The organism is Acinetobacter sp. 766875 (genome assembly GCF_000582055.1).
Lineage (GTDB): Bacteria > Pseudomonadota > Gammaproteobacteria > Pseudomonadales > Moraxellaceae > Acinetobacter > Acinetobacter nosocomialis.
In genome coordinates this window covers 1-57,671 of sequence record NZ_JEXX01000024.1, presented here as the reverse complement: position 1 = coordinate 57,671, position 57,671 = coordinate 1, and the positions used below count along the sequence as shown (strand labels likewise).

At 40.2% G+C, this 57,671-nt stretch carries 54 protein-coding genes, 4 tRNA genes and 1 pseudogene (1 of these 59 running past the window's edge); 20 read left to right on the top strand and 39 right to left on the bottom strand.

Going from position 1 to position 57,671, the window contains the following annotated elements; translation table 11 throughout:
• From J576_RS16520 to def, 3 genes are all read right to left on the bottom strand, one after another.
• Positions 1-1,478, bottom strand: partial view of a TonB-dependent copper receptor gene (locus J576_RS16520; protein ID WP_002054210.1) — the 5' portion only. 622 nt of this gene lie to the left of the window's left edge; 1,478 of the gene's 2,100 nt are visible here — the first part of the coding sequence; it begins with the start codon at positions 1,476-1,478; its stop codon lies off the left edge, out of view.
• A gap of 71 nt (positions 1,479-1,549) precedes the next feature.
• A complete protein-coding gene (locus tag J576_RS16515; RefSeq protein WP_002054220.1) occupies positions 1,550-1,978 on the bottom strand; it encodes a DUF2946 family protein in 429 nt (142 codons plus the stop codon).
• 36 nt (positions 1,979-2,014) lie between these two features.
• A complete protein-coding gene (def, locus tag J576_RS16510) occupies positions 2,015-2,545 on the bottom strand; it encodes a peptide deformylase (protein WP_002054252.1) in 531 nt (176 codons plus the stop codon).
• Between the two features lie 122 nt (positions 2,546-2,667).
• Here def and J576_RS16505 point away from each other — a divergent pair, with 122 nt between their 5' ends.
• The 3 genes from J576_RS16505 to tsaC are packed head-to-tail and all read left to right on the top strand — an operon-like array spanning position 2,668 to position 5,593.
• Positions 2,668-3,822 (top strand): LysM peptidoglycan-binding domain-containing protein, encoded by a 1,155-nt coding sequence (locus J576_RS16505; protein ID WP_033855696.1) that lies wholly within the window; start codon positions 2,668-2,670, stop codon positions 3,820-3,822.
• A gap of 20 nt (positions 3,823-3,842) precedes the next feature.
• Positions 3,843-4,973 (top strand): DNA-processing protein DprA, encoded by a 1,131-nt coding sequence (gene dprA, locus J576_RS16500; RefSeq protein WP_033855697.1) that lies wholly within the window; start codon positions 3,843-3,845, stop codon positions 4,971-4,973.
• Positions 4,974-5,023: 50 nt separating this feature from the next.
• Positions 5,024-5,593, top strand: coding sequence for an L-threonylcarbamoyladenylate synthase type 1 TsaC (tsaC, locus tag J576_RS16495; protein WP_000633612.1), 570 nt, complete (start codon positions 5,024-5,026; stop codon positions 5,591-5,593).
• A 392-nt stretch (positions 5,594-5,985) separates the two neighbouring features.
• Here the strand turns inward: tsaC and J576_RS16490 are convergent, their stop codons facing one another.
• Together J576_RS16490 and J576_RS16485 are read right to left on the bottom strand one after the other, a co-directional pair.
• Positions 5,986-6,906 (bottom strand): DMT family transporter, encoded by a 921-nt coding sequence (locus J576_RS16490; protein ID WP_002054284.1) that lies wholly within the window; start codon positions 6,904-6,906, stop codon positions 5,986-5,988.
• Between the two features lie 105 nt (positions 6,907-7,011).
• A complete protein-coding gene (locus J576_RS16485) occupies positions 7,012-7,665 on the bottom strand; it encodes a TetR/AcrR family transcriptional regulator (RefSeq protein ID WP_081401033.1) in 654 nt (217 codons plus the stop codon).
• Positions 7,666-7,800: 135 nt separating this feature from the next.
• On the opposite strand from J576_RS16485, the gene J576_RS16480 reads away from it, so the two are divergent.
• The 4 genes from J576_RS16480 (at position 7,801) to J576_RS16465 (ending at position 11,214) form a co-directional block, all read left to right on the top strand.
• Positions 7,801-9,015, top strand: coding sequence for an MFS transporter (locus tag J576_RS16480; protein WP_002054287.1), 1,215 nt, complete (start codon positions 7,801-7,803; stop codon positions 9,013-9,015).
• Positions 9,016-9,036: 21 nt separating this feature from the next.
• A complete protein-coding gene (locus J576_RS16475; RefSeq protein WP_002054186.1) occupies positions 9,037-9,801 on the top strand; it encodes an AraC family transcriptional regulator in 765 nt (254 codons plus the stop codon).
• 121 nt (positions 9,802-9,922) lie between these two features.
• Positions 9,923-10,468, top strand: coding sequence for a glutathione peroxidase (locus tag J576_RS16470; RefSeq protein ID WP_002054204.1), 546 nt, complete (start codon positions 9,923-9,925; stop codon positions 10,466-10,468).
• Between the two features lie 146 nt (positions 10,469-10,614).
• On the top strand, positions 10,615-11,214 hold the full coding sequence (locus J576_RS16465; RefSeq protein ID WP_002054214.1) for a PM1805 family lipoprotein: 600 nt from the start codon (positions 10,615-10,617) through the stop codon (positions 11,212-11,214).
• A gap of 61 nt (positions 11,215-11,275) precedes the next feature.
• Here J576_RS16465 and J576_RS16460 read toward each other — a convergent pair whose 3' ends face one another.
• From J576_RS16460 to J576_RS16415, 10 genes are all read right to left on the bottom strand, one after another.
• Complete coding sequence (locus J576_RS16460) at positions 11,276-11,695, bottom strand: F0F1 ATP synthase subunit epsilon (RefSeq protein WP_002054176.1); 420 nt, start codon at positions 11,693-11,695, stop codon at positions 11,276-11,278.
• A 17-nt stretch (positions 11,696-11,712) separates the two neighbouring features.
• Entirely contained in the window at positions 11,713-13,107 is a 1,395-nt protein-coding gene (gene atpD, locus J576_RS16455; protein ID WP_002054158.1) for a F0F1 ATP synthase subunit beta, read from the bottom strand.
• Positions 13,108-13,137: 30 nt separating this feature from the next.
• Positions 13,138-14,007 carry a F0F1 ATP synthase subunit gamma gene (gene atpG / locus J576_RS16450; RefSeq protein WP_002054178.1) on the bottom strand — a complete coding sequence of 290 codons (870 nt, stop codon included), beginning with the start codon at positions 14,005-14,007 and terminating at the stop codon, positions 13,138-13,140.
• Between the two features lie 77 nt (positions 14,008-14,084).
• A complete protein-coding gene (atpA, locus tag J576_RS16445) occupies positions 14,085-15,629 on the bottom strand; it encodes a F0F1 ATP synthase subunit alpha (protein ID WP_002054271.1) in 1,545 nt (514 codons plus the stop codon).
• Positions 15,630-15,675: 46 nt separating this feature from the next.
• Positions 15,676-16,212, bottom strand: coding sequence for a F0F1 ATP synthase subunit delta (locus J576_RS16440; RefSeq protein ID WP_002054190.1), 537 nt, complete (start codon positions 16,210-16,212; stop codon positions 15,676-15,678).
• 12 nt (positions 16,213-16,224) lie between these two features.
• On the bottom strand, positions 16,225-16,695 hold the full coding sequence (locus J576_RS16435; RefSeq protein ID WP_002054137.1) for a F0F1 ATP synthase subunit B: 471 nt from the start codon (positions 16,693-16,695) through the stop codon (positions 16,225-16,227).
• 38 nt (positions 16,696-16,733) lie between these two features.
• Positions 16,734-16,979 (bottom strand): F0F1 ATP synthase subunit C, encoded by a 246-nt coding sequence (atpE, locus tag J576_RS16430; protein ID WP_000424060.1) that lies wholly within the window; start codon positions 16,977-16,979, stop codon positions 16,734-16,736.
• Between the two features lie 84 nt (positions 16,980-17,063).
• Positions 17,064-17,939, bottom strand: coding sequence for a F0F1 ATP synthase subunit A (gene atpB, locus J576_RS16425; protein WP_002054274.1), 876 nt, complete (start codon positions 17,937-17,939; stop codon positions 17,064-17,066).
• Between the two features lie 104 nt (positions 17,940-18,043).
• Positions 18,044-18,442, bottom strand: coding sequence for an ATP synthase subunit I (locus J576_RS16420; RefSeq protein ID WP_000084237.1), 399 nt, complete (start codon positions 18,440-18,442; stop codon positions 18,044-18,046).
• A gap of 170 nt (positions 18,443-18,612) precedes the next feature.
• Positions 18,613-19,452, bottom strand: a complete 840-nt coding sequence (locus J576_RS16415; RefSeq protein WP_004711044.1) for a metal ABC transporter solute-binding protein, Zn/Mn family — start codon at positions 19,450-19,452, stop codon at positions 18,613-18,615.
• A gap of 127 nt (positions 19,453-19,579) precedes the next feature.
• Between J576_RS16415 and J576_RS16410 the strand changes: the two genes are divergently transcribed.
• From J576_RS16410 to znuB, 3 genes are read left to right on the top strand one after another with little or no spacing between them, the layout of a single operon-like run.
• Entirely contained in the window at positions 19,580-20,077 is a 498-nt protein-coding gene (locus tag J576_RS16410) for a transcriptional repressor (RefSeq protein WP_002054239.1), read from the top strand.
• Positions 20,050-20,838, top strand: coding sequence for a zinc ABC transporter ATP-binding protein ZnuC (gene znuC / locus J576_RS16405; protein WP_006581278.1), 789 nt, complete (start codon positions 20,050-20,052; stop codon positions 20,836-20,838). Before J576_RS16410 ends, znuC begins: the two co-directional genes overlap by 28 nt.
• 3 nt (positions 20,839-20,841) lie before the next feature.
• The gene (gene znuB, locus J576_RS16400) at positions 20,842-21,651 is read left to right on the top strand and encodes a zinc ABC transporter permease subunit ZnuB (RefSeq protein ID WP_006581277.1); all 810 of its coding nucleotides are present in this window, start codon (positions 20,842-20,844) and stop codon (positions 21,649-21,651) included.
• Position 21,652: 1 nt separating this feature from the next.
• Here the strand turns inward: znuB and J576_RS16395 are convergent, their stop codons facing one another.
• Positions 21,653-22,279, bottom strand: coding sequence for a LysE family transporter (locus J576_RS16395; RefSeq protein ID WP_017394267.1), 627 nt, complete (start codon positions 22,277-22,279; stop codon positions 21,653-21,655).
• A gap of 158 nt (positions 22,280-22,437) precedes the next feature.
• Here J576_RS16395 and J576_RS16390 point away from each other — a divergent pair, with 158 nt between their 5' ends.
• Positions 22,438-23,358 (top strand): Dyp-type peroxidase, encoded by a 921-nt coding sequence (locus J576_RS16390; protein WP_002054269.1) that lies wholly within the window; start codon positions 22,438-22,440, stop codon positions 23,356-23,358.
• A 135-nt stretch (positions 23,359-23,493) separates the two neighbouring features.
• Here J576_RS16390 and J576_RS16385 read toward each other — a convergent pair whose 3' ends face one another.
• Both J576_RS16385 and J576_RS16380 read right to left on the bottom strand, forming a co-directional pair.
• Positions 23,494-23,931 carry a hypothetical protein gene (locus J576_RS16385; protein WP_002054216.1) on the bottom strand — a complete coding sequence of 146 codons (438 nt, stop codon included), beginning with the start codon at positions 23,929-23,931 and terminating at the stop codon, positions 23,494-23,496.
• Positions 23,932-24,163: 232 nt separating this feature from the next.
• A complete protein-coding gene (locus tag J576_RS16380; RefSeq protein ID WP_033855695.1) occupies positions 24,164-25,861 on the bottom strand; it encodes an NAD-dependent malic enzyme in 1,698 nt (565 codons plus the stop codon).
• Between the two features lie 496 nt (positions 25,862-26,357).
• Here J576_RS16380 and argS point away from each other — a divergent pair, with 496 nt between their 5' ends.
• Together argS and J576_RS16370 are read left to right on the top strand one after the other, a co-directional pair.
• Entirely contained in the window at positions 26,358-28,148 is a 1,791-nt protein-coding gene (gene argS, locus J576_RS16375; protein WP_002054250.1) for an arginine--tRNA ligase, read from the top strand.
• A gap of 151 nt (positions 28,149-28,299) precedes the next feature.
• The gene (locus tag J576_RS16370; RefSeq protein WP_002054229.1) at positions 28,300-28,923 is read left to right on the top strand and encodes an SPOR domain-containing protein; all 624 of its coding nucleotides are present in this window, start codon (positions 28,300-28,302) and stop codon (positions 28,921-28,923) included.
• Positions 28,924-28,966: 43 nt separating this feature from the next.
• On the opposite strand, the gene J576_RS16365 is transcribed toward J576_RS16370, so the two are convergent.
• From J576_RS16365 to J576_RS16340, 6 genes are all read right to left on the bottom strand, one after another.
• Entirely contained in the window at positions 28,967-29,635 is a 669-nt protein-coding gene (locus J576_RS16365) for a glutathione S-transferase (protein WP_002054180.1), read from the bottom strand.
• Between the two features lie 113 nt (positions 29,636-29,748).
• Positions 29,749-30,156 (bottom strand): OsmC family protein, encoded by a 408-nt coding sequence (locus J576_RS16360; protein WP_002054254.1) that lies wholly within the window; start codon positions 30,154-30,156, stop codon positions 29,749-29,751.
• On the bottom strand, positions 30,153-31,100 hold the full coding sequence (locus J576_RS16355; protein WP_002054246.1) for a pirin family protein: 948 nt from the start codon (positions 31,098-31,100) through the stop codon (positions 30,153-30,155). The genes J576_RS16360 and J576_RS16355 overlap by 4 nt, the downstream gene beginning before the upstream one ends.
• A gap of 164 nt (positions 31,101-31,264) precedes the next feature.
• Positions 31,265-31,570 (bottom strand): DUF3861 domain-containing protein, encoded by a 306-nt coding sequence (locus J576_RS16350; RefSeq protein WP_002054242.1) that lies wholly within the window; start codon positions 31,568-31,570, stop codon positions 31,265-31,267.
• Between the two features lie 21 nt (positions 31,571-31,591).
• Positions 31,592-31,981 (bottom strand): Fur family transcriptional regulator, encoded by a 390-nt coding sequence (locus J576_RS16345; RefSeq protein WP_002054265.1) that lies wholly within the window; start codon positions 31,979-31,981, stop codon positions 31,592-31,594.
• Between the two features lie 13 nt (positions 31,982-31,994).
• Complete coding sequence (locus tag J576_RS16340; protein ID WP_002054144.1) at positions 31,995-32,522, bottom strand: PadR family transcriptional regulator; 528 nt, start codon at positions 32,520-32,522, stop codon at positions 31,995-31,997.
• 273 nt (positions 32,523-32,795) lie between these two features.
• On the opposite strand from J576_RS16340, the gene J576_RS16335 reads away from it, so the two are divergent.
• Complete coding sequence (locus J576_RS16335) at positions 32,796-33,293, top strand: GNAT family N-acetyltransferase (RefSeq protein ID WP_025468006.1); 498 nt, start codon at positions 32,796-32,798, stop codon at positions 33,291-33,293.
• 55 nt (positions 33,294-33,348) lie between these two features.
• On the opposite strand, the gene guaA is transcribed toward J576_RS16335, so the two are convergent.
• The gene (gene guaA / locus J576_RS16330; protein ID WP_002054280.1) at positions 33,349-34,917 is read right to left on the bottom strand and encodes a glutamine-hydrolyzing GMP synthase; all 1,569 of its coding nucleotides are present in this window, start codon (positions 34,915-34,917) and stop codon (positions 33,349-33,351) included.
• Between the two features lie 387 nt (positions 34,918-35,304).
• Between guaA and J576_RS16325 the strand changes: the two genes are divergently transcribed.
• Positions 35,305-36,522: a DUF445 domain-containing protein gene (locus tag J576_RS16325; protein WP_171057494.1), complete on the top strand. Its 1,218-nt coding sequence runs from the start codon at positions 35,305-35,307 to the stop codon at positions 36,520-36,522.
• A 58-nt stretch (positions 36,523-36,580) separates the two neighbouring features.
• Here the strand turns inward: J576_RS16325 and J576_RS16320 are convergent.
• Positions 36,581-37,017: pseudogene (locus J576_RS16320) on the bottom strand (DoxX family protein).
• 194 nt (positions 37,018-37,211) lie between these two features.
• Between J576_RS16320 and J576_RS16315 the strand changes: the two are divergent.
• The gene (locus tag J576_RS16315) at positions 37,212-37,853 is read left to right on the top strand and encodes a DedA family protein (protein ID WP_002054234.1); all 642 of its coding nucleotides are present in this window, start codon (positions 37,212-37,214) and stop codon (positions 37,851-37,853) included.
• Between the two features lie 8 nt (positions 37,854-37,861).
• Here the strand turns inward: J576_RS16315 and J576_RS16310 are convergent, their stop codons facing one another.
• From J576_RS16310 to J576_RS16290, 5 genes are all read right to left on the bottom strand, one after another.
• Positions 37,862-38,452: a LysE family translocator gene (locus tag J576_RS16310; RefSeq protein WP_002054152.1), complete on the bottom strand. Its 591-nt coding sequence runs from the start codon at positions 38,450-38,452 to the stop codon at positions 37,862-37,864.
• A gap of 214 nt (positions 38,453-38,666) precedes the next feature.
• Entirely contained in the window at positions 38,667-39,053 is a 387-nt protein-coding gene (locus J576_RS16305) for a hypothetical protein (protein ID WP_002054173.1), read from the bottom strand.
• Positions 39,054-39,063: 10 nt separating this feature from the next.
• Entirely contained in the window at positions 39,064-39,906 is an 843-nt protein-coding gene (locus J576_RS16300; protein WP_002054248.1) for a ParA family protein, read from the bottom strand.
• Between the two features lie 76 nt (positions 39,907-39,982).
• Positions 39,983-40,375: a SirB2 family protein gene (locus tag J576_RS16295; protein WP_002054236.1), complete on the bottom strand. Its 393-nt coding sequence runs from the start codon at positions 40,373-40,375 to the stop codon at positions 39,983-39,985.
• 11 nt (positions 40,376-40,386) lie between these two features.
• Positions 40,387-40,695 carry a BolA family protein gene (locus J576_RS16290; RefSeq protein WP_000051228.1) on the bottom strand — a complete coding sequence of 103 codons (309 nt, stop codon included), beginning with the start codon at positions 40,693-40,695 and terminating at the stop codon, positions 40,387-40,389.
• Positions 40,696-40,925: 230 nt separating this feature from the next.
• On the opposite strand from J576_RS16290, the gene J576_RS16285 reads away from it, so the two are divergent.
• The 4 genes from J576_RS16285 to J576_RS16270 all read left to right on the top strand — a co-directional run bounded on the left by J576_RS16285 (position 40,926) and on the right by J576_RS16270 (position 41,364).
• Positions 40,926-41,001, top strand: a tRNA-Gly gene (locus tag J576_RS16285).
• A gap of 45 nt (positions 41,002-41,046) precedes the next feature.
• A tRNA-Gly gene (locus J576_RS16280) sits at positions 41,047-41,122 on the top strand.
• Positions 41,123-41,167: 45 nt separating this feature from the next.
• Positions 41,168-41,243: transfer RNA gene (locus J576_RS16275), tRNA-Gly, on the top strand.
• Positions 41,244-41,288: 45 nt separating this feature from the next.
• Positions 41,289-41,364, top strand: a tRNA-Gly gene (locus J576_RS16270).
• Between the two features lie 175 nt (positions 41,365-41,539).
• On the opposite strand, the gene J576_RS16265 is transcribed toward J576_RS16270, so the two are convergent.
• From J576_RS16265 to J576_RS16230, 8 genes are read right to left on the bottom strand one after another with little or no spacing between them, the layout of a single operon-like run.
• The gene (locus tag J576_RS16265; RefSeq protein ID WP_002054281.1) at positions 41,540-42,301 is read right to left on the bottom strand and encodes a 4'-phosphopantetheinyl transferase family protein; all 762 of its coding nucleotides are present in this window, start codon (positions 42,299-42,301) and stop codon (positions 41,540-41,542) included.
• On the bottom strand, positions 42,294-44,159 hold the full coding sequence (locus J576_RS16260) for an alpha/beta fold hydrolase (RefSeq protein ID WP_002054212.1): 1,866 nt from the start codon (positions 44,157-44,159) through the stop codon (positions 42,294-42,296). Before J576_RS16260 ends, J576_RS16265 begins: the two co-directional genes overlap by 8 nt.
• A 52-nt stretch (positions 44,160-44,211) precedes the next feature.
• Entirely contained in the window at positions 44,212-45,483 is a 1,272-nt protein-coding gene (locus J576_RS16255) for a hypothetical protein (protein ID WP_002054188.1), read from the bottom strand.
• On the bottom strand, positions 45,480-49,205 hold the full coding sequence (locus tag J576_RS16250) for an outer membrane lipoprotein-sorting protein (protein WP_033855694.1): 3,726 nt from the start codon (positions 49,203-49,205) through the stop codon (positions 45,480-45,482). The genes J576_RS16255 and J576_RS16250 overlap by 4 nt, the downstream gene beginning before the upstream one ends.
• 24 nt (positions 49,206-49,229) lie before the next feature.
• Positions 49,230-53,189, bottom strand: a complete 3,960-nt coding sequence (locus J576_RS16245) for a non-ribosomal peptide synthetase (RefSeq protein WP_002054245.1) — start codon at positions 53,187-53,189, stop codon at positions 49,230-49,232.
• Entirely contained in the window at positions 53,186-53,446 is a 261-nt protein-coding gene (locus J576_RS16240; protein ID WP_002054205.1) for an acyl carrier protein, read from the bottom strand. Before J576_RS16240 ends, J576_RS16245 begins: the two co-directional genes overlap by 4 nt.
• Entirely contained in the window at positions 53,443-55,218 is a 1,776-nt protein-coding gene (locus tag J576_RS16235) for an acyl-CoA dehydrogenase family protein (protein ID WP_081401035.1), read from the bottom strand. Before J576_RS16235 ends, J576_RS16240 begins: the two co-directional genes overlap by 4 nt.
• Positions 55,219-55,268: 50 nt before the next feature.
• On the bottom strand, positions 55,269-57,158 hold the full coding sequence (locus tag J576_RS16230) for a fatty acyl-AMP ligase (protein ID WP_033855693.1): 1,890 nt from the start codon (positions 57,156-57,158) through the stop codon (positions 55,269-55,271).
• Positions 57,159-57,671: the final 513 nt, after the last annotated feature.

The following is a 57,671-nucleotide window of genomic DNA, read 5'->3' as shown; positions in this document are numbered from 1 at the left end:
CCTAGATCTAACTGCAATGTTTTCTCAGGATTCACACCGTTAAAGGTATTGGTTGAGCCAGCATTACCATGTTTAGGAGAGAAAAGCTCCCAATAATCAGGCATACGCTCTACATAACCTAAACCGATATAGCTTTTGAAGTCATGCTCAGGATGTTGGTTTTCCCAGCGAACAAATGCGCTTGGCAAAGTCTTCTCAAGCTTCGTATTAAAGCCTTGGGCTTTAGAATCGGCTCGCTCATCTTCAACTGTTACCCGATCTAAACGTGCACCTGTAACCAGCTTATTTTGATCGTTCCATTGATAACCGAGTTCACCAAAAGCACCATATGATTGAAAACGCATATCTTGACTAAACGGCATATTCATTTTTGGTGAAGACATGCTTCCACCATGTTTATTAAATTGAGAATCTACCCCAGTGATCAGGCTCCATTTATTCCATTCAGTGGTCATGACTAAACGTGAATTTAGTGTTCTACGCGTTACTTGCATAGCTGATTTATCTAGATACATTTCATGAGTTTCATGATCATGCTTTAGTTCTGGCTGCCGCAAGCTAAAGTTATCCATAATATGGTCGTTATAGCTATAGTTCACCTGCCCTTCAATTTTCTTGATCACATCAGTGATATTCTTCTTTTCAAAACGAAGTCCTAAACTTTCACGCGCAAACTGAGAACCATCCATTGAACGTCCAGCATAAAGCGATTCACCATCAGATTTCCCACCCGTGATTTCAACCCACGTGTTTTCATCTGGAGTAAAGCCAAGCGCTACATCAGCATTCCACTTTTTCCATGCTGACGGCACGGTATTGCCATCACCGTCTTGATAACTATTGGACTCGGAGCGGTTGGCATTTAAACGGATATATTTTTTCTCATCGCCAACTGCTGCTTCAACATTATGGTCAATACGTCCATATGAACCTAGTAAAACACTTGCTTGCCCACGATAAGGTTTTTCGGAGGTAAGTTTCTCAGGCTGACGTTCAAACAGGACTGTTGCTGCCGAACCAGTATTGGCATATTGAACCGTTTGCGGACCTTTAATCACAGAAATACGATCATAGCTTTCTGGTGAAATATAAGAAGTTGGAGCATCCATACGGTTTGGGCATGCACCGAGGTTCTCCGTACCGTCTGTTAGAATTTTAATACGTGAACCAAACATCCCTCGGAATGTCACATCACCATTTGTTCCACCGCTTTGTATTGAGTTAAAACCCATAATACTTTGTAAATAGTCTGCGCCATCTGTAGCAGGTACTGGCTGAATTGGCTGTTTCGGGTCTGCATGTACAATCAGACCATTTGCATCGTTGCCTTGCTGTGCTGTAACAACAATAGGTGCTAATGAATGAAGTGTGTTGGTATCAGTATCATTTTTCTCTGAATCGGCAAAAGCTAAGCCTGAATGAGAAACAGCAAGCATCGCAACCCATAAAGGTTGTAGTAAAAATTTAGAATGTGGCATTTTTATACGCTCTAAAACATAAATAAAGTGATATTGAAGTCAATAAAGACCCCAACAAAAATTGCTTTTATTTATGCAAATAGAGGCGGTGCACGCCCTTGCGGAAGTAAGAAGAGTCGCTGTAGCGCAAAATAAACATGTCTAAATGCTTGTTGATAAGCGACTAAGCGAACTTGTATACGAACAAGCACCTCTTTTACGCCAAATTCAGGTGGTAAAACCAGATTGGCATAGACAGTACAATATTGGCACTGGTGATTTGCATCATGGTGGTCATGATGTTCAGGTACTTGTGCCTGTCCGATATGGTGGTCGTGATGTGAATGGTGCATGGCATGTGACATGGTTTCCATCTGTGCCTTAGGTTTAAGCAAAGCACGGGTAATAGTTTCACAGACCGGAGCAATTTGATATTGCTTCGGTAATAGCGGCTGTAGAAATACCGCAATCTGTAAAAACACTGCTGCACATGCGAGCAACAGACCACTACGAAAAACCAAAAATCACATCCACGCTATATTGATGTTTGAAAACTTTTAACGTTTTACCGCAACTTTTTCACGCTCGCGTTGGCGAACAATCTTTTCGACTTTTTCACGTGCACGCTGACGTTTAAGTGGCGACAAATAATCCACAAACAATTTGCCTTTTAAGTGATCCATTTCATGTTGGATACAAACAGCGAGAAGTCCGTCAGCTTCTATCTCAAATGCTTGACCTTCAAGGTTAATTGCCTCGATTTTCACACGTGACGGACGGTCAACTTTATCGTATATTTGTGGCACTGATAGACAGCCTTCTTCGTACGGCTGCGTCTCTTCAGTCAGTGGAGTTATTTTGGGGTTAATGAAAACCATAGGTTCATCTTTAGATTCAGACAAATCCATGACGATAAGCTGAATATGACGATCGACCTGAGAAGCTGCTAAACCAATACCGGGTGCCGCATACATGGTTTCAAACATATCTGCTGCAAGTTGACGAATTTCATCAGTAACTTCTTCAACAGGCTTAGCAATGGTACGAAGACGGGGATCAGGAAAACTTAAAATAGGTAATAAGGCCATACTGACGTCCTCACTTATGCCATTGATTGAAAAACCAAATGAAGGAAATACTTCATCGAAAAATTGTGTGTAAGCCGCCTATTATAACGCATCTGCACGCATAATTTTTAGGAATTATCATAATGAAAAAGGTTTTTAACGGCATGGCTGAATTTCATGCTTTGGGGATAAAGAAGCATTTACTTGCTTTAGCACTCTGTACAACTGTCTCACTAGGTACGGTAGCAGAGGTTCATGCTGCCAGTCCAAATCATAATCCACCTTCTCTTAAAAGCAATGCACCGAATGTGTATGTTGTAAAACGTGGGGATACCCTATGGGATATTTCCGGCCATTTTCTCAATAAGCCATGGCGTTGGCCTGAAATTTGGGCAAGTAATCAACATGTCAAAAACCCTCACTGGATTTATCCGGGCGATCGATTACTGTTATGTAGCTTAGATGGACGTCCACTTGTGGGCAAAGATGAAGGGGATGGCTGTGTAGGCATTATTCGTCGTTACACAGGTCAAACCACAAACTTACAACCACAAGTTCGCGTAGAAGCATTAAATAATAGTGTGCCAGTTATCCCACTTGAACATATTAAACAGTGGTTAGAGAACAGCACTATTTTCCCCGCCGATTCAATTACCAACACACCTTACGTTGTTGGTACAGCCGACCAACGTGTACTTGCAGGAAAAGGTCAAACTATTTATGCAAGAGGAAAAGGTCTAGTTGATGGTCAGCGTTATGCAGTCTATCGAGAAGGTGAACCTTACTATTTCACAGATAGTAAAGGTAAAAAGCATAGCCTTGGTATTGAGCTACTACAGGTTGCTTCAGGTGTTGCGGTATCTTCTGAAAAAGACATTACTACATTAGAGCTAACAGATAGTTATAACGCTGAAGTACGTCGTGGCGATCGTGTTATGCCTGAAGAACAAGCTACTTTGCCAACCTTATTTTACCCAGTAGATGCCAAACAAGTGACTGATGGGGGCAAAATTATTCGTGTCATGGGTTCAATCGGTAGAGCTGCAAAACATAGTGTAGTGACTTTAGACCGCGGCACAGCACAAGGTGTTCAGGTAGGTCAAGTTTTTGATATTACACAACAAGGCGAGACAATTCGCGATCCTAAAACTAAAGAAGCGATTCAACTTCCTGGACAACAAATTGGGAGTCTGATGGTTTTTAGAACTTTTGATCAGCTGAGTTATGCCTATGTTCTAGAAAGCGATTTGCCTATTAAAGTCGGCTCAAGCATTCAGCCACCTCGCTTTAATGATTAATGTTGGATGTACCTTCTACAATGCTCACCCAACTTTCTTCACACCATTACCACACGCTTAAAGTGTGGTATTTGGTGCAGCACTCATCAGTTAGTTTTAAAAAAATTATCGATTATTTTGGAACTTGTGAAAAAGCAACTCAACCTGATGGTTTAGTAAAGTGGTCCTCTCTGGGGCTACATGCTAATCACTTAAAGCGTGTAAACGAATTTCAAACGGCACAAGGCCAAGCTCAGTTCGAACAGCTTATACAACAAGTTCAGCAGCATACTGATTTTATTTTGACGCCCGATGACTCTGGCTACCCTACTCAATTACTCCCTTATACAGATCATCCGCCTGTTATTTTTGGAAAAGGTCAGGCACAGGCATTATTACAACCGCAAATTGCGATTGTCGGTAGCCGAAAACCAAGCCCACATGGACGTCAGGTGGCTTATGATTTTGCCTACTATTTAAGTGAAAAGGGCTTTTTTATTAGTAGTGGCCTGGCTTATGGCATTGATGAAGCAGCTCATCAAGGTGCATCCGCTCATCAACGTACAATTGCAGTCACGGGTACGGGCCTAGACACTACTTATCCAGCTCAAAATAAAAAACTGGGAGAACATATTTTGGCTCAGAACGGCGCCATTATTACTGAGTTTTTACCAGGTACACCACCATTACAACAGCATTTCCCACGTAGAAACCGAATTGTCAGTGGTTTGAGTTTAGGCGTTTTGGTGGTAGAAGCGACATTAAAAAGCGGCTCACTCATCACGGCCAATAAAGCTGCTGAACAAGGCAAAACCGTATTCGCTATTCCGGGTCATATTTATAGTGAGTTCCATCAAGGATGCCATCAACTTATTCGTGAGGGAGCAATTTTAGTTGATCATCCCGAACAAATTATTGAAGACCTCGCCTTACCAACTCAATGGCAAAGCCAGCAACACAGTCAAAATGAAGAAACTAATACGAATACTCCAGAAATTCCTGAGCATTTGATTGACCTTTATCAGTCTTTAGACTGGGTAGGACAAAATATTGACCAGCTTGTAATTCATCACAATGTTTCGGTTTCTGAACTGACCTCTTCACTAATGGAACTAGAACTACTCGGTTTATGTATGCAACAATCAGGGCTGTATTTACGTTGTCGTTCTTAGTATTAGAGCGCACAATAGCGATTCTGTTTGATTGAAAGGAAAGTATTACCATGATTACGACCTCAGTGACCGAAGCAGCCGAATGTTTACAACAAGGTCAAGTTTTGGCATATCCAACTGAGGCAGTCTGGGGACTAGGCTGTGATCCATTTAATGAACAAGCTTTTCAAAAGATTCTTGAATTGAAACAGCGCCCTATTGAAAAGGGCGTCATTTTATTGGCTGGCCATATTAGTCAAGTAGAACATCTACTAACTTCCTTACCGCAAACGACTCAGCAAGAAATTATTGATTGCTGGACGAACCACCAACCATCAGAAAGAGCCACAACTTGGCTATTGCCAGCCGATCAACACATTCCTTCATGGATTAAAGGCGAGCATCCTCTTGTTGCAGTCCGTGTAACGACACATCCTTTATGTGTCGCTTTATGCAATGCTTTTCATGGATTTATTGTCTCGACGAGTGCCAACCCTAGTGGACAAGAACCAGCCCATTCTTTACAAGATGCCTGCCAATACTTTGGTTCACAATTAAACTATCTCAATGGTGATTTAGGTCAAAGCCAACAGCCAAGCCGCATCATTAACGCCTTAACTGGTGAAGTCATTCGTCCTTAATTCCAGACAAAAAAAAGCTCAGTTATATAGGGATAACTGAGCATAAAAAAGGATGGGTATATACCACATCCAGAGGGTTTGGATATCTCTGGAACGAAAGAAAAATTGCTTAAAAGAGCATCTTTCGTAGTGGTCGCTATTATGTGGTAAGAGACTAAATGAGAGAAATATATTATTTCTCTAAAAAAAGCATGAAAAGTGTAGGGAATTTGGCGTTTTTAGCAATTAAGTTAAAATTATATTAATATTTTTATTGGTCTTTTTTAATATTTATATTACACAATATTTTTATAAATATATTTATAAATCATATAGAAAAGCTTGGATTAACAAAAAAATTGGCATATTTTCATTACTTTTTTTAAAAATATGCCATAGTTTTTTTATTATTCTTAATTTTGCTCTGGCAGGAGATCTGATTTTTTAGATTTAACCTTCTTTTGTGCCATGATAATACCCACGAGAATCATAATTCCACCGAAAGTATGATAGATCGTCCATTGCTCAGATAACCAGAGGCTTGCAATAATGGCTGTGAACACTGGTACAAGGTTCATAAATATACTGGTTCTATTTGGCCCGATTTGTTGTACAGCCAACATCCAAACTAACGGCGCAATTAAAGAAGCAAATACACCGGCATAAATTGCACTTGGCGCATTTTGTGCATTTAAGCCATCAAGACCAAACCAGAAAATTAAAGGTAAATGGAACAGCACAGAAAACCCAATCTGGACATATAAGCTCGTCATAATTGGAAGTGGAAGCTGCCATTTCTTTAAGAAAACCCCATAAAATGCATAGAAGAATACAGCAACAATCATGAGCGCATCACCAAGATGCCCTCCACCACTTAATAGCTTATTAATATTTCCTTGGGACATGACATATAGCAAACCCGCAAAAGATAAAATACTACCAAAAACAGCAAAACGATTAGGTACATCTTTTAAAATCGCAAGAGAAACAAAAATAGTAAAAATCGGAATAAAGGCATTAACAATACCCATATTAGTTGCACTGGTATAATGAGCCGCCGTATAAGCAAGGCCTTGATAAAGCACCATCCCAAATGCACTTAACACAGCAAGCTTAGGTAAATAGGGTATTACTATTCGTCTTTGTCTCCAAACAGATATAAACATAAATGGAGTCAAAATAATAAAGGCAATTAACCACCGATAAAAACTAATGCTAACTGGAGAAATATAATCCGAGACGTAGCGGGTGACTACAATATTTAAAGACCAAATCAGTACTGCCAGAATGGGAAAAATAAATGCCCATTTGTGATATTTCATGACCTGACTCATAGTAATACACCATCTACAAAAGAGATTTTATTTTGAAGAATGTCTTAATAAATTGAAATATCGCATTTCCGACATTGATATTGAACTTAGGACATCATTAATTTTTTAAAATAATGTCCAAGCTTTCATGGCATGTTCTACCACTTTATGTAGTTGCTCAGTGGTCGCGCCATCTCTCGCTTGAATAGTCAGTCCTTGAATAACAGTAGCATAGAAGTCTGTCATTTCTTGTAGAGGAGCATTAGCTGATAAATCACCCTGCTCTACACCCTGTTCCAAACGTTTTAATAATTTTTCTTTAGTTTTTATACGCTTATCTAATAGATTTTGTTGGACCTCTTGTGTCGCATCAGAGCAATTCATAGCTGCAACCACCAACATACAACCTGCTGGTTTATTGGGTTGAACCAATCGTTTTACATTGTCATAAAGATACAACTCAAAAGCAATTTTTGCAGTTTTTGCTTCTAAAAAGATCGTTTCAATAGGACATGCTTCATGAGCTAAGTAATAATCAATACTTTTATAAAACAAGCCTGCCTTATCGCCAAAAGTACTGTATAAACTAGGCGCCGTAATTTCTAAAGCCTGCGTTAAGTCACTAATAGACGTTGCTTCATAACCATGTGCCCAAAAAAGCAACATAGCCTTCTCTAAAACTTGCTGTTCATCAAAGCATTTAGGGCGTCCACGCTTCTTTTTCAGCGTATCTTCATTAACCATAAGATCTGTTTCATGCCTATTTGTCATAAAGATCACATCTATTTTTATAACAATCGTTATTAAATTAATTGACGTTCGATTTTTTATCAACTATTTTATTTTCATAATGATCGTTAGTTAATTAAAAAATTGCCTTTCTTCACTCCAAATTTAGCCAAGTAAGGATTTATTATGGACCAATCTACTACCTCTAAACCGCGACCCACGGCCTCCACTCAAGGGAGCTGGTTTGCCATTTTGGCCGTTGCCATTGCAGCATTTGCATTAGTAACAAGTGAATTTTTACCTGTTGGTGTTTTAAATAGCGTTGCAGCTGATTTACATATTTCTGTGGGTACAGCTGGTCTTATTATTACCGTACCCGGCATTATGGCAGCGATTGCGGCCCCACTATTACCTGTTTCAGTAAAACAACTTGACCGTCGTTATGTTCTTATTTTACTGACAGCAATTATGGTGATTGCCAATACCATTACTGCTTTTGCAGAAAACTTTCATGTTTTATTACTGAGCCGCTTAATTTTAGGCATCTCAATTGGCGGTTTCTGGGCAACAGCGATAGCCTTAAGCGGTAAGCTCGCACCTGCACATTTGCCGATTGCTAAAGCAACTGCTGTAGTCATGGCTGGTGTAACGTTTGCCACTGTACTAGGAGTCCCGATTGGAACATGGCTAAGTGAGTTTTATGGATGGCGTAGTGCATTTGGTATTACAGCTGCGATCGGTCTTGTTGTACTCGTACTTCAGCTGATTTTCTTACCTAAACTTGTACCAGACTCAGCAATTCACATAAGAGATTTACCAGCACTATTACGCACTCCTAAGGCACGTAGTGGCATGTTAATTGTTTTATTAATTGGTCTTGCTCACTTCTGTGCTTATAGTTATTTAGCACCTTTCTTTAAAAATATTGCAGGATTCAACGGTACCACTATTAGTTCATTACTATTGCTTTACGGAATTGCTGGTATTTTTGGAAATGCATTTGCAGGATATAGCGGCAACTTAAACGTCCGTTACACTCTAGCCTTCGTTGGAACATGTTTTGCAATCGTGTTTTTTGGCTTCCCTATCTTTGCTATTCATGAATTTGGTGCCATCGTTTTGACTGCACTATGGGGCTTTGCATTCGGTGCCTTTCCTACCTCTGCCAATATATGGATGTTTGTACACGCACCTCATGCAGTGGAAAAAGGTATGCCGCTCTTTGTTGGTATGTTCCAAGTCATGATTGCTACAGGCTCATTATTAGGTGGCTATGTAGTTGATCATTTCAATGAAAATACTTTAATTTATGGTGTATTAAGCTTCGTTGCTTTAGCATTAATTAGTACATTTACCTTTGCCAAAGGCTTAAATAATCCTAAAGCGACTTGTGAAAATTAAAATATTATTCAGAGTAAATAGATGAAAAATGAGGACCAACAATTTTCCTTATTGAACAATATAGAAGTTCATGAATTTCTATATGAAAAAGAAGATATTGTTCGTCCTCATGCTTCACTTTGGGGAGATTTTAATTTCAGTTTGAATGGCATTTTGGAAATGCAAGTAGAAGAACAAATCTACTTATCTCCTCCAAGCTATGGACTTTGGATTCCACCTCAAACGGTCCATCAATCTACTCATATCGACCATGAAATTCACTATATTTGTATTCGACTACACCCTAGCCTCTGTTCTATTTTAAGTGATGTCTGTAAATGCTTTAGTATTCAGCCTTTCTTTCGAACTCTGGTTTTACAAATTTTGGAACAGCAAAAACAAAATGGAAAACCTGAATACTTAGAACATCTTTTGCAAGTTCTATTTGATCAATTACAACAAGCCACAGCATATTCTCATTACTTACCCCAAACACGTCATCCAGTTTTACTACCAATTTTGGAAAAGCTTTCAGATCCACTGCTCTTTAACCACTCTCTACAACAATTACTTCAGAATTTTTCAGTCAGTGATCGTCATTTATTACGCTTAAGTCAGCAAGAGTTACAACTTTCTTTATCCGAATGGCGTAATAGAGCCAAAATTGTTTATGCCATTCATCAAATTCGACAAGGCATGCCGATTAAACGTTTAGCATATGATTTAGGTTATCAACACAGTTCCAGTTTTATTGAATTTTTTAAGAGATATACCGGCCAAACCCCTGTTCAAATCAGAAACAATTAGATCATAGACTGCTTTTTCTTCTCTTTTTATTTTTTGAACACGAATATTATTGCACTCTTCAAGAATAGCAGTTAAAACAAATGCGTTACTTGATATCAATTACAATCTTCAGGAAAGACACATGACTCAATCTGTATACCATATTCCAGTAAAAGCTATTTCAGGCGAAACGGTTGACCTTGACCAATATAAAGGTAAGGTTTTATTAATCGTAAACACAGCATCTAAATGTGGTTTAACTCCACAATACGAAGGTTTAGAAAAGCTTTATCAAGCGAAAAAAGATCAAGGTCTTGAAATCTTAGGTTTCCCTGCAAATAACTTCAAAGAACAAGAGCCTGGTTCAGATGAAGAAATTCAACAATTCTGTTCATTAAACTACGATGTTCATTTCCCGCTTTTCTCTAAAATTTCTGTAGCAGGTGCAGATAAACATCCTCTTTATCAAGCACTGACAACAGCTCAACCAGAACGCATTGGTGATGGTCCTTTCCGTGAGCGTTTAGAAGGTTTAGGCATTCCAACAAACCCTGCTCCAGAAGTATTATGGAACTTTGAGAAATTCCTCATCAATAAAAATGGTGAAGTTGTTGCTCGTTTTGCGCCAAACTTAACAGCAGACGATGAACAAATTGTAAAAGCAGTTGAAGCTGAACTCGCTAAATAATTTTTAGCGCAATTTAAGAAAAAAGAGTGCTACGGCACTCTTTTTTTATTGTCTGGTCAAAATGTTGTTCATTTGCAACAATACCTTATTTCTACATATTTTATGCATATAGTACGCACTTGCTTTACTTGGTATTGTTTGTAGTTATGAAAAAAGTTTTACAAGGCGCATTTTTTCCATTTGTGATTTTTGCTTCCGGTATGTTGTTACTTGGATGCGATCAGGCACAAGACCATGCTAAGGAACAAGAATCTGCTCAAACCAATGACGAAGTATCAGAACAAGCAGATGATTCTCAACAAGAAATCGCACCTACTAAAAATAAAGCTGAGTTAAAAAGCGGTAATGTTTTTTATATCGTTCGTGATGCAGCTAACTTACAGTTAAAGGCAGGCGACTATATTGAAAAGCTTAAAGACACTCAACTTGATGTTGAACAAGCCATCCAAGATAAAGATCAACAAGAACTAAAAACAACTGTGACCACTTTAAAACAGCAGTTAAAAGGCTTAAATCAAGCACTATTGACTTTAGATATAAGAAGTCAGGAAGTTGAAAATATTCGTCAAAACCTACTACAAGCAAACCAACAAGCTTTAAGTATGCCTTTATTAAATGGAAAATTAGAACAAATTGATTTCGACCAAATTGAGAAGCAACTCAATACCATCCAAATGGATATGGTCAAACTTGCTGCACTGATTATGGCAGGAGATGAAAAGTCTGATTCAAAAACTGATTCTTAATTTTCTTTCTAACAATAAAAAAAGCCACCGTAAGGTGGCTTTTTCAATCTCGAACCGCGTCTTATTGAGCGCGGTTTTTGATTTTACGGATTGTTTCAAGCTGGCCTGAGATCTCTGAAAGAGATGCCAAAGCAGCAGCTGAGTCCAAATCACTCTTTTGGTTTGCAAGCAATTGTTCAGCATTTTTACGTGCTTCTAAAATTGCAGCTTCATCCAAATTGTCAGCACGGATTGCAGTATCTGCAAGAACCGTTACAACATGAGGTTGAACTTCTAAAACACCGCCAGATACATAGACGATTTCTTCTGTACCATTTTCCAACAGAACACGAATCGGGCCCGGTTGAAGCAAAGTTACAAGTGGAGCGTGACCTGGCAAAATACCAAGTTCACCACCTGCACCTTTCGCGATTAACATCGTCACTGCGCCAGAGTAAATAGACTCTTTAACACTTACGACATCACATTGCATAGTCGCCATGAGATGATCTCCTTAAATTAGAGTTTCTCAGCTTTAGCAATCACTTCGTCAATACCACCAACCATATAGAACGCTTGTTCTGGGATGTGATCGTATTCACCAGCTAATAGACCTTTAAAGCCACGAATCGTTTCTTTAAGTGGTACTAATTTACCAGGAGCACCAGTAAATACTTCAGCTACGTGGAATGGTTGAGAGAAGAAACGTTGGATTTTACGCGCACGGTAAACAACCAATTTATCTTCTTCTGCCAATTCATCCATACCCAAGATTGCGATGATGTCTTTAAGCTCTTTATAGCGTTGCAATACGTTTTGTACTGCGCGCGCAATTTCATAGTGCTCTTGACCAACAACTAATGGGTCTAACTGACGTGAAGTTGAGTCAAGTGGATCGATCGCTGGATAAATACCAGAAGATGCGATGTCACGGCTCAATACTACTGTTGCATCTAAGTGAGCAAATGTAGTTGCAGGCGATGGGTCTGTTAAGTCATCGGCAGGTACGTATACTGCTTGGATCGAAGTGATCGAACCAGATTTAGTAGACGTAATACGCTCTTGAAGAACACCCATTTCTTCTGCAAGTGTAGGTTGGTAACCTACCGCAGATGGCATACGACCTAACAATGCTGATACTTCAGTACCCGCAAGTGTATAACGGTAGATGTTGTCGACGAATAATAATACGTCACGACCTTTACCATTTTCGTCTTTTTGATCACGGAAGTATTCAGCCATAGTCAAACCAGTTAACGCTACGCGTAAACGGTTGCCTGGTGGCTCGTTCATCTGACCGTAGACCATTGCTACTTTGTCAAGAACGTTAGAATCTTTCATTTCGTGATAGAAGTCGTTACCTTCACGAGTACGCTCACCAACACCAGCAAACACAGATAAACCTGAGTGTGCTTTTGCGATGTTGTTGATCAATTCCATCATGTTAACGGTTTTACCAACACCCGCACCACCGAATAAACCAACTTTACCACCTTTTGCGAACGGGCAAAGTAAGTCAATTACTTTAATACCAGTTTCTAAAAGATCAGTAGAAGCTGCTTGTTCAGCATAAGAAGGCGCTTGACGGTGAATCGGCAAACGTTCTTCAGTCGCAACAGGACCTGCTTCATCGATAGGACGACCTAAAACGTCCATGATACGGCCAAGAGTGGCTGTACCAACTGGAACAGAGATCGGTGCGTTTGTGCTAGTTACAGTAAGACCACGTTTAAGACCTTCTGTAGAACCCATTGCGATGGTACGAACAACACCATCACCAAGTTGTTGCTGAACTTCTAAAGTAGTTTCAGTACCGTCAACTTGGAGAGCGTCATAGATCTTAGGAACGCTTGTGCGCTCAAACTCGACGTCGATAACCGCGCCGATGATCTGAATGATACGACCGCTACTCATTGCTGTCTCCTCAATTCAAACTTAATAATGTTAAACGGCAGCGGCACCGCCAACGATCTCGGAAATTTCCTGAGTAATCGCGGCTTGACGCAGCTTGTTGTAAATGAGTTGTAGGTCTTTAATCAATTGTCCTGCGTTGTCTGTCGCTGCTTTCATCGCGACCATACGAGCTGACTGCTCACATGCAACGTTTTCAATCACACCTTGATAAACCATAGACTCGATATAGCGAACCAACAAACCATTTAACAATTCTTCTGCTTCTGGTTCGTAGATATAATCCCAACCATAAGTACGGTTGAGGTAATCGCCTTCTTCTGCTGGTGCTAAAGGAACAAGTTGTTCTACTTTAGGCTGCTGAGTCATTGCATTAACGAAGCCATTTGATACGAGATAGATACGATCTAATTCGCCTTTATCAAATGCATCAAGCATAACTTGCACTGAGCCAGTTAACTGTTCCAAACTTGGCGCATCGCCAAGTTGGGTAGTTGCACCAAGCACTTTACCGCCGTAATTCTTAAAAAACGAAACCGCTTTTTGACCAATTAAAGCAAATTCAACTTCAATTGACTGCTGTTGTTGTGCTTTGACATGCTGCACAACTTTCTTGAACAAGTTAATGTTCAAGCCACCTGCCAAACCACGATCTGAAGACACTACGATATAGCCAACACGCTTAACTGGGCGGTCAACCATATAACGGTGTTTATATTCAGGGTTTGCTTGTACCAAGTGAGCAATTACACGGCGCATATTATCGGCATACGGACGGCCTTGAGCCATGCGCTCTTGCGCACGACGCATTTTAGAAGCAGCTACCATTTGCATCGCGCGAGTAATCTTTTGCGTGCTCTTGATACTAGCTACTTTGGCGCGAATTTCTTTTAAATTTGCCATACGCTTAACCTAGTATTCGAAAGCCCTTTCGAGCTTCCGAAGGTTGATCCGTGAACCAAACTTAACTAAAACTGAACTTAGTAAGTTTGAGTCGCTTTAAAGCTTTCAATACCTGCTTTGATTGCTGCTTCGATGTCTTTGTTGTAATCACCAGTTTCATCGATTTGTTTCATCAACGGAGCATATTCAGAACGGAAGTAAGCAATTAACGCAGCATCAAAGTCTACGATTTTCTTAACTTCTACGTCAGCCATATAGCCTTCGTTAGATGCATAAACAGAAACAGCTTGGTCAGCAATTGAGTAAGGAGCATATTGTTTTTGCTTCATTAACTCAGTTACGCGTTGACCATGTTCAAGTTGCTTACGAGTTGCTTCGTCAAGGTCAGAAGCAAACTGAGCAAACGCAGCCAATTCACGGTATTGTGCTAAAGCAGTACGGATACCACCAGACAATTTTTTGATGATCTTAGTTTGAGCAGAACCACCAACACGAGATACAGAGATACCCGCGTTCACAGCAGGACGGATACCTGCGTTGAATAATGATGTTTCTAAGAAGATCTGACCGTCAGTAATCGAAATTACGTTCGTTGGTACGAATGCAGATACGTCACCTGCTTGAGTTTCAATAATTGGCAATGCAGTTAAAGAACCAGTTTGACCAGTTACTGCGCCATTAGTGAATTTCTCAACGTATTCAGCAGATACACGAGAAGCACGTTCAAGAAGACGTGAGTGAAGATAGAATACGTCACCTGGATACGCTTCACGACCTGGTGGACGACGTAAAAGCAATGAAATTTGACGGTAAGCAACAGCTTGCTTAGACAAATCATCATAAATGATAAGAGCGTCTTCACCGCGGTCACGGAAGTATTCACCCATTGTACAGCCAGAGTACGGAGCTAAGTACTGCATTGCAGCAGGATCAGCAGCCGCAGCAGCGACAACAGTTGTATACGCCATAGCGCCAGTTTCTTCTAGCTTACGTACAACGTTTGCAATTGTTGATTGTTTTTGACCAATCGCAACGTATACACACTTAATGCCAGAGTTTTTCTGAGCGATAATCGCATCGATCGCCATTGCTGTTTTACCAGTTTGACGGTCACCAATAATCAACTCACGCTGACCACGACCCACAGGAATCATGGTATCAACTGATTTATAACCAGTTTGAACAGGCTCGTCTACAGATTGACGCCAAATTACGCCTGGTGCTACTTTTTCAACAGCATCAGTTAATTTTGCATCAATTGGGCCTTTACCATCAATTGGGTTACCCAAAGCATCTACTACACGGCCAAGAAGTTCGGGACCAACTGGAACTTCTAAAACACGACCTGTACAACGAGCTTTTTGACCTTCTTGAAGGCTTAGGTAGTTACCTAAAACAACGGCACCCACTGAATCCTGTTCTAGGTTCAGTGCCATACCAAATAAGCCGCCGTCGAATTCGATCATTTCACCGTACATTGCATCAGCAAGACCGTGAATACGCACGATACCGTCGGATACCATAACAATGGTACCTTCGTTTTTAGCGGTCGCGCTGGTGTCCAGATCTCCGATACGCTGTTTAATGAGCGCACTGATCTCGGATGGATTCAGTTGTTGCATTGCGCTATTCCTCAATCTTTTATTAGTTCAGTCTTCATCATTTGCATTATGCAAGAAGACGAGTACGCATTTTTTCAAGCTTGTTAAGCGCAGAATCATCTATCACTTGATCGCCTGCACGAATAACCACACCTGCAATCAAAGCAGGATTAACTTCGACAGAAACATTAACTGCTGCCTTGAAGCGTTTTTCTAACGCATGTGCAAGCAATTGTTCCTGAACAGAAGTTAACGGAAACGCCGATTCAATCACGACATCAACCATATTGTTATTCTGTGATTTAAGCTGTTCATATTCTGCTGCAATTTCAGGTAACAACACTAATCGATCGTTATCTGCAAGAAGTGTCAAAAAGTTAGACACTGCTTGAGATTGATCTTCACCTAAAACTTTAGCAAAAAGCTTCACTTGCTCCGCAGGAGTAAGTTCAGGGCGATTTAAATAAGCGGAAAATGCTTCGTCTTGCACCGCAGCACTGAGCACTTGTAACGCATTCGACCAATTGTCTGTTGCACCTTGCTCAGAAGCATAAGCAAATGCTGCTTTGGCATACGGACGTGCCAACGTCAAGAGTTCAGCCATAATTCGCCTCGCTTAAAGTTTAGCAGCCAGCTGAGACAGCATGGCGTTATGAGCTTCTGCATCAACTTGTTGGTTCAGGATCTTTTCTGCACCAGTCACTGCCAAGGCAGCTACTTGTTGACGTAATTCTTCGCGAGCAGAATTGATCTCTTGATCAACAACTTCTTTAGCTTGTTGACGAATACGCTCACCTTCAGCCGCAGCTTGAGTACGAGCTTCTTCGATCAATTGCGCTGCACGACGGTTCGCTTGTTCGATCAATTGAGCCGCTTGTGCTTTAGCTGCATCAAGCTCTTGCTTCACTTGCGCTTGTGCATCGGCAAGGTCAGCTTTCGCTTTTTCTGCTGCATTTAAGCCATCAGCGATTTTACGCTGACGCTCACTAATCGCATTGATTAGTGGTGGCCAAACAAACTTCATGCAGAATGCGACAAAAAACGCAAACGCAATCGCTTGACCAATCAATGTGAGGTTGATATTCATTGCAATTCCTCAAATAGTGGATTTCGGAATTAAGCTGATTAACCTACAAATGGATTAGCGAAGATGAAGAACAAGCCAATACCAACACCGATCATAGGCACAGCATCAAGAAGACCCGCGATTAAGAACATACGAGTTTGAAGTTGTGGAGCTAATTCTGGTTGACGAGCTACAGCTTCTAAAAAGCGACCACCCAAAAGACCAAAACCAATCGCAGTACCCAAAGCACCGAAAGCGATCAAGATAGCAGATGCAATTGCAACTAGACCTAAAGTGAGTTCCATGAAAAATTCCTCAGAGGTTAGGTTATTACCAAATTAAATTAAAAAAATTCAGCCCAACCATCATTTGATAGTTAGGCAATACCATTAATGTTTTTCGCTTGCCATGCTCAAGTAAACGATGGTAAGCATCATAAAGATGAATGCCTGCAACGTGATTACAAGAATGTGGAAGATCGCCCAAGGCACAGATAACGCCCATTGAATCCAGAACGGCAATAATGCGATCAGGATAAAGATTAACTCACCGGCATACATGTTACCGAACAGTCGGAGAGCCAATGAAATAGGACGAGCAAGGAATGTTACCAATTCCAAAATCAAGTTCACTGGAATAAGCAACGCTTTTGCAACTGGATTACTTGGGTTAAATGGGTTAAGTGCCAACTCGCCTACGAAACCACCAACACCCTTCTCGCGGATGCTGTAGAACAAGATAAGTACAAATACAGATAAAGACATACCAAGGGTAATGTTTGGATCTGTAGATGGAACGATCTTGAAGTAAACGTGGTGAGGGTCCATGCCAAATACGTGAGCACCAACAAATGCAGCAACTTGAGGAATCCAGTCAACTGGAATCAAGTCCATTAAGTTCATGAGGAAAATCCACACGAAAATAGTGAGTGCAAGTGGAGCAATTAAACGTGATTTGCCATGAAAAGTATCACGGACACTTGAGTCAACAAACTCAATGATCATTTCAATTGCAGATTGGAATTTTGTTGGAACGCCAGCTTTCGCAGTTTTCGCAACCATCCAAAACAACAAACAGAAAATCACACCAAGGCCAATTGACCAACCCATTGAATCCAAGTGAATTGCAGTGAACCCCATCGAATGAGCTTCTTCAGCAGTCTCAGCCAATTTCCATGTACCGTCTGGCATTTTGCCATAGGTCATATTGGTCAAGTGATGCTTGATATACTCTGTCGAAGTGAGGGCATGTTCTTCAGCAGCCATAAATCACACCTGGTCAATGTCAATTACTAAAAAGAAGGGAAACGAACATCGGCGTACTGTCGATATCTCGCCACCCTCCAAAAAATCTTCAATTCTTCTTGTTTCTATACTCGTTTTTGTAGACGTGAAACCCAAAAAGGAGCAACCCACGACATCGCTTGAACGAGGATAAAACCAAACAGCAATGCTAACGGTGATAAAGGTTTAACATTGCTCAAAATCAAAATAAATCCAACGATCATAATTGCAAATTTGCCTAACATGCCCCTATACATGTTAGACAACACTTGTTTAGATGCTCTCGCACCTGCCGTCCTGAAGGATTGCCACGCAAAATAACTGGTAGCAAGCCAGCAGACCAATGCACCAAGTGCCGCACTTAATGCTGCTGTCATGTCTTTTATGCTCCACGCCACAAGTGCGGAAACAGGGATCATGCATGCTTGTAAGAAGACCAAAGCTTTTGCTAATCGTCGGTCAATCAAGCGACTAGTTTGGCTCATTATTTATCCACTCACAGCATAAATGCTTGACAAGTTTAGCTGATGATCGCTTTTAATCGCAGGCATTATAGAGTTACACCCCTGAACATGCAATCTTTTCCCGACTTTAGTCGGGGTTTTTCGTGACAGGTGGTGCTGACGCTACAGTCAGCCTTTGTTTACTTTTTATCTTACTTTTGCGTATTTAATACACATTTATCGGTTTTTATCGCCAGTTTCTTCCATGCTGTTACAAAATCGTCCTCATTATTCATACTTTCATCAACGGGTTGGAAGGTAATACTGCCCAGTTTCTGATACTGACCCTTTGTTGTGAAACTTTCTGCAAGTAAACACATCTGAGGTTTTGGTCGATTATCATTAAGATACTTAATTTGAGCTGCTGTAGGAGCAACATGCGGGTCATCCGTTAAAGCACCTGCAAACTTTAAATTAAGCGAGCGTTCCAAATACTGATAAGCATCATGATAAGACCAATATGGTTTCCCATTACTTGAGCTATCGTAAGCTTGAGCTGCCTGTAACATATTCCGGGCAAATATATTGGCATTATTCCAATACTTTGCTTTGTTTTCAGGATGCTGCTGTGAACGCAAAGCTGCAATAAAAAAGCCAATCCGTACTGCATTGTTTGGCTCCAACCACACATGCGTATCCACAGTATTTGGTAAAGCAGCACCACGCGTATTACGCTGCGGCAAAATAGAAAGAATACCACTGTCTAATAAAGAAATTGCTTTCTTATTGTTACTCAGCAGTTTGTTTAGCGGAGCTTCATGAGCCTTTCCTAACCAAATCACCAAAGAGGCATCATTGATTGCTTTACGATGTGCCGGGGTGAGTTGTACGTCATGTCCACTTTGGCCCTGAAGTAATAATTGAGGTTCTTCAACACCTTTGGTAATTTCTTTTGCAATCAAATAGATTGGGTGTGTAGAGACAACCAAACCCTGACTCCAACCTAGCGTACTCAAAAGAGAGAACATACTGAAAACAAAAACGCGGAACATGACAGACCATCAATTAGTAATAGCTCGAAGCATGTTATAATATAACAAAGTTACAAAAATACCTAAGATTAATCGAATGAAGCATCGCTTCATGCTAATATTCCATTAAAAATTTGAGGTTATGTCTATGAGTTCTTGCACGCATGAACATCATGATTCTTTGCATGGTGTACATGATCACCATAATGTCGCAAGTCGTTTAGCTGAAGCAGAAACTTTATGTTCTGCAGTTGGCGCACGTCTTACGCCTTTACGTAAAGAAGTTCTTGAGCTCATTTTAAATGCTTCAGGTCCAATGGGTGCGTATGACTTATTAGCACGTATTAAAAGTCAGACAGATCGCCCTGCCGCTCCGCCTACTGTTTATAGAACTTTAGACTTCTTATTAGAAAAGGGTCTAATTCATCGCTTAACATCTATTAATGCTTATATTCCATGCTGTCATCCACGTGAAGGACATCAAGCTGCATTCTTAATTTGCACCGAATGTCACACTGTTAAAGAAGCATCTTCACAAGGTCTAACTCAACAACTCGACCAACTTGCAGCTTTAGATGATTTCACAGCACAACACAGCATTATTGAAATTTCGGGGAAATGCCAGCAGTGCCGCACAGCTCGCTAAATCCTGTATTAATACAACTTGAACAGGTTTCTGTTCGCCGTGATGATCGGGATATATTAAAAAAAGTCGATTTTGATCTGCACCAAAATGAAATTGTGACCTTAATTGGTCCGAATGGTGCGGGTAAATCGACTTTAATTAAAGTTCTACTTGGTATTTTAAAGCCAAGTAGCGGACGTGTCATAAGCGATAAAAAACTAAAAATGGCTTATGTCCCTCAAAAATTTAATCCCTCTCATAGTCTTCCTTTACGTGTTCAAGATTTATTAAATCTTGAAAAGTGTAGCCCTGCCCTTCGTCAGGAAATTATTCAAGACACCGGTATTGCAAAGTTACAACAATCAAAAGTTCAACAACTTTCCGGTGGTGAACGTCAACGTGTACTATTGGCACGCGCTTTACTTAGAAAACCAGATATTCTCGTTCTTGATGAACCGATGCAAGGTCTAGATATTCAATCTGAAGCTGAGCTTTATGAATATGTGCGTAGTCTGCCGGAGCGTTATGGATGCGCCATCTTAATTGTTTCCCATGACCTACAATGGGTTATGCAAGGCACGCATAGAGTTGTTTGTTTAAACAAACATATATGTTGTAGCGGATTACCCGAAAATATTCAGCAGCATCCTGAATATCAGGCAATATTTGGCACCCAGCGAGTCTTTTATCAACACCATCATGACCACTGTGCGCATGGTGATGCGGCACACCCCTGCCCTCACAATAGTAGACCTCACATCCACCCAGAACCGGAAGCTTAAGCCATGATGGAATGGTTACAATTATTGTTGCCCGCATGGATTATGGGAACCCTATTGGTCTTTTTGACCGCACCACTTGGTTGTCTCATGCTATGGAGACGTATGTCTTTTTTTGCAGACACCATGGCACATGGAACCTTACTTGGGGTAGCAATTGCTGGTGCTTTAAGCCTTCCCCTCTGGCTTGGCGTGGCAGGTACGGCTATTTTATTAGTCGCTATTTTATGGGCACTACATGACAATCGTTTACCAAACGATGCTTTGCTTGCCCTATGTTCAGCAACATTACTATGTAGTGGCCTCCTGTTTATTCAGCATGTTCCAAGTTTAAGACCGGAGCTTTTAAGTTATTTATTCGGTGACTTACTGAGTATTGACTGGCCAGACCTACCTGTTTTCACATTAATTATTGCTATATCACTAGCAATTCTTTATCGCTTTTGGCAACCTCAAATTCAAATTGCAATTGATCCGGACATTGCGATTAGTGAAGGTGTGAATGCGAAATGGCAGCGTCTTATCTTCATGTTACTGCTAGCCTTATTTACAGTATTAGCTTTACGTGCAGTTGGTTCACTTTTAATGGGAGCACTACTGGTTATTCCAGCATTGAGTGCCCGATTACTCGCTCACTCACCAAAGCAAATGGTTATTTGGGCTTTTGTTTTAGCTCAACTCGGTGTCAGTGTTGGCCTATGGTCAAGCGCAGCACTTAATATCTCGACTGGCCTCAGTATTGTTTTATGTATGGCTTTGAGTTTTGCTCTTATTTTTATGGTTCAAAAAATCAAAAATCAAACTCAAGCGGCCTAAATCAGGCTGCTTGATGGACCGTACTTAGCAATAATGCTGCGCAACTAAACATGACAGCAAAACCACGGTTCAAATATTTTTGTTGCTTAGGAGAACGTAGTAATCTTAAAACTTTTGAAGCTAGCCCTGTATAACCAGCCATTACAATCAAATCAATCGTAACCATAGTGGCTGCCATAATCAGGTATTGTATCCATTGAGGTTTGTTTAAATCTAAGAACTGAGGCAAAACTGCCAATAAAAATACAATCGCTTTAGGGTTACTGATATTGACCACAAATCCATTTAATAGCAGAGCAGAAACAGTTTTATCCTTTTTTTCGTGTTGAATTTCTATGTCTTTTACTGGTGCAGTCCACTGCAAATAAGCTAAATACAGCAAATAAGCCACCCCAAACCACTTAACAGCCTGAAAAGCTAATGGGGTCGTTGCAAATAAAACGCCTACACCTGCCGCCACAATCATGATTTGAATTAACAAGGCGATTTGCAAGCCAATTGCATTCCAGTAGCCATGTCTAAAGCCATAATTTAAGCCGCTCGACATAGAAGCAATAGCCCCTGCTCCCGGAGAAATACTAATGACCCAACAGGCCAACATATAAGCAAACCAAACTTGCAAAGACATAGCGAAAATAGGCAATAAAAGTGGAATTATACCGTTTTATAAAACTATCGCGGCGATAATTCAAACAATAAAATCAATAAATAGACTACTAACAGCTCTTCGCATCAGGCACAATAATTAAAGCTCATACTAAATTATAATTGAGGAGAGATCTTCTAATGACTGCTCAATCTGTCATTTTGCCATTACCATCTGATCATGCCCGTTTTATTGTTCTTCGTTTAAAAGATCTAACAATTGCTGAATTAAAAGAACAACTCGAAGCTTTATTCGAAACACGTGACCGTCTCATTACTCAGCATTCAGACGCGCAAATTAAAACAGCAGTCGCTTTTGGTCCAGAACTTTGGAAGCAACTTTACAGTCAATCTCCTGCTGGTTTTAAACAACTTGAACCAGAAAATGGCGCATTCAATATGCCAGTCGTACCAGCTGATGTGCTTATTCACATTGCCAGTATGCGTTCTGATATCTGTTTTGCTTTAAGCCAAGCATTTTTTGAAGGCATTAAAGATAAAGTTGAGGTTCTGGATGAGCGTGTTTGTTTCCGGTACTTCGATGGTCGAGATATTACTGGCTTTATAGATGGTACTGAAAATCCTCAATTTCCAGACGACCGCGCAGAAACCGCCCTCCTCCCAGAAAGTGCTGGAGTATTTGCAGATGGTAGTTTCATCTTTGCACAGCGCTATGCACACGACTTAGAAAAATGGAAAAAACTTAAAGTCGACGCACAAGAAAATGTCATGGGCCGTACCAAGCTTGAATCTATTGAATTAGATGATGATGTTAAACCGGAAAATGCCCATGTCGCTCGTACTGTCGTTGAAGATGATGAAGGCGAAGAAATGGAAATTTTACGTCACAGCTTACCTTACGGTGATGGTCGAGGTGATCAAGGCCTATTCTTCATTGCCTACACCAAAGACCTGAACATTATTGATGCGATGTTAAAGCGTATGTTTGGTACAAGTGGCGATGGCATTCATGACCGCTTACTGCACTTCGTGACACCACTTGACGGGGCATATTACTTTGCACCAAGTGAAGAATTGCTAGAAGAAATTTTAGAGGATTAAGTTTTTTAAAAAGTAGCTATCACCACGGTAGCTACTTTTTTATTTAAAACCAAAGAAAAAACGAGTACTTTGACATTCTACAAAAATATTATCTTTACCTTTATAAATTAATAAAAATCACTCTTAAATATAAACTTAAGGCCCATTCGCATTTCTTATTTCAAGCATTTCATTACAGTCTTTAGAAGTGGAATAAACAAAAATTCGTTTATCTTGATTTTCTAGCAAAATAGCGTCTTTATTTTCACCAAAGGCGTTTTTAGAGATATCACACTTATAAGCTGACAGTTGAAAGTTCTTTACGACCTCACATTTAGGCTCAGCAACACTCTCATTAAAACCATACCATTGCGTAATATTTGGATTTGAACAAGAGATTTCCCCCACTTGATCAGCTGTTTTAAGCTCCTTCTCCGCACTCTCTTTCTTTTCACTTACAGCAGAGTCTGATTGATTTTTATCCACCTGCACCACATCTGACTTATGATTAGCATCATGTTGAGTTTTATCTGGACTTTTATCGCTACAAGCCATTAAAGCGCCTATAAAAATTAAAATATAAATATTTTTCATGAAAAAGTACTCATAATTCTGTGCTATTTAAAAAAACTCATCTTAATTAAAGCTATTAGCTAGCAAGTATATCTAATATTAAACACAGAAAAACTTATGAATATAGATTAATAATATGCATTTATAAAAGGTGAATCATCTATTTTATTTTAGGAGATACAAAAGCCTTTATAGCCAAATTAAGTTAATAAAAAAGGGAGTATCTTACTCCCTTTTTTACACGTCCAATATTTTAGAAAGGAATACGTTTATATTTACGGTATTCTGGCTTCCAAAACGATTGATCAATCTTCTGCTTAAGCAAATCATCACTAATGGTCACAGCCACACCATCTGCCATTGCAGCTTTTGCCACTTCAAATGCAATCACTTTAGACACTTGTTGAATCTCGCCTAAAGGTGGCAATAAGTCAGCTTGTGGATCTTTGAGCAACGGTGAACAGTCTGCTAAAGCACTACTTGATGCCATAAGCATGTTTTCTGTAACGCGTTTAGCGCCTGATGCTACTACACCTAAACCAATACCAGGAAAGATGTATGAGTTGTTGCACTGCGAAATATTGTAAAGCTTGCCGTGATGATTTACAGGTGCAAATGGACTACCCGTTGCAATTAATGCCTTTCCTTCAGTCCACTCCACAATATCAGCTGGTACAGCTTCCACACGTGAAGTCGGGTTAGATAACGGCATCACAATTGGTCGTTCACAATTGGCAGCCATGGTCTTAATAATTTCTTCAGTGAATAGGCCCGGCTGACCAGAAACACCGATTAATACTGTAGGCTTGGCATTTTTAACAACATCAAGTAACGAAATTACTTCTTCAATGTTGCCCCATTGGTCTACTACTTCAGCTTTCTGAGCTAATTTAAGTTGGAAGTCTAATAGGTTCGGCTGGTTTTCAGTGATTAAACCAAAACGATCTACCATGTAAACACGAGCACGTGCTTCAGCATCGGTTAGACCTTCTGAAACCATTTGTGCAACGATTTGCTCTGCAATACCACACCCCGCTGAACCCGCCCCTAAGAAAGTAATTTTCTGATCTTTTAATTGTTTACCTGCTGCACGGCTTGCAGCAATCAAACTACCAACAGAAACCGCTGCTGTTCCTTGAATATCATCATTGAAACAACAAATTTTATCGCGATATTTTTCTAATAGCGGCATCGCATTTTTTTGTGCGAAATCTTCAAACTGGATGAGTGCTTTTGGCCAACGACGTTTTACAGCTTCAATCACCATATCTACAAATTCATAATACTCATCACCACTAATACGTGGTTGACGCCATCCCATGTAGATCGGGTCATTTAATAATTGAGGGTTATTCGTCCCTACATCGATTGTGATTGGCAATGTGTATGCAGGGCTAATACCACCACATGCGGTATAAAGCGAAAGTTTTCCAATTGGAATACCCATACCGCCAATGCCTTGATCACCAAGGCCTAAAATACGTTCACCATCCGTAATCACGATGACTTTAACGTTGTTTTTATTAACGTTCTGCAAAATATCATCAATCACATCGCGATCTGGATATGAAATAAAAACACCACGATGACGGCGATAGATATCAGAGAAACGTTGACATGCCTCACCTACGGTTGGTGTGTAAATAATTGGCATCATCTCTTCAAGATGATTTTCAATTAAATGGTAGAACAGAGTTTCGTTAGTATCTTGGATATTACGTAAATAGATGTGCTTATTAATATCATCATTGAAAGCGCAATATTGCTGATAAGAGCGTTGGCTTTGCTCTTCAATAGTCTCAATAATATGTGGAAGTAACCCGTGTAAGTTAAAGTTACTTCTTTCTTCTTGAGTGAAAGCGGACCCTTTATTTAAAAGGGGTAACTCTAAAAGTGTATAGCCTGCATAAGGGATATAAAGTGGGTGTTTACTTGGGTGTCCTGATATCATTGCCTATCTCATTTTCCAGCTTAGAACTCCGAAAAGTACAGTTTCAGCACTCTCTAAAGCTCGTTGTATGCGTAAGCTTAAGACTATTTAATACAAAATAGGTATTTTAAACCGTGATATTGAAATTGAATACTATTTAGAAAAAACATGCAACAAAATTAATATTAAAAATTAATTACTTACATTTTTCATCTTTTTTAAAATTATTCTTAATTAACTCTATATCTGACTTAAAATCTTATATTTTCTTACTAGCTTACATTTTCATAAAAAATACCAAGTGTTTTACTACCTTATAATTTAAAAAATATTGCCTACAAAGCCTGTATTTACGTATTTTCAGAATTGAATCACATTCATTTTTTAATATTTACAAAAAAAATAGTTATACGGAACTTCAAGAAAGAAATTAAATGAAAGCGTTAAATGCACTCCCCTAACTCATAGGAAATTTGCTATATTTGACGTTTTTCTGCGACATCTATTTTCGATTGATATGAATACGGCAATACAAGCAGCTCTCGACCATGCAGTGCAAACCCTTCAGCAAGAAGGTGTGCTTCCTTCGGATTGGAATAATTCAAGCAATTTAACGCGCACCAAAGACCGAAGCCATGGCGACTTTGCTTCTAATATTGCCATGATTGGCTCTAAAGCTGCTGGTATGAAACCACGCGATTTAGCTGAGAAAATTCTAGCAGCATTACCAGAAGTTGCAGACATCAGCAAAGCTGAAATCGCAGGTCCTGGTTTTATCAATTTCTTTTTAAATGCAGACCAACGTTTTGCGATTCTTGACCAAATTCAAGCTCAAAAAGAAAGCTTTGGTCGTAGCCAATCAAATGCAGCTAAAAAGATTCAGGTTGAATTTGTTTCTGCAAACCCGACATCTAGCCTACATGTAGGTCACGGTCGCGGTGCTGCTTATGGTATGACTGTTGCAAACTTACTTGAAGCAACAGGTGCAAAAGTTGACCGTGAGTACTACGTGAATGATGCTGGCCGTCAAATGGATATTTTGGCGACTTCTACCTATTTACGTTATTTAGAATTATTGGGTCAAAATCTTGTATTCCCAAAAAATGCTTATCAAGGCGACTACGTTAAAGAGATCGCCCAAAGCATTATCGACAAAGATAACAATGCATATGTTCGTGATGTAGCAGACGTCTATAAAGATGTACCAGAAGATGTGCAATATGCTGAAGAGCTAGATAGCGAAGGCAACAAAGTCGTGTTATCTGGTGATAAAGAAAAGCATATTGATGGCCTTATTGCCAACTCACAGCAGTTATTAGGTGAAGGCTACCGCGTATTCCATCAAGCAGCTCTTCATGCCATTTTAGATGATATTAAAGATGACCTTGCTGACTTCGGCGTAACCTTTAACCAATGGTTTAGCGAAGCGTCTCTTAGCGCAAAAATTGACGAAGCGTTGGAAACACTTGATCAACGCGGCTTCTTATATGAAAAAGATGGCAACATCTGGTTTAAATCGACTGAATTTGGCGATGAAAAAGACCGTGTTGTTAAACGTCGTAATGGTCAAACGACTTACTTTGCATCTGACATTGCATACCACTTAAATAAACTACAACGTGGTTATACCGACCTTGTTGATATTTGGGGTTCTGACCACCACGGTTATATCTCTCGCGTAAAAGCTGCGATTGATGCAATGGGTTATGACTCGAAAAAATTAACTGTTCTTTTAGTTCAGTTCGTAAGTTTATGGCGCGGTGGTGAGATGGTTCAAATGTCATCTCGTTCGGGTCAGTTCGTGACTTTACGCGACTTACGTAAAGAAGTTGGTAACGATGCTGCACGTTTTTATTATGTAATGCGTAAGAGCGAACAACACATTGACTTTGACCTTGACCTTGCTGTGTCACAAAGTAAAGATAATGCGGTGTATTATATTCAATATGCTCATGCACGTATTTGCCGCATGTTAGAAAAAGCAACAAGCACTGGCTTACAATTTGAAGTAAGTGCCGCTCGTTCACATGCTGCGCGCTTGTCACTTGATGCAGAAACTGAAATTCTTGCTAAACTGGCTGCATATCCAGACGTTGTATTACGTGCTGCTAATGCGTATGAACCGCACCAAGTAGGTAACTACTTAAAAGAATTAGCTGCGCTATTCCACGGTTGGTACAATGAGCATAAAGTTCTAAGTGATGATGCTGAACTTACACAAGCACGCTTATTACTTTCAATCAACGTACAACAAGTACTGCGCAATGGCTTAGAATTACTCGGTGTTTCTGCACCTGAAGCCATGTAAGTTCATGTTGGGGTATTTGGCAAAGTCATATACCCCTTCGTGTTGCAAGAAATAACGCTTTGTAAGGACTTCACCTATACAAAGCGATGTTTTAAAGTAAACGAGAACTAAACTCGAAATAAAACAATCAAAAGACAGAGGAATAATCCACGTGTTTGGCAAAACGCAACGCGGTGTATCTGAAAGACCTAATAAGCCTAAAAAGCCTTTAATTCCTAAATGGTTAGGGACACTTGTCGCTATTTTAGCGGTCTTATGTATCGCAGTAGTGCTCATGCTTTGGAAACCGTGGCAACCTGTTTCTTCAAAAAACCAGATTACTTCTGACCACTACAAAGAAGAAGAAACCAATAAAGATTACCGTTTTTACGATTTATTACCTCAACAGCAAGTTACCCCTATTCCGGAACAGGCTATTCCAGAAAGTAAAAACCAAGGTACCGCTATGATTGTAGAGGCACCTAGCACAGCTCAACCTGCGGCATCAGAAGCTGTTGCTAGTACTGATGATAATACGGACTCTACAGCTGCTGCACCTCAACAACCAAATTACATTTTACAAGTCCGTAGCTATGCCGATCCGGATCAAGCAGATGCTCGACGCGCAGAAATCATTTTAAATGGCTTATCGGCTGATGTAATTAGAAGCTCAGAAAATGGTAAGACGTGGTACCGTGTTATTTCTGGTCCATATGATACCCAAGAAGCTGCACTTGCTGCTCAGCAAACCTTACAGCATAGCGGCATTGACTCTATCGTAATTAAACGCAAATAAAGCATAAGTAATAAAAAAGGAACAAATATTTGTTCCTTTTCTTTTATATATCAGCACAATTTCTTTCGTTTGACCCCAAACCTTTCTGTCTTGCTTTTTGAAAAGCTGGTCTTTGCTGAATCCGATGTAAAAATGCTTGAATATGCGGATATTTACCTTGAAGACGTGACTGTAGAGCCTCTAATGGAAAACTCATCTGAATATCGGCAAATGAAAAATCCCCTGCAAAATACTCATGCTCAGACAAGTAATTTTCTAAAAAACTAATATGATCTTTCATACGTGGACGAACAAAATTTGCTTTAACCCCTTCTGTAATTTTCTTTGCTACAGGTTGAATTAACCAAGGTACATGTTTATTCACGTTATTCATCACTAGAGTCATGACCAATAAGGGCATAAGTGAACCTTCGGCATAGTGCATCCAGTAAATATACTGCTGCAAATCCTGAGCTTGCTTAGGTTTAAACTGCTGATTTTGATCATAACGTTGCTGCAAATACTCTAAAATAACAGCTGATTCTGCAATAACTTGCTCATCGTCTGTCAAAATTGGCGCCTTGCCGAGCGGGTGGATACATTTCAAAGTTTCTGGTGCAGAATAGTTGGGAAGACGTTGATAATAATGAATATCATAATCTAAGCCTAACTCTTCTAAAGCCCATAAAATCCGAAACGATCGCGAACATTCCAGGTGGTGTACACTAATCATGATACTGCCTACTTTTATTTTTCTTTTTTACATAAAAAACAGCATGTGAACATGCTGTTTTATTCCATTTGTGGGATGGATATAAAATCATCCACCGCAACAAAATAGCATTTTTATGCTGCAACAAGCACAGTATGAATGTCTAAACTACGTAACAAAGTTTTAGTTACTGGCGTTTTACTACATACCGTTAAGATTTTTTGTTGAAGCTCTTCGTTCGGCAACTCTTTAAAAACAATACGACGCTCGATATGTTCTTCATGCTCACGATTGGTATGAAAATCAATTTCAACCGAAAACTCACCAAAGTCATAATCTTTATGCTTTGCATACATTCTTAAAGTAATGAGTGTACAAGCTGCCAGACTTCCAGTCAGCAAATCATAAGGTGCTGGACCTTGATCATGACCTTCTAATTTTTCTGGCTCATCACAAAAGTATTGATGGCGGCCACTGGTAATCTCACCCTTCCACTGTTCAGCAAGTGGCTTTGCTTTACTGCTCGCGATTACTGCTGTCATTTTGATGCTCTCATTTGATCTGGAAGAACTGGGGCTTCTAAACGTGCGCCAACATAATCGGGAATTTCGCCAAAACGTACATCATGATTAATCCACTGCTCACGCGCTTCTTTTAAATCATCCATAGTACGTGCTACAAAGTTCCACCATAATAAGATTGGAGTTTCAAAAGGTTCACCACCAATTAATAGCACACGGTTCCCTTTCTTTACTTCAATCTCAATTTCACTTAAACCCGTGTCTAATACCACCATATTGTCAGCGGTAAGTTCATGGCCATTCACATGAGCAACCCCATCTAATGCCATAAAACCATATTCAAATTCAGGATTTAATGGAATACGTGTTTTAGTATCACGGGTAGCAATTACATCAACACCTACTAATGGTGTATGCACCACGACTGGAGAAGTCGTCTCTAAATATTCACCCACAAGTACAGTAAATTCTAGACCATCTTTTTCAACAACAGGCAACTCAGGATAATGTTCAAATTTCGGATCCATATTGCGCTTATGATCAGGTAAAGCAATCCAGAGCTGCGCAGCATGCATTTGGGTTTCAGTATCAGGTGCAACTTCTGTATGAGAGATACCATAACCGGCTGTCATTAAATTAACTTGTTTAGGACGAATTAATTGTTTTGAACCTAAGCTATCGGTATGCATCATGGTACCTTCAATCATCCACGTGAAGGTTTGCAAACCAATATGCGGGTGCGGACCCACATCTAAACCATTACCTGCAGGAAATGTTACCGGGCCTGCATGATCCAGAAAACACCACGCTCCAATCATTCGCTTTTGTCGGCTAGGTAAAGCCCGCTTAATCACCGTCCCCTGTCCAATTTCAGCAGAGCGAATTGGAAATTCCTGAATGAATTGATTGGCAAATTTCTCGCAATCCTTTGAATCAGAAATATCGTAATCGTTATTATTGCTCATGATATTACTCTCTTTTACCTATGCTTTTGCAATGAGTTGTTATACTGATCTTAACAATACACTTATTATTCAATATAGTCTTTTAGTAATACACAGGGTCTTATGAATGAGACAATCGATTTTTAATTATAAAATAGAAAATAATTAAAGCTGCTTTAAGCAGCTTAAGATGATTGAGTTTTAACGAGCTGTTTTAGATTTTTCATAAATTGCCCGAACTGGGGAAAGAACTCTTGAAACAGTGGATGGTCCCGATTTTCCAACATGACTTCACTAAAAAGTTTTAGACCAACTCCAAAAGATTTCGTAGTTTGATCATCGAAAAATTCTGCGTTCTTTAACTTTTCAACAATCTCAAAAATGTCGTCATGATTACCGGTATAGAACTCGAGCCTTTCCGTATAGTTAGAAACTTCGCCTTTGGCATCTTTTAAATGTTGTACAGTAACGTGATATTGATGCTGTTTCATATATAAATTCTCTATTAAAAATTAATGGTTTTGGATAATTTCAATCTGCTTCAAGTCAACTTGAAATTGAGTAAATACAGATTGCAAACTCGCTAGAAATTGTTCTTGTTTCGCTTGTGTCAACTCTGCACAATAAATTTGTAGAAGTTGATTATTGGCTAAGTCTGATAAATTAAATTTCGCTTCACCACGCTGAAATTGAGTATTTGAGATTAAGCCTGCTCCTTCCAAATCACTGATCACCCGATAAACTGTTGCCAAGCTCAACTTCTGTTTTTGGGTATAGAGCTTTTGATAAATCTGTTTAACCGTTAAATCTTCCGCTTGCTCCTGAATTAAAGATAAAACAACAAGTCTTGGATGAGTGACTTTTAAGCCCGCTTCTTTGATTTTTTGCTGTAGCTCTAGCATGGCTTATCTCAACTTATAGGCGCCCGATTGCAACCGCAGCCTGATCAATTTTTTCGGCAATTTGATAGATCTGCTCTCGCTGCAAATCAGTTGTATTGAGTTTCAAACGTAAAGCCGTCTTTAAGTTTTCCATGGCGCGGTGAATTTCAATTAATTGATCATTACTGTGAATTTCACGTCTTAAACGCAATTTCTCTAACAGCCCACTTAGTTTGTCCTGTTGTTCAGTTAAGTAAGCTTTCCCAAATTCTGTGATTTGATATTGCTTACGCTCTACGTCTAACAAGTTAATGAGGTTCATTTCTTCCAGACTGGTTAAAGTCGGATAGATTGTTCCCGCACTTGGTGTATAGCCATCTCCCACCAAATCACTGATTTCTTTAATAATTTCATAACCATGCTTAGGGCTTTGCTGAATAAGGTGGAGTACCAGAAGTTTCATACGTCCCGCTTCAAAAAGTCTTCCACGGCGTCCTGAACGGTGATGTCCGTGGTGATGTTCATTGTGCTCAGTATGATGATGTTCTGATTGTTGTTTCATCTTTAAAGATTCTCTAATATGTTTAATTTATGCATATTAAGATATATCTTAATATATCTTTTATCAAGTATAAGTAATATTATACGACCTATTGTATTGATATTTATTAGGTTTAATTTTTAGCTTTAAAAGTTAAGCAATAAAAAAGAGTGCTTAAGCATCTTACTAGCTCGTTTTCTGAGAAGAAGTTTAAGCTGACGAAAGAAAATAATATTTAGGATGAATTTCTTATAAAATGTAATATGTTAATTTTTCTTTTTAATCATAAATAATATGCACTTGTGTTATTTAAGCGATTTAACATTAGCAGATGTCTCTAATTTAGTTAGACTTTATACAAATGATACGACTAGAAAGTATTTAGGTGGACCCCTGGAAGTATCTCTGGCTCAAACGCGAGCACATACTGATATTAATACTCCAAGTAAATTACCTATTTGGGCAATTCGGTCTTCTACTGATCATAATTTTCTAGGAATTATATCTCTGGATACTCATCATGACGGCTCAGATATCGAAGTATCGTATGAATTGCTGCCAGAATATATGGGATATGGATATGCAACTCAAGCACTTGAATTTGTTTTAAATTATTCATTTAATGAATTAAATCTTAAGAAAGTAATAGCTGAGACTCAAACACAGAACAAAGCATCAATCAAATTACTAGAACGTGTTGGAATGGTTTTTGAGAAATCAGTAGAACGTTTTGGTTCAAATCAAAGTATTTTTTTTATTACTAATCACCAGTATATCGATAAACATAAATAATGCTTTTATCAATAGACATAAAAAAGGCAGGATTAAATCCTGCCTTTTCATTTGCTTATTCCCACTCAATCGTTGCTGGTGGTTTAGATGACACGTCGTATACCACACGTGATACATCTTTAATTTCATTCATAATACGCGTTGAGATTTTATCAACCAATTCGTATGGTAAATGTGCAAAACGAGCTGTCATAAAGTCAACTGTTTCAACTGCACGAAGCGCAATTACCCAAGCATAACGACGGCCATCACCTACTACACCAACTGACTTAACAGGTTGGAACACAGCAAACGCTTGAGCAGTTTTATCATACCAACCACTGTCACGAAGCTCTTGCATGAAGATGTCATCAGCAAGACGAAGAATATCTGCATATTCTTTTTTCACTTCACCCAAAATACGAACGCCTAAACCAGGGCCTGGGAATGGATGGCGGTAAATCATGCTATGCGGTAAACCAAGTGTAGTACCTAATTTACGTACTTCATCTTTAAACAAGTCACGTAAAGGTTCAACCAATTCAAATGCTAAATCGTCTGGTAAACCACCCACATTGTGGTGAGATTTAATAACGTGTGCTTTACCTTGTTTGCTTGCAGCAGATTCAATTACGTCTGGGTAAATCGTACCTTGCGCCAAGAATTTCACGCCATCAAGTTTACGTGCTTCTTCAGCAAATACTTCGATAAATTCACGGCCAATGATCTTACGTTTTTTCTCTGGATCAACTTCCCCAGCCAATGCATTTAAGAAACGTTGTTCAGCATCTGCACGAATTACACGGATACCCATGTTTTCGGCAAACATTTGCATCACTTGGTCACCTTCGTTTAAACGAAGTAAACCGTTATCAACAAATACACATGTTAACTGATCGCCAATTGCTTTGTGCAAAAGTGCAGCAACAACAGATGAGTCAACACCACCAGAAAGACCCAAAAGAACCTTTTCATTACCGATTTGTTCACGTAATTGTTCTACACGTAAATCGATAATGTGTTCAGGTGTCCAAAGGCCACCACATCCACAAATTTTATGAACAAAGTTTGCAAGTAACTCTTCACCTTTTGCCGTGTGCGTTACTTCTGGGTGGAATTGCACGCCATAGAAACGACGTGCTTCATCACTTACAGCAGCAACTGGACAGCTTGGTGTGCTTGCAGTAATTGTAAAACCTTCTGGAATTTTGCTCACTTTGTCGCCGTGGCTCATCCAAACGTGTAACTGGTTTTCGCGGTCTTGTAAGTTGCCAATAAGTTGGTCACGTTTAACGATATCAACTTCGGCATAACCAAACTCATGTACAGTACCCGGCTCAACTTTACCGCCTAACTGTTCAGACATGGTTTGTAAACCATAGCAAATACCCAATACTGGAACGCCTAATTCAAACACCACTTGCGGTGCTCGTGGGCTGCCCTCTTCATGCACACTCTCAGGTCCACCTGATAAAATGATACCGTTTGGCTTAAAAGCACGGATGTCTTCTTCAGACATATCAAAGGCATACATTTCAGAGTAAACACCAGCTTCACGTACACGACGTGCAATGAGCTGACTATATTGAGAGCCGAAATCCAGGATCAGGATACGATCTTCAGTAATTTGAGTATTGGTAGTCATGACAAACCACTAAATGGCAAAAGAATTAAGCGCGCCATTTTAACATTTTTCACGCTTCGGCGCACCGCAAATCATCATATATCTTATTTTTTTCATATCAGAATCATTTCTATATTGGGATTGATCAATATAAATTAAAATTTATTGATATTTATCAATATACTGCATACCCCTTAAAAACTTCATACACATTGATAAATTCATCACATTCTATGCAACATCGTCGTGAATTTGATGTTAAGATGACCCGATAAAACAGGCATTACCATGGAAAGGTAAATACCATTAGCGATATTTGTCTGTCCTTGAACAGTTATCCGTTTTTTTATGGCTTGTTGCCCCATATCAAAATCAATAGAAATCTAAGGAACAACAATGCTTCAAACTATGATTGCAGATTTCCAGCAACATTTTTGGTTGTATGTCTCTATTCCTTTCATGAGTGGTTTAATTGGCTATGTCACTAAAGTGATTGCCATTCAAATGATGTTCTCACCACTTGAATTTAAAGGTATTAAACCGTTTTTTGGCTGGCAAGGTATCGTGCCTCGTAAAGCTGAAAAAATGGCAACCATTGCTGTTGAACTCATGACAGCCAAGCTGATTAAACCCGAAGAAATTTTTGCTCGCCTTGACCCAAAGCGTATTGCCAAAGAAATTGAAAAACCATTAATGGCAGCAGCAGAAGATATTACACGTGAAGTCGCGCAAGAGTATCAACCCGGTTTATGGGAAGGTATGCCTGAGTTTGCCCGTCAAAGACTGATCCGTAGAGTACAATCAAAAGCACCGGAAATTGTCGAGCACATCATGAGTGAAGTGCAACGTGACGTAAATCGATATTTTGATATTAAGCATTTGGTGATTAGCAACTTGCTTAAAGATAAACGTCTACTCAACAATATTTTTAAGCGTGTAGGCAAACAAGAATTTAAATTCTTCAGTAACGTTGGTTTTGTATTCGGTTTTGGAATTGGTGTAATCCAAATGTTGTGCTGGATTATTACCCAAGGCAAATACCCTTGGATGCTGCCGATGTTTGGCGGATTTGTAGGGTTCTTTAGTGACTGGATTGCCCTACAAATGATGTTTAGACCGCTCTATCCGAAAAAGATATTAGGCTATACATGGCAAGGTCTATTTATTAAACGACAAAATGAAGTAGCAGCTGACTACGCAGCCTTAATTTCCAAACAGCTTTTAACTTCACGACATATGATGGAAGAGTTGTTTTCTGGTACTCACTCTGCACGTGTAATTGAGTTGGTTAACCGCCATGTTAAACAGGAAATTGACATGCAAGCAGGTGTAATTCGCCCACTTGTTGTATACGCAATTGGCGGCGAAAAATATCAGAATATGAAAACACAGGTTGCTGAACGTATTATGCAACAGCTGCCAGAAACGATGAAATATGTTGAGTCGTATGCAGAAGATGCGATGAATATTCGCAGTACTTTAATTGAACGTATGCAAAAATTAACACCATCCGAATTTGAAGGGATGTTGCGTCCCGCGTTCAAAGAAGATGAGTGGGCACTCATTGCAGTAGGCGCCGTACTTGGTTTTGTTGTTGGGGAATTACAAATCCAGTTTATGCTCTAATTTTTAAATATAAAAAAACCGGATGAATTGCTCATCCGGTTTTATTTTGTCTTGAATATTATTTTTCAATTGCATGGTCTAAGCTAATACGTCCAGCGCCATGAAGCATCAAGAAGAACAAACCACCTGCCATTGCAAAGTTTTTCATAAAATGGATGCCATATTATATTGCGCTGCTGCATCAGCACCACCTTGGTGAAACAAGAATGCAGTCAAGATACTAAAGATTCCTAGACCAAAAGCTGCAAAACGTGCTTGGAAACCAAATAACAAAGCTAAACCACCACCGAACTCAACCAAAATGACTAATGGTAGAATTCCACCTGGAACACCCATAGCTTCCATATAACCTACAGTTGCTGCATAACCGGTAATTTTCCCCCAACCAGCAACAAGAAAGATGTAAGCGATAAGAAGACGAGCAACAAGGCTAATGAAACTGTCCGCGCCTGGTTGCGTTACGATATTTTTGACCACCACATTTGGATTAAACATACAGCCACCTTTATTTAAATGCTTATTTGTTGATGAACTCATTCTAGGTTTGGGACATTGATAATTAAATACTCAAAATCCATATATATCGTTGCACAAATAGGATGATCAATTTGTATATTTTTGATGTTTTATACTGACTTTCGATAGGCTCACTGCTACGATTTGAGCACGGTTTACCACTTAGTCATCTCATGGAACTTCTTGATTTTATTCTACACGTTGACCAGCATCTCGCCGAATTTATTACAAATTACGGAGTCTGGATTTATGGCATTTTATTTTTAATTATTTTTGTCGAAACTGGTCTAGTGGTCATGCCGTTCTTACCGGGAGATAGTTTATTGTTTGCAGCAGGTGCTTTAGCGGCATCTACGGGTAAGATGGATCCATGGTTACTGGGTACTCTACTTTTTATTGCAGCAGTTTTAGGCGACACTGTGAACTATCATATTGGTCGTTTTATCGGTCCACGTGTGTTTGAAATGAATTCCCGACTCATTAACAAACAGCATTTAACTAAAACTCAAGAATTCTTTGCCCGTCATGGTGGCAAAACAATTATTTTTGCTCGTTTTATTCCATTTGCCCGCACCTTCGCCCCTTTTGTTGCCGGTGCTGGTAGTATGAATTATAAGTTTTTCCTGACATACAACCTAATTGGAGCATTCTGTTGGGTGGCTTCTTTTGTAACCTTAGGTTATCTATTTGGAAATATGCCAGTTGTAAAAGATAACTTTACCCATCTTATTTTCGGCATCATTATTATTAGTGTTTTACCGGGTATTATTGGATTTATCCGCGAAAAATTAAAGAACCGTAAAGCTAACGTTTAAGGGTTCCTTTAGAAGAAACGAAATACCACCGGAAGCATACACAAAATGAGTAACATGGCCGATCCTTTATATAAATGATCGGCTTTTATTTTCTGCATTGAACCCGTTAATAAAGCACGTCCAAAAATCATCCAGAAACTCGCAGCAGGAATAAGGGTCAAAGTAAAAGCAGCAAAGACCATAAGAAAATTTTCGGGCGAATTCCATGCTTCAGCCGGGAAAATACCAGCTGCAAACAGTAATGACTTAGGATTTTTTAAAGTTGAGAAGAATAGTTGACGTGGGCGAATATTACGATGGTTCTGGCTAAACTGTTGTAAATGTGTGGTTTTCCATAAACGGAATGCCATCCAGAATACATATAGCACACTCGTAATATGCAAAATGAGTAGCAGCGCCGGCCAGACTGGAGCTGCTAAATGAATAAACACGGCCCAAAAGCTGATGCCATAGGCATAGCCTAACCATTGCATTGGAATAAGCCAGAATGTTTTAGATAAACCTTGTGAGTGAGCTGCGGTTGCAAGTAATGCATTTGTCGGACCAGGAATAAGCAAAACAGCCAACATTGCTAATACAAAAAACCAGCTTTCAATCATAAAGTTTCCACATTGATAAAGATGCGGCAACCTTAAACGAAATAGGCAAAATATAGCAAGTTTAGTGAGTATATTGACTAGAAAAAATACAGCCACTTTAAAGTTATATTTTTAAAAAGCCTTTGATTTATATTGATTTTATTATGAAACATTTTGCTAAACTTTATTCATCACAATATGCTTTGGTTAGCATATTGTGATTCAAAATTGACTATTATTTCGCCTTTTTACGAATAATAATTGGACAATTCTTAAACTGAGCAGCCTGAACAATTGCCTCTTGTTGCCCCATTACACGTGAAAGTTCAGTGTTCTTGGTTGAAGAAGATTGCCCCATGTTGACAGAGATGGATGGACCGAATCCCCAACCGCCTCGTCCCCAGCCGCCACCAAGACCAACGCCAACACCCATACCTGTACTTTTTGGAGTCTGTACACCATTGTCGATATATTGTTGAATACGGTTATATTCACTTTGAAGTTGTTGGCAACTCAAAGATTGATACTGTGTCGGAGACACATAAGTCGGTTTTACCGTCGTGGCACAAGCGCCCAATAGTAAAGTGGCTGCTGCCAAAGGCACAAGATATAAGCCTTTCATCATTTTTCTCTTATCGTTTTGGTTCAATTTCGCTGAACAATGCCTCATAAGATTGAGTCAATTTGTGTTCTGGTGCCAAGTGAGCCAAAGGTAAATTTTTCTGATGTGATTCTTTCATTAAAATTGATGGTGGTAACATGCTATTAAGTACAGGTAAACCTTCATCTTTTAACTGTTGAACCACTTCCCGCGGTAGTTTTGCTTGGGACTGGAACTGATTCACCACAATTCCCTCAATTTCCAAGCGGTCATTATGATCATCTTGTGTTTCGAGAACATTTTCAATCAATGTTTGTAACGCACGTTTTGAAAATACATCACAGTCGAAAGGAATCAGAACTTTATCTGCAGCAATTAAAGCAGACAAGGTGAAAAAGTTAAAAGCTGGTGGTGTATCAATATAAATGCGGTCATATCGTCCAATTAAGCTTTGAATTGAATCACGTAATTTATAAATTTTATGTTTGCTTTCAAGTGCATGTTCAAGAGCACCGAGCGTAGGGCTAGCCGGAAGCACATCTAGTTTTGCAAAAGATGTTGAGTGTACAAAACTGTCGAGATCTTTATTACGAGGGGCTTTTAAAATTGAGCCTATAGCATTACCAATTAGACCTTTTTGTTGATTATTCCCCAGCACATCTTCAAAGAAGTTTTCAATATTTGGTTCTAAAACTGCTTTATCAGCAGCGTATGTTGCCTCTTCACCTAAAAGGTATTGGCTAGAGTTGGCTTGAGGATCAAGATCGATCACCAAGGTCCTTAAGCCATGTTTGGCACTAATTGCAGCCAAATTTACAGTAATACTTGATTTCCCTACACCGCCTTTTTGGTTAAACACCACACGAGTTAACATGTTTCCCTCTACATATTTTTTTACTGTATGCAGTTTAACCTAGAGCTTAAGCAAAAAGGCAAAGAATGTAGAACAATTAAGCAAAAACCGGTTTCACGATGACCAAAATAATAATGGCAACAAATGCGATTGCACTAATAACCAAACCCGCACGGCGCTGGGCTAATAAAATAGTGTCATCCTTTTTAAAGGCTTTCATTAATGATGATAAGAGCACTAAAAATAAGATAATTTTAGCGTAAAACCACGGCTGGACCTGAAAGTTCTTCATTACCAGTAAAATTGCACCAGTAATAAAAACCACTGTAAAAGATAAATGCTGTAAAGCAACTAACGCTTTACGCCCTGCTGGGTTAGGCTGTTGACCTTGTACACCAATAAACAGTGTAGAAGCGCGTAAAACAAAAACCATAAGTGCGGCTGCTACCGCAGTCATATGAATAATTTTAGTGAGTAAATGTGCGTCCATAAACTAAGCCCTTAGCTCTTAGGTGCATGTGCACATTCTGGACTCGCTGGCGCTTGACCTTGCCACTCACTTGGTAAATAAGCGTGAATTGCTAAAGCATGGATTTGTCCCGGATTCATTAAATCAGAAGCCAAGGCATAAACTTTTTGATGACGTTGAACCAAACGCAAGCCGTTAAACTCTTCACTCACCACAATCACTTTAAAATGTGATTCTTTACCTGGAAAATATCCACCGTGGCCAGCAGACTCATTAATGACTTCTAAATGGCTGGGTGCAAGGGTTTGTAACCGTTCAATCAACTGTTGTTCAAGGCTCATAGCTTTTCCTTTTACGATTATTCGTATATTTAGACCTAGTATACCCTGTCTACACACAAACAAAAGTTGCTCTTGTACGCTTTGACTTCAAACAAAATGTCTATTTATTCGGCAACTTATCAATAAAAACGGCTCTAAATACTCATTTCTGTTTTTATTTTATGCAATCAGCATAATTATTTGCATAAAGTTGTTGACCCTTGTTTTGCTTAATGTATTATAAGCGGCACGCGGGAATAGCTCAGTTGGTAGAGCATAACCTTGCCAAGGTTGGGGTCGCGAGTTCGAGTCTCGTTTCCCGCTCCAAATTGGTTTTTTTTGAGAAAGTTTTAGTAAAAACTGCTCATATATGCGGGAATAGCTCAGTTGGTAGAGCATAACCTTGCCAAGGTTGGGGTCGCGAGTTCGAGTCTCGTTTCCCGCTCCAAATTGGTTTTTTTTGAGAAAGTTTTAGTAAAAACTGCTCATATATGCGGGAATAGCTCAGTTGGTAGAGCATAACCTTGCCAAGGTTGGGGTCGCGAGTTCGAGTCTCGTTTCCCGCTCCAAATTGGTTTTTTTTGAGAAAGTTTTAGTAAAAACTGCTCATATATGCGGGAATAGCTCAGTTGGTAGAGCATAACCTTGCCAAGGTTGGGGTCGCGAGTTCGAGTCTCGTTTCCCGCTCCAAATTTAAAAGGCCCTAGTCAAAAGACTGGGGTTTTTTTCTTTTTATCGATCCTTATTTTTTACTTTATCAATTCACAGCATAACTTACTGAGAAGAACCTGGTTCAAGTCCAACGAAAGACTTTCTAGCTTCTACCCGATTCACCTTTTTAAATTGCCAGTTATATCCATTTAATTTAGTTATATCTACAAGGTGTCGGCTTCATTGGATGCATAGATATACACGGCAATAATTGGAAACAGTCCATATTAAAGCGTTCTATATGGTGGCTCTGCTGTAAACATATGGAAAAGATAAAATTGCAATCATAAACATAGCTTTGAAAATGATATTGTTCTGTGTTTTGAGTATCCTTGGTTGCATCAAAAAACTTTATATGTTCAGAAAAGACATGGAAATTAAGCTTCTTTAAATGGCTACTCATTCCTTGACCAGTACATTTAATATAGGCTTCTTTCAAGGTCCATATTTGAAAAAACCGCTGATATACGCTGAATGGGTCAATCGGTTCATTTTTCTGAATCCACTCCATTTCACTCGCCGCTAAAACGCTATCAACCCGCTTCCATTGGAACTCTCGATTCACTCGTTCAACATCAACACCGATTTCCCCTTCTTCAGTCACAGCAAGGACAATAACGTCCGATGAATGACTAAGATTAAAATAAATCGTCTTACTACCTTGTACAAAAGGTTTGCCGTTCGGTTGTAATTGAATATTGACTTGATGGGCTGAAATACCCAGCTTATCTGCTAGAACAGACTTCGTTAAGACACGAGAAATTAAGAAAAGACGTGCTGCCTGAGGAAGATATTGATCATATCTCAACTTTTCTGCGGCATTGAGAAAGCTGAGATAATGACTCAATATGAGATGGTTATCTGGTACCCGTGAAACTGGGCAAATATAAACCTGCACTTGGGGTATATCAGACATCACTAAGTTGCGCTGTAGTACTGATATACTTTGTTAGAACTGGTGTGAGGTAATCATAAACCGCTTCTACATGGGTAATGTGTGGATTATGACCCGCACCAGCGATGATATGTACAGGAATATCAGGACTTATTGGGGTAACAATTGGATTTTTCTCTCCAATAATAATCTCGACTTTAGATCGAAGCTCATTGAGCAGAGTAGTTTGAGCGGCTCGTTGCTGTGGCAAATTAACGAAATGCATATACTCGCTAATATGCTTAGATACTGACACACGGCATAATGAATCCATCGCATAGCCCACTGACGGATTTTTTTGTCCATCTGGATGCAGATCTTTAGCAATGATATCTTTCGGCACAAAACGGAAAATTAAATTAGAGATGGCCTGTATTTGGAATATTTTAGCAGCCCGCGCCTGAACAAAATAAGGTGATATCAGGATAAGGCGAGCAACTTTATCTGGATATTTCTTTGCAAGATTCAATGCGAAAAGACACCCTAACGAGTGAGCAATCACAACACTATTTGGTGCTAAAAGCTTTGAAGCAACATCAATAAATTGTTGGTTGTTATCTTCCATTATCTCATAACTACCCGAACGCCCAAGTCCCGGTAGGTCCATCATAGTGACCTGATCATATGTAATTCTATTGATGATTGGAGACCAGCATGCACTATCAAATGGGATTCCATGTAAAAATAATGCAGAAGCTTTTTCTGAACCAAGCGACTGTTTAATATAGGTTTCTGTCCAATATCGACTCTGATAGCTGAAACGACTCGGTGTAGCTACTTGCATATGACCAAAACGTGTGAGTACCAGACGATCAATCCAGTGAGAGAAATAAGGAGTAGTATTGATTAGATCAGCAATCCCCATCTTCGCTGCCATCATCTCTGTTTCAGCGACTTGATAGTTTTCATTAGAAATGAAAGCAAGTTGCTCTTTGGAGCTATCAAGCAATACTTCAGGTAATTTCTCGAGTAGAATTTTAGGGAGTTGCAAATGTGGTGTACTCACTCCTAAATACTCGGCAACCAGATGGATCAGGTGATGAAATTTCGGCGTCGCAGGATCGAGCAGCATATACTCCTGAGCAATGGTTTCAGGATAAAACATGGTGCGGATTAGGAAGCTTACAATATATTGCATATTACAAAGTGGTAAGAATGTGTCACGGCCACCAGGCAGTGCCATCAGTCGTCCCTGATATAACTTACCAATCATTTCGGCAATACCAATATATTGCATATCGCCATAACGATAAAAACCATCAATAACTGTAGCAGGATGTATTGCAGTCCATGGCACATTTAAACGCTTACAAGCCTCAATGAAAGCCTGATGACCTAAAAGTTTCGAAGCCTCATAACCGCCGTATTTACGATATAAATCATCAGGTGAACCTTTCGGTGGAGAAACCATGCGATATCCACCAATCCAGATGAATCGCTCAAGCTGTTTTAATGTTGCCGCCCACTCAATCAAGGCAAGGCCTGATTTTACATTGGTAAGTTGAGCATCAGCTTTACTAATCCCCCAATTAAATGATGCAGCCAGATGATAAATAACATGGATCTTCGTTTGAGTATCCGCTAATAGAGAGTCCAGCTTAAAATCACGGCTTAAATCATATTCAACAAAAGAAATAGAGGGATCAATCAGCCCTTCTGTTGCAATGAAATCTAATAGTTTTTCTTTCTTGGTTGGAGCATTACGCAGTGCAGCGATTACTTGATGACCTTCACGTAAAAGTTCAACAATTAATCTGCTTCCAATAAAACCAGCTGCACCTGTTACTAATATAGTTTTCCGTGAAAAATTATCTTTTTTTGCTTTATTTAAATTATCCATAAATCACCTTATTAGGGATTGCGAGCTCCAGTATTACTTGAAGCGGATTATCTTAAAAATTATATCGAATCTGGGCATATACCAGACTGTTATCTCTAAATTGTCCAAACACAGTATCATTTCTGCCCCAGAAGCGATCGCCACCTGCATTCAGCTGCCAGTGATCATTGAGGTTGTAATTAATACGTACTCTTAGTAACTCATTCGGTTTGGGCGCAAAATAGAACCCTGTTACTTCTAACTTTAAATTGTCATTCAGCAGGTTAAGTGCATAGCGCAGCATAGCTCCATACTGATTTTGCTGATATTGATCACTAATTGTTTGCTGATAACGGTAAACTTCTCTCAATAATGGATCTGTCAAGCTATCGGCAGACCTTACGTCCTCTGTATGTTTGTACACACCCATTAAGCTTAGCGTAGTATTTTTTAATGACCATTCGGGTCCCATGACCACGGTTAAATTATTTTTCTTATGCGCAAGATCTTCGCTGCCATCCGAGTCAGTCTTTGTATATGCAGCTTCACCACGCCACACGATATCGTTACGGTTATAACTGAAATCAATCCCATAGACAGACATAGGATTATTTTTCAATTGTAACGTTGCTCCTGTTGGAGATAACGACTGCAATGACAGATCAGGCATGTGATCTAAACCTGAAAAATACGATGCACCTACATCTAGACCATCTACGGAATAATCCCAACGCACTGCAAACGCAGGACGGCTCTTACGGTCTATGTCATACTGAACACCAGCAATCTGACGCAATGGAATCACATCTGAACGGCTACGCGGATACCATAATGCCGTCCATTTATTAGTTCCAGATTCAGGAATATACGTCAATTTGAGTGCGTCATTTCCAAGACGTTGATCTGTCTCATCTGGCACTAGACGCGTATAGTCACGAGGCGAGAGATTATCCGTTGGGTTAATCCCATCAGCTCTCCCCCAGACCACAATCTGGCGACCAAAGTCGAAATAAAACGTTTGATCCCAGTTATAAGATGCATACAACTCACGTAAGTTGCGATTCACCTTACTCACCTGATCCGGATTTACAGTATGGTCCGTTTCGTCTCCAATATTTATATCGTAATGGATCTTAAACGCTGGGTTAAACTTAAGCGTACCATTGGACCAGAAACTTGCTTGTCCAATATTTTTTAACGAACTTAAATCACGATCTGATGACCACACATCGAGTCTGGCCGAGTTCTGGCTTACAAAACTAATTTCGCTGTCATCTGCATAAGCATGTTGCAGTAGCATAAAGCTACTACAGCATGCAAATACCCAATAGGCACCTTGCGTCATTTTTCAAGGCTCTGCGGTGAGAAAAGCTTATCGGATAAAGTTTTTTCTGCGGCAAAATCATTGACGATCACTTGCGTCATATGTTGAGTTTGCAAGTTTTTCGCCATAGATTTCATGGCCTGCCATCTTGGTTTCACTTTGCCGTAAGGACGGATATCGGTGAACTCAATGTGCTTTAACGGCTTACCTGCGGTATCCCAAATGTCGATGGTTGCTGTAACAAAGTTGTCTTTGAGTATGCACATGCGACGTTTGCTATAACCAAAGTCACTCTTCACCGTATTATTGATTGGCGTTGCTTCAATCATGTAGCAATCTTTACCATTAAATTTGCCATCTGCCAGTTTAGTGTACTTCCAGTCACTGAGCTTATAGCCAAGTACATCACCATAACTAAAATCGGTACCAATAAAAGCATCGCCCTTATTCGCTGATGCTAGTCGACGTACTTTTTTCAATGCAGGCAAATAGACAAACATGCTATCACTGCCTTTTGCATTTTCAATCAACAGTGTCGTAGTTCCTTGGACATCCGCTGGCGAGATGAACTCAGTCAAACGCATATTGTTCTGAGTATTTCCAGCAAGCTTAGTCATATTTTTAGTCATACGTACACGTTGCTCACCATTTTTAGACGTCAGAATAAATTTGGCGCTAGCAGTTGAAGACAAGAACTTAGAGGCATCATCACTACGATTAACAATGTCTTGAGCCTCATCTGCATGTGATGTTTTAGGTAGTGAAAAAGTAAGTGCCGTACCCAACAAAAGGCTTGTCACGACAGTTTGTGCAACAGGAATGCTCTTCTTATTTGAAGAAAAGATAAAACGTGGTTTTAGCATCAAAATCATTGTAGGTACCATAATTAAGGTTGCAAATACACTGAAAAGCATCGCAATCACAATAAACAGCGCTAGCCATTGATGTACGTGGAAGCCTTGTGATAAGGACAGTACACCATAACCACCAGCAACCGCAGTCGCGACGAAAAGAGAAGCCTTACCAGCTGTACTTAAGGTTTTACGAACAGCATCTTTGATATCTCCACCTTCTTCACGCAAGATTTCACGCAAGCGATAGAGGAAGTAGATGGCGTAATCCGCACCGATACCAACAGCCATGGCCGAGATGAGAGAGTTTGGAATATTGAGGGGAATATTGAGCCAACCCATTACCCCAAAGATCGCAAGAATTGAGAATAAAAGGGGTGTCAGAACGATCAGTCCAGCTGAAAGTGAGCGAAAGACCAACGCTGAAATAAAGAAGACAGCAAATGAAATTTGTAGAATATTCATGAGTTTGCCGTGGACCATTGTTTCAGTTAAAGCAATAGTCTGAGTCACGTCACCACCAAAACTTACTACAGCTTTATCACCGAATTGACCTGCCATATAGGTTTTTAGAGATTCAAGGATTTCTGTAATGCGATGATTACTACCTGTTTTCATCAGAATCGTAATCTTGGCATAGCGCTGAGTGGTATCAATGTAGGAATCAAAATCCGTCGGCTCACCAGACATTGAATACAACAGTAAATACTGAGCGACAACATCTTTAGTTGCAGGAACCTGAAATGCCTGTGGCTGATCGGCATTCATGGCCTGATTCATTCGCTTGATATAGTCCACAATAGAGATTGTTTTACCGACCTCTGGAATTGAATTCGCGAACTTTTCTGTATTATCAATTGCTTTGAGAATTTCAGGGTTTTCGATACCATCACGAACTTTAGTATCGACCATAATGTAAAGGCTATTTGTTCCACCAAGAGACTGATTCAAAAATCTGTCGTCTTGCTGCATTGGTAGGTCACGCGAGAAGAAATTTCGACTATCGTTATCTACTACAATACGGCTGGGGCCGATAGCAAGTAAAGCACCTACTACCGCAATCGCAGTCATTAACATCATTCGCGGACGAACTGACAAAATAGCATCACCAATACGGTTTGGAATCCAATCCCATATCGGTAGACCTTTACGTTTGACCTTCGTAGCAGAAGGTGGTGGCAACATCGAGCGCAGTGCCGGAATAAAAGTCATCTCAATCACGAGTGTACTAATGATCCCGATCCCAGTAAAAATACCGAATGAACGAATAGTCGGAATATTGAAAGTTAACAGGGAGAAGACCCCAGCCGCTGCAATTCCGCCAGCCAATATCATAACCGGACCAACACGGACCAGAGATTGAACAACAGCTTCACTATTGGCAGCTTTAGGCTCCATCCCTTGAGCAAGCAAGCGGTCAAAGTCTTCGTAGTACCGCTTTAACAACTGTACGGCATGACCTGCTGCGATGGCCAAAATCAAAATTGGTGTAGGTGAGTTAAAAATATCCATCGGCTGTTTAAATAGGCCCATCATGCCCATACCCCATGCCACAGACAGCAAAGCTGTAACGAGTGGCAAGATCAACCCCTGCTTACTGCGAAATGCTTCAAAGTGCAATAAACCGATCACCAACACAGCAATTGGGAACAAAATATTGATACGCTTAGAATAATCTTCAGCTTTATCGAGATAGACGGGATTGCCACCAACACTGATGGTCATATCTTTAGATTGTTCGCTCTCTACAATTTTGTTGATTGGAGCCATCATCTTCTGGAAGCCTTCTGGGCTTTCCTCAAGCTCAAGCAAAATTGCAGCAGTTCTTTGATCTTTAGATACGACTGAATTCATATAGGTCGGGTTCATTGCCAACATTTTTTTCAAATGATCGATATCGTCCTGAGTTACAGAACTGGTCGGCAATAATTTCTTGGCATCAAACCCTTCCGAATTAGCCATGATCCCTTTGGCTTGGCGTGCAGCCAGACTCATCATCGTAGAACGAACTACGCCAGGTGCATTGTCAACTTCTTCGGTAATATGTTTAACTTTTTCTAATACTTGCGGCTGATAAATATCACCTTGTTTCGGTGTAATGCCGATCACGACCATATACTTGGAACCGAATTTCTTTTCGATCAGTTTGGTCGAGGTGATATAAGGATGCCCATTAGGTGCAAGTGCGCCCGGATCAATAATAATTTTTACGCCCGATGCGAGATATGCCAAGACAATCGTTAAGAGCATGACTACGGTCAGCACAATACGGCGATGGCTGAGAATCCAACGCGCATATTTTTCCATCACTGGATGAGTCTTTTGAAGTGATGTTTCGATCTCGTGTGATTTTTTATCGGCCTCTTGTGCTGGCTCTTCAATCTCTTGTGATGGCTTCTCGATCTCTTGCGACGGTTCTTCGATCTCCTGTGCTTGCTGACTCACTGCCTCATAGGTTCCACCCTTTTTGGCCAGTGCTTGGAGATTAATAAGATCTTTCTTGAACTGGGCAAGAACCATCTTTTTTAGCAGTGCATCGGGAAAGACACCAAAAAAGCCGCCTGGTTCCGCCACAAAAAGCCACTCAATCCATGTACCTTCTGGATGCGGTTTAAAGTGGTAAGTACCCGTATAAAGAAAAGGTCCTTCTAGCACTTGAAAGGCATATAATTCGTTGGGTACCAGATGTGTAATTTCACCTTTAAAGGCCAACTCACGACCAGCAAAGGTCAAACCGATTTCATACCTACTGCCCACACGCGGAGTATTATCTAGTAGCTCAGAATGCTTACATGACAATTGCCAGCTTGCATCATGACCCGGGTTGGCAAGATATTTAAAGACCTTGTCAATATCGCCTGGTATGAGGAAAGCATGTTCTATGGTCACCATAGTGGTTCTACCTTCTTATATTTTTTATGCAGGAACTGGATACATCTGATCAATTGTCTGGGCCACAGCCGCCACGTTCTCAGCGAACATAATCGATGAATGGTCACCAGGCAGATCCACTTGTGTAAGCGTATCTTTGATCAGTTGATCCCAACCGAGGCTTTCCCCGAAATCTTCCATCTCATCTTTAGCCTTGACCAAGAGGATCGGAAAATCTTCAGGTTCTGGGAAATAGGTCTGGAGTGCGACGCCATTAGCCAAATAAGTGTCAAAGTAAAGTCGGAAATCTGATGGATTAGCATCCAAAGGTATAACATTGATAGCTTTAGCTTCTTTAAGCACATGATCAAACATGTGATCTGAACTTAATTCGCGCAAGTATTGCGCTGGGATCGTCAACTTTTTCCCATAAGGGACAGCTAAATCACGAGCAAACCAAGACAAGAGCATGGCATCATCGGCATCTTCAGGTACATTTCCTGGAATTGGAGCACGAGTATCGATCATGACAATCCCTGTGACCTGCTGCCCCATTTGACGCAACTGACGACTGATCTCGTATGCAATCGCACCACCAAAGCACCATCCACCGAGGAAATAAGGCCCCTGAGGCTGCATCTTTTGCATTTCAGCAATATAGAGTGTCGCCATTTCTTCAATGGCTACTTCAGCAGCATCTGCTTCAATCAATCCTGGAGACTGAATAGCACGTAAAGTACGATTCGGATTGAGATGACGCGAAAGCTCCATATAACAGAAAGTACTACCACCAATCGGATGGAACAGCCACAACGGTTGTTCATAGGTTCCACGACGTAATTCGATTACGATGGAAGGTTTGATTTCTTTATTTTCACGGATGATCTCGCCTAAACTTTCTACAGTGGAGTACTGTGCTAGTAAGGCAACTGATAATTCGGTACCAAATACCTTCTTGAGATGATTGACAAGCTTCACCGCAAGTAATGAATGCCCGCCTAACTCAAAGAAATCATCATGTATACCCACTCGCTTAACTGACAAAATCTGCTCAAAGGTAGTACATAGCTCGATTTCGATCGAATCTCGTGGTGCAACATAATCATTGCTCTGCTCAAACACTGGCTCAGGGAACGCCTTACGATCTATTTTGTTACTACCCGTCATTGGAAATTCATCCAATCGGATAAACGTACTTGGCACCATATAAGCTGGGAGATGGAGTTGCAGGGTCTTTTTCAAACCTGCCATGTCAATGTCATGTCCAGTCACATAAGCTACTAATTTCTGATCGTTGTCGGCAGTGGTCTTAACCAACACTACTGCATCTGTAATACCATCGATCTGTTTGAGAACATTCTCGATTTCACCCAGTTCAATACGGAATCCACGGATCTTGACTTGGAAGTCCAGACGTCCGTGATGGGTCAAACGCCCATCCATACGCAAACAGACTTTATCTCCAGTACGATAAAGTCGACCAGCATTTGGTAGAGATGGTAAGGTTCTGAATTGTGTATTTGTGAGCTCAGGTCGATGCCAGTAATCAATTGCTAGACCATCGCCTCCAATCCAGAGCTCTCCCATAACACCGCGTGGGACCAACCGCTGTTGTTCATCAAGAACATAGAGCTGGGTGTTCGCCATTGGCTGGCCTAAATCAATCAATTTTGCATCGGTAATGTGAGCTGCACTGGACCATACTGTAGTTTCGGTCGGACCATAGATATTCCAGAGACAACTTACTTTGCCCAAAAGTTTTTCTGCAAGTATAGGATCGAGTGCCTCGCCGCCACTAATTGCAGTCATACCCGGAATACCGTTCCAGTCGCTATCTAAAAGCATTTTCCAAGAGGCTGGTGTTGCCTGCATAATATTGATCGACTTCGCCTGCATATAGTCCACCAGCAAGTTACCATCTAGCGATACCTCACGTGGGCAGACGTGTACCACACCGCCGTACATCAACGGAATCAATAGCTCAACAACAGAAATATCAAAGGCATAAGTTGTAATCGCCAATAACTGCATATCTGGCGTTGCTTGCAGCCTATCATTCACAGACAGCAAGAAATTAGCCATTGAAGGATGCCCAATACGCACGCCTTTAGGCTTCCCTGTCGAACCTGAGGTGTACATCACATAAGCGGTATCACCAAAGGCAAGTGTCTCACGCACTTGCTCAAGGGGTACAACATCAGCTTGATTAATATCTAAACGAGGCACAGAAACATTAACAGCATCCATTAACTCAGCTTGAGTCAAGATGACTTTAGGTTCAGCGTCTTCTACGATGTTATGCAGACGTTCTCTTGGGAAACTAGGATCTAATGGCACATATGCTGCTCCTGCCGCCCAAATTCCGAGGATTGCAGCAGGCAATAGCGTAGTACGGTCTAACATCAGACCTACACGATCACCATTGGTAATATTGTGTGCACGCAAATATTCAGCGATACCAGCGATATGCTGACCTAACTCATGATAGCTGACAGCATGATCTCTGCAGGTCGTAGCATAGTTGTCACCACGCTCGTCAATCTGCTTCAGAATCATTGCCAATAAATCATGCTTAGAATAATCCGTAACCTGACCATGTAGATAGCCTAGCTGGATGTTATTCGCATAACTAGGAGCAATATCTAACTCAATGAGCTTACGCTCAGGATGGGTCACCATCTCCGATAGTATGATTTGCAGCAGTTGCACCATATTTTCGGCAGACTCTGCAGAGAATATTTCGGAATTGTATTTCAGTACACCAACCAGTTCACCCTGATATTCACCCCCCATTTCCAGCATAATGTCTAATTGACCTTCTTGCTGGCGAACTGGAAAGCTTCCTAAAGTCAGGTCTTGACCAACTAATGTAGCTGGATTCTGGATTGGTAAGAGTAGTTCCTTAAACTCATCCATGCCGCCTAGACGTTCCCAGAACATTCCCACCTGAGCCAATGGGTTAATACTGCCATCGCGCTTTGGTGAGACAGCCTCAACTACTCTAGAAAAGGCAACTTTTTGATGTTTTAGGCTTTGTTTTAATTGTTCTTGGACCTGTTGCGTAAATTGGCGTAAGGTTTGATCAGCATCAATGTCTACATGAAGAGCTATTGTATTGACAAATTGCCCAAGCGCATTACGCAAAGAACGCTCAAGCCTACCTGCTACTGCTGTGGCAATAACTAGATTATTTTCATTTGATAGTTTGTTCAGTAGGATATAAAAGCCAGATAGTACAAGACCAAACAATGTGATCTCATAATCTTTCGCCAAGCTCACAAGCCCAGATGATACTGACTCAGGCACACGGAAAATTACCGAGCTACCTTTATGTTGCTGCACAGCTGGACGTGGGTAATCAAGCGGAATACTATGCACATGTGGTGCGTGCTGTAACGCATTTTTCCAGAAAAGTAGGCTTTCATCAGCATCGTCGGTCGCATTGTTCTTCTGCTTATCCGCATACTGTGCGAACTCAATTCCGTCTACCGCATTTGACTCTGTAATTAGTCCAAAGCGCTTGCAGACATCACGCAGCAACAGACCAATTGACCAGAAATCCATTAAGGCATGATGAATCACAACTGCAACCACATAATGATTCTGACCACGTTCATAACAATGAATACGCCACAATGGTGGTTGAGTCAGGTCAAATGGTTGCTTGGTATCTTGTTCAACCAATTGCGTCAAATCAGAAGCTTCAACATGTCGAGCATCAGTGAAAATAATATTAGGATACACGCGATCCCAGATAAGTTGCTCAATCCCCTGTTCATTGGCAGGCATGCTTACACGCAATAGCGGGTAATCATCCATCACCGCTTCCAAAATCTCCATCGGTTTGTTGCCTAATGGTTGATTGACCTTTACATCAAAGGCCACCACCATATTGTAGGCACTGCAAGTTGGCTCAAAACGTTGGATATACCAAATACCAAGCTGCTCTGCAGAAATCGCGTGACGTGACAGAATTTTTGGCTCTAGGTGTGCAATGTTATTCATGAAGCAACTCCCTGTTGCAACTCAGAAACAAGATATTCAGCCAATGTATTAATTGTTGGGTAATCCCACAGTAATGTCGGCTCAAGCTCCAGTTTTGTCAGATCTTCTAAATCCCCAGAGACAGACAAAGCAACGATCGAATCAAGACCATAACTGGTAAATTTTTGCTCTGGATCAATCGTCTCAGGCTCTACACGCATTTCTTTGGCTACTAGTGTACGAATGATCGCGCTCCAGTAAGCTTTATCCTTATTCATGGGGTAATCTCCTCTTTAACTGGTTTGGCATCGCGCGGTGCCAATGCAAAATCGATAACAGATAACATATGGTTAGTTGAAATTCGGTCTAGCAAATCTGCCAATGTGCTTTCACGTACTGATACCATAGGAGGAGATGTCTCTCCTTCAGCGGTATTTAAGAAAATGATCAGCCATGCACCATCCTGCAAAGCAGGCCTTAAACCATGACGGTTAAAAACCCAGAAACCCAGCACAGCAATGCGGGCAAACAGCTCGGCGTAACCACGGGCAAGGCTAAAGCGCAGCGTTTCAAATTCGTTGCTTTGCTCAGGGTTTGAAAAGTAATCCTGAATTTTTTGATCCAATGAGCGCTGTTCAACCAGCAACTGGTTTGCTCGCTCACGTAGTGTAGAAAGCGTTTGGGCAGACAATCCGGCTGTGACATCGGTATTGTTGAGCATTTCGATGATTGTCCCGAGCGATTCCATTACCAAGTCACCATCTCGGTTAAAAATCTCAAGCTCACGAAAATCAATAGCCCCTGTCTCTACCTGCAAGTCATACAACTGGCGATAGCGTGCTTTAGCTTCGGCTTGATTGAGTTGATCGGCTTTTTTACTACGACCTTTATTGGCAGACTTGAGCTGAAAACTCAGGCTGTCTAGACAGACGGTACTGCTACCATCAAATACACTAACAATCAGATGGTCTCTGAATGCTTTTTGGTACATTCCATCAGCATATGCATTTCTTAAGAAAAAACGTGAGCCAAGCACTGAAGAAGTGATCTTGGCAAGCGACTCTACATACTCAGGTACTACGACCTTGACGATTGGTGACCATGTACTGAATTGATTGATACAAACATGTAATCCACGCGCACCAACGAGTGATAACACCTCAGCCGCTAAAAGATAAGCATAGGCGGTGGCGAGTTGCTCACGCACTAGCGGAATGTTTATCACTTTCTTGTTATATAACTCGCGCTCAATAGCAAATTCGGTCGCGATGCGTAGCATGGTATCGCCGGCACCGAGCGAGAAACTACTGCAATATGCACGTGTTACCTGTAGCGTCTTGAGACCAAGCTCCAAGCCCTGGCCTTCTTCACCGATTAGAGCGTCTTTGTGAATTTCAGCATTATTAAAACCAATACCGCTAATATCTAGACCACGCATACCCACTGTTGGCAGACGGTTCAGGCTATACGTTCCTTTGGAAGCCATTTGACGCTTATCGAGCCAGAATGCACTCAAACTACGCGGTCCACGATCATTCGATGTTTTAGCAATCAGACTTAAAGAGTCACCTAAAGTGGCGCGATTGATCGACCATTTTTCGCCATTTAAGACATACTTGCTATCGGCAGATTGTGCAGTCACTTCACTAGATAGTAGGTCGGCACCATGGGCTTTCTCGCTATAAGCCAGCGCTGGAGCAGCACCACTCAAAATCCGACTAGCAATATTTTGACATTGGTTCTTATTACCACCGATCCATACAATCACAGACCAAGCATTCGTACTATAGGTCGAATTGATGGTTAGATCGCGTCGTGCTAACACACGATGCAGATATAACAACTCTTCACCAATTTCCATGCGCCCCCCAAGTTCTGAAGGTACATAGAAACGGTTCATGCCCACCGCATTCAGAAAATCAACAGCACGCTGAGGATACTGTTCCTTTTCATCACGCTCGATGGCAGCGGACCAAGAAAAATCATTGTTGGTATCATGTACGGAGCCTAAAATTTGCTCCAGACGAGCAGCAGATTGAAACTGCCGCAAATTGGAAGTAAGTGACATGAATTTTCACTCAAATGATTAAAGGGTAAGGGTTAAAACAAAGCACTTTTCAGACGATTAAAAATCAGCGTGCGCACTTCACGTTCCTTGATCATTGAGTTGAGTAGATTGGAGCTATAACGAATCAACTGCCCCCGCTGCTCACGATCACGGATGACGTCTAAGCCGTTCTTGATATAATTTCGAGCAATCACCGTTCTACGGTTTGGATGGGTCAAACAGACCAGCTGACCTCGCTCGATCTGTTCTTTAATTTTTCTTCTTCTAATTTTGCCGCTAGTCGTTTTATTTATTCGGCCTTGATGCAATAAATAGCCCCCTTCTACAGGCAAGCCAATATCAGCTGCCACTTGTTCTTTAACCTGAGTCCTGATGTTTTCAAAATTAAGAGTCTTGTTTAATAACTTCTTCTTGATCTCAAGTACAACCGTAACACCCTCAGAATCAGCAAAATTTACTGCTGCAACACAGCCTTTACGAACAGCAGGATGTGCCATTTCAACAGAGCATTCGATATCTTGTGGGTAATAGTTTTTGCCACGGATAATAATTACATCCTTAAGACGGCCAGTTACATACAGGTCTCCATCTTTGATAAAGCCCATATCACCCGTTCTTAAGTAATATTCTTTACTTGGCTGACCTGCTTCATCAAGGATCGTTGCTTCAAAGGTTTCCTGATTGATCTCAGGCTTCTGCCAGTAGCCTGCTGTGACACTCTCTCCTGCTAGCCAGATTTCACCAACTTCATGAGCTGCTACTTCTTTATGGGTATGCGGATTAACTATGCGGCAATCAATGTGCGCCGAGATCTTGCCACAGCTCACCACTTGCACCGCGGTCTGATCCTGACTGGTTTGTACCAAGTGAGCATTCAACTTATCACGATCAAGAGAAATTGCATTGAGAGGGCCAGTCACACCACTGACTAAGAGCGTCACTTCCGCCAAGCCATAGCATGGCAAGAAAGTATCTAGTTTCAGTTTGGACTGAGTATTGAACTTCTCCATGAAACGCTGCATGACATGCGCTTTGATTGGTTCTGCACCGTTAAATAGTACACGTACGCGGCTCAGATCAAGCGTTGCTGCGTCTTCATCTGAAATACGATGCAAGCACAACTCATACGCAAAGTTTGGACCACCACTGATCGTGACGCCTTTTTCACTAATAAATTGTAGCCATTTAAGCGGTTTACGTATGAAGTCCAGAGGCGACATTACATAACAAGTTAGCCCCACATACACGCTCTGCAAAACCGAGCCGATCAATCCCATATCATGATAAACAGGCAACCATGTAAGGCCGATATCATCAGGTTGTGTACAAAAAGCTTCCGTAATCATGGCTTCATTTGCCATAATATTTTTGTGGGTGACAATTACACCTTTAGGCCAACCGGTCGACCCTGAAGTGTATTGAAGGAAACAAACATCATCTGCATCAATATAAGGAAAATCCTTTTCCACCAAGTCCCGCTGAAATTCCGTATCAACAGCATGTAGTATTAAACTTTCATTTTGAGCTTTTAATGTAATTAGGCCGGATAACTCAAGAATCTTTTTTGTTGTGAGCACGATTTTTGGCTCACAGTCATTCATAATATTCAAAATATTAGAAAAACCATTGCGATTAAACGGCAGGCTAACTGGTACTGCGATAATTTTAGCTTTCAGACAAGCAAAGAACGATACGATAAAGTCTAGCCCCGGTTCGAACAGCAAGACTGCACGATCACCACTGTCTACAAGGTTCATTAATATCTGAGCTTGGTGTTGAACTCGCTTATTCAGATCTGCATACGTTAGAGATTGAATCCCACCAGATTGGCGTCCCAAATACTCAAAAGCAGTCTTACCCCCATTTAGGTTCGCGTGGGATTCCAAAGTTGCAATGATATTATCCGTACACATTACAGCCATAACTTACTCCGATTAATTATAATTAACCCTTAAAACCTGCTGATTCAGAAATTAATTTCTAGTTGGGGGTTTTAATAAAAATGAATATACTTTTTCTTTAAAATATAAATTCACATTATATTTTATGCACAAGTGTCCTTTATTACACCTGTAAGGGTTTACAGGTTAGATGTTATTTATTGAAAAATAAGAAGCTAAAATATTTTTAAAAATTATTTTTTATTCAGTTATATAGTTTAAGAACTTTTAAATAATTAAAAAAGCGACCATTCTTTGATCTAATTTTAGGTACTCTTAAGTAAAATTTTTTAATCTTCAGATCATTACTCAGTTTTTCTTCTGCTGCGTTTGTTTTAATTTTTTTAGTTTCTATATGAGATATAATTTATAGTTCTTTTAAAGATAAATTATCAAATAATATCAACTCTCGTATAATTTTACTTTTAAGATTAAATTATTAATACCGCCTATTTAATTTTATTTCAGATAATTAAAATTTAATTTATACTTTAT

Excerpts from the sequence above, each read along its gene's own strand:
- J576_RS16475 (WP_002054186.1), top strand. The coding sequence starts at position 9,037 with ATGAAAAATGAGGACCAACAATTTTCCTTATTGAACAATATAGAAGTT.
- J576_RS16505 (WP_033855696.1), top strand. The coding sequence starts at position 2,668 with ATGAAAAAGGTTTTTAACGGCATGGCTGAATTTCATGCTTTGGGGATA.
- J576_RS16470 (WP_002054204.1), top strand. The coding sequence starts at position 9,923 with ATGACTCAATCTGTATACCATATTCCAGTAAAAGCTATTTCAGGCGAA.
- J576_RS16390 (WP_002054269.1), top strand. The coding sequence starts at position 22,438 with ATGACTGCTCAATCTGTCATTTTGCCATTACCATCTGATCATGCCCGT.
- dprA (WP_033855697.1), top strand. The coding sequence starts at position 3,843 with ATGCTCACCCAACTTTCTTCACACCATTACCACACGCTTAAAGTGTGG.
- J576_RS16480 (WP_002054287.1), top strand. The coding sequence starts at position 7,801 with ATGGACCAATCTACTACCTCTAAACCGCGACCCACGGCCTCCACTCAA.
- J576_RS16410 (WP_002054239.1), top strand. The coding sequence starts at position 19,580 with ATGAGTTCTTGCACGCATGAACATCATGATTCTTTGCATGGTGTACAT.
- J576_RS16465 (WP_002054214.1), top strand. The coding sequence starts at position 10,615 with ATGAAAAAAGTTTTACAAGGCGCATTTTTTCCATTTGTGATTTTTGCT.
- J576_RS16240 (WP_002054205.1), bottom strand. The coding sequence starts at position 53,446 with ATGAATAAGGATAAAGCTTACTGGAGCGCGATCATTCGTACACTAGTA.
- J576_RS16360 (WP_002054254.1), bottom strand. The coding sequence starts at position 30,156 with ATGACAGCAGTAATCGCGAGCAGTAAAGCAAAGCCACTTGCTGAACAG.
- J576_RS16255 (WP_002054188.1), bottom strand. The coding sequence starts at position 45,483 with ATGACGCAAGGTGCCTATTGGGTATTTGCATGCTGTAGTAGCTTTATG.
- atpE (WP_000424060.1), bottom strand. The coding sequence starts at position 16,979 with ATGGAACTCACTTTAGGTCTAGTTGCAATTGCATCTGCTATCTTGATC.
- J576_RS16440 (WP_002054190.1), bottom strand. The coding sequence starts at position 16,212 with ATGGCTGAACTCTTGACGTTGGCACGTCCGTATGCCAAAGCAGCATTT.
- J576_RS16395 (WP_017394267.1), bottom strand. The coding sequence starts at position 22,279 with ATGTCTTTGCAAGTTTGGTTTGCTTATATGTTGGCCTGTTGGGTCATT.
- tsaC (WP_000633612.1), top strand. The coding sequence starts at position 5,024 with ATGATTACGACCTCAGTGACCGAAGCAGCCGAATGTTTACAACAAGGT.
- J576_RS16260 (WP_002054212.1), bottom strand. The coding sequence starts at position 44,159 with ATGGATAATTTAAATAAAGCAAAAAAAGATAATTTTTCACGGAAAACT.
- J576_RS16250 (WP_033855694.1), bottom strand. The coding sequence starts at position 49,205 with ATGGTGACCATAGAACATGCTTTCCTCATACCAGGCGATATTGACAAG.
- J576_RS16230 (WP_033855693.1), bottom strand. The coding sequence starts at position 57,158 with ATGGCTGTAATGTGTACGGATAATATCATTGCAACTTTGGAATCCCAC.
- J576_RS16490 (WP_002054284.1), bottom strand. The coding sequence starts at position 6,906 with ATGAGTCAGGTCATGAAATATCACAAATGGGCATTTATTTTTCCCATT.
- J576_RS16345 (WP_002054265.1), bottom strand. The coding sequence starts at position 31,981 with ATGCTAGAGCTACAGCAAAAAATCAAAGAAGCGGGCTTAAAAGTCACT.
- J576_RS16335 (WP_025468006.1), top strand. The coding sequence starts at position 32,796 with ATGCACTTGTGTTATTTAAGCGATTTAACATTAGCAGATGTCTCTAAT.
- J576_RS16245 (WP_002054245.1), bottom strand. The coding sequence starts at position 53,189 with ATGAATAACATTGCACACCTAGAGCCAAAAATTCTGTCACGTCACGCG.
- atpD (WP_002054158.1), bottom strand. The coding sequence starts at position 13,107 with ATGAGTAGCGGTCGTATCATTCAGATCATCGGCGCGGTTATCGACGTC.
- J576_RS16305 (WP_002054173.1), bottom strand. The coding sequence starts at position 39,053 with ATGAAAGGCTTATATCTTGTGCCTTTGGCAGCAGCCACTTTACTATTG.
- J576_RS16380 (WP_033855695.1), bottom strand. The coding sequence starts at position 25,861 with ATGATATCAGGACACCCAAGTAAACACCCACTTTATATCCCTTATGCA.
- znuC (WP_006581278.1), top strand. The coding sequence starts at position 20,050 with ATGCCAGCAGTGCCGCACAGCTCGCTAAATCCTGTATTAATACAACTT.
- guaA (WP_002054280.1), bottom strand. The coding sequence starts at position 34,917 with ATGACTACCAATACTCAAATTACTGAAGATCGTATCCTGATCCTGGAT.
- argS (WP_002054250.1), top strand. The coding sequence starts at position 26,358 with ATGAATACGGCAATACAAGCAGCTCTCGACCATGCAGTGCAAACCCTT.
- J576_RS16290 (WP_000051228.1), bottom strand. The coding sequence starts at position 40,695 with ATGAGCCTTGAACAACAGTTGATTGAACGGTTACAAACCCTTGCACCC.
- J576_RS16460 (WP_002054176.1), bottom strand. The coding sequence starts at position 11,695 with ATGGCGACTATGCAATGTGATGTCGTAAGTGTTAAAGAGTCTATTTAC.
- J576_RS16300 (WP_002054248.1), bottom strand. The coding sequence starts at position 39,906 with ATGTTAACTCGTGTGGTGTTTAACCAAAAAGGCGGTGTAGGGAAATCA.
- J576_RS16295 (WP_002054236.1), bottom strand. The coding sequence starts at position 40,375 with ATGGACGCACATTTACTCACTAAAATTATTCATATGACTGCGGTAGCA.
- J576_RS16415 (WP_004711044.1), bottom strand. The coding sequence starts at position 19,452 with ATGTTCCGCGTTTTTGTTTTCAGTATGTTCTCTCTTTTGAGTACGCTA.
- J576_RS16355 (WP_002054246.1), bottom strand. The coding sequence starts at position 31,100 with ATGAGCAATAATAACGATTACGATATTTCTGATTCAAAGGATTGCGAG.
- J576_RS16310 (WP_002054152.1), bottom strand. The coding sequence starts at position 38,452 with ATGATTGAAAGCTGGTTTTTTGTATTAGCAATGTTGGCTGTTTTGCTT.
- atpG (WP_002054178.1), bottom strand. The coding sequence starts at position 14,007 with ATGGCAAATTTAAAAGAAATTCGCGCCAAAGTAGCTAGTATCAAGAGC.
- J576_RS16340 (WP_002054144.1), bottom strand. The coding sequence starts at position 32,522 with ATGAAACAACAATCAGAACATCATCATACTGAGCACAATGAACATCAC.
- def (WP_002054252.1), bottom strand. The coding sequence starts at position 2,545 with ATGGCCTTATTACCTATTTTAAGTTTTCCTGATCCCCGTCTTCGTACC.
- J576_RS16385 (WP_002054216.1), bottom strand. The coding sequence starts at position 23,931 with ATGAAAAATATTTATATTTTAATTTTTATAGGCGCTTTAATGGCTTGT.
- J576_RS16435 (WP_002054137.1), bottom strand. The coding sequence starts at position 16,695 with ATGAATATCAACCTCACATTGATTGGTCAAGCGATTGCGTTTGCGTTT.
- J576_RS16265 (WP_002054281.1), bottom strand. The coding sequence starts at position 42,301 with ATGTCTGATATACCCCAAGTGCAGGTTTATATTTGCCCAGTTTCACGG.
- atpA (WP_002054271.1), bottom strand. The coding sequence starts at position 15,629 with ATGCAACAACTGAATCCATCCGAGATCAGTGCGCTCATTAAACAGCGT.
- J576_RS16315 (WP_002054234.1), top strand. The coding sequence starts at position 37,212 with ATGGAACTTCTTGATTTTATTCTACACGTTGACCAGCATCTCGCCGAA.
- znuB (WP_006581277.1), top strand. The coding sequence starts at position 20,842 with ATGATGGAATGGTTACAATTATTGTTGCCCGCATGGATTATGGGAACC.
- J576_RS16350 (WP_002054242.1), bottom strand. The coding sequence starts at position 31,570 with ATGAAACAGCATCAATATCACGTTACTGTACAACATTTAAAAGATGCC.
- atpB (WP_002054274.1), bottom strand. The coding sequence starts at position 17,939 with ATGGCTGCTGAAGAACATGCCCTCACTTCGACAGAGTATATCAAGCAT.
- J576_RS16325 (WP_171057494.1), top strand. The coding sequence starts at position 35,305 with ATGATTGCAGATTTCCAGCAACATTTTTGGTTGTATGTCTCTATTCCT.
- J576_RS16420 (WP_000084237.1), bottom strand. The coding sequence starts at position 18,442 with ATGAGCCAAACTAGTCGCTTGATTGACCGACGATTAGCAAAAGCTTTG.
- J576_RS16365 (WP_002054180.1), bottom strand. The coding sequence starts at position 29,635 with ATGATTAGTGTACACCACCTGGAATGTTCGCGATCGTTTCGGATTTTA.